General features: G+C 59.5%; 58 protein-coding genes, 1 tRNA gene, 1 other RNA gene and 1 pseudogene (1 of these 61 only partly in view). 24 read left to right on the top strand and 37 right to left on the bottom strand.

The genetic code is table 11. The annotated features are described in order from the left end of the window. The first annotated feature begins 196 nt into the window (after positions 1-196). From R6Y96_RS01785 to R6Y96_RS01775, 3 genes are all read left to right on the top strand, one after another. Positions 197-757, top strand: a complete 561-nt coding sequence (locus R6Y96_RS01785; protein ID WP_318621779.1) for a hypothetical protein — start codon at positions 197-199, stop codon at positions 755-757. A 60-nt stretch (positions 758-817) separates the two neighbouring features. Further along, on the top strand, positions 818-1,432 hold the full coding sequence (locus R6Y96_RS01780; protein ID WP_318621778.1) for a DUF2238 domain-containing protein: 615 nt from the start codon (positions 818-820) through the stop codon (positions 1,430-1,432). Between the two features lie 92 nt (positions 1,433-1,524). Further along, positions 1,525-2,391: a PHP domain-containing protein gene (locus R6Y96_RS01775; protein ID WP_318621777.1), complete on the top strand. Its 867-nt coding sequence runs from the start codon at positions 1,525-1,527 to the stop codon at positions 2,389-2,391. 8 nt (positions 2,392-2,399) lie between these two features. On the opposite strand, the gene cls is transcribed toward R6Y96_RS01775, so the two are convergent. Next, positions 2,400-3,818, bottom strand: coding sequence for a cardiolipin synthase (cls, locus tag R6Y96_RS01770; protein ID WP_318621776.1), 1,419 nt, complete (start codon positions 3,816-3,818; stop codon positions 2,400-2,402). 137 nt (positions 3,819-3,955) lie between these two features. On the opposite strand from cls, the gene R6Y96_RS01765 reads away from it, so the two are divergent. The 3 genes from R6Y96_RS01765 (at position 3,956) to R6Y96_RS01755 (ending at position 6,272) form a co-directional block, all read left to right on the top strand. Further along, positions 3,956-4,972 (top strand): hypothetical protein, encoded by a 1,017-nt coding sequence (locus tag R6Y96_RS01765; protein ID WP_318621775.1) that lies wholly within the window; start codon positions 3,956-3,958, stop codon positions 4,970-4,972. 12 nt (positions 4,973-4,984) lie between these two features. After that, positions 4,985-5,295, top strand: an RNA gene (gene ffs / locus R6Y96_RS01760) — signal recognition particle sRNA. 11 nt (positions 5,296-5,306) lie between these two features. Further along, a complete protein-coding gene (locus R6Y96_RS01755; RefSeq protein WP_318621774.1) occupies positions 5,307-6,272 on the top strand; it encodes a malate dehydrogenase in 966 nt (321 codons plus the stop codon). Positions 6,273-6,293: 21 nt separating this feature from the next. Here the strand turns inward: R6Y96_RS01755 and R6Y96_RS01750 are convergent, their stop codons facing one another. From R6Y96_RS01750 to R6Y96_RS01740, 3 genes are read right to left on the bottom strand one after another with little or no spacing between them, the layout of a single operon-like run. Beyond that, complete coding sequence (locus tag R6Y96_RS01750; RefSeq protein WP_318621773.1) at positions 6,294-6,548, bottom strand: elongation factor 1-beta; 255 nt, start codon at positions 6,546-6,548, stop codon at positions 6,294-6,296. Between the two features lie 2 nt (positions 6,549-6,550). After that, entirely contained in the window at positions 6,551-6,715 is a 165-nt protein-coding gene (locus R6Y96_RS01745) for a zinc finger domain-containing protein (RefSeq protein WP_318621772.1), read from the bottom strand. Positions 6,716-6,760: 45 nt separating this feature from the next. Then, positions 6,761-7,363, bottom strand: coding sequence for a uridylate kinase (locus R6Y96_RS01740; protein WP_318621771.1), 603 nt, complete (start codon positions 7,361-7,363; stop codon positions 6,761-6,763). A gap of 40 nt (positions 7,364-7,403) precedes the next feature. Here R6Y96_RS01740 and R6Y96_RS01735 point away from each other — a divergent pair, with 40 nt between their 5' ends. Then, positions 7,404-9,080, top strand: a complete 1,677-nt coding sequence (locus R6Y96_RS01735) for a phospholipase D-like domain-containing protein (protein WP_318621770.1) — start codon at positions 7,404-7,406, stop codon at positions 9,078-9,080. A gap of 4 nt (positions 9,081-9,084) precedes the next feature. On the opposite strand, the gene R6Y96_RS01730 is transcribed toward R6Y96_RS01735, so the two are convergent. Together R6Y96_RS01730 and R6Y96_RS01725 are read right to left on the bottom strand one after the other, a co-directional pair. Continuing rightward, positions 9,085-9,402 carry a transcriptional regulator gene (locus R6Y96_RS01730; protein ID WP_318621769.1) on the bottom strand — a complete coding sequence of 106 codons (318 nt, stop codon included), beginning with the start codon at positions 9,400-9,402 and terminating at the stop codon, positions 9,085-9,087. Beyond that, complete coding sequence (locus tag R6Y96_RS01725) at positions 9,399-9,632, bottom strand: winged helix-turn-helix domain-containing protein (RefSeq protein WP_318621768.1); 234 nt, start codon at positions 9,630-9,632, stop codon at positions 9,399-9,401. The genes R6Y96_RS01730 and R6Y96_RS01725 overlap by 4 nt, the downstream gene beginning before the upstream one ends. 70 nt (positions 9,633-9,702) lie before the next feature. Here R6Y96_RS01725 and R6Y96_RS01720 point away from each other — a divergent pair, with 70 nt between their 5' ends. Beyond that, positions 9,703-10,068: a hypothetical protein gene (locus R6Y96_RS01720; protein ID WP_318621767.1), complete on the top strand. Its 366-nt coding sequence runs from the start codon at positions 9,703-9,705 to the stop codon at positions 10,066-10,068. Here R6Y96_RS01720 and R6Y96_RS01715 read toward each other — a convergent pair whose 3' ends face one another. The 3 genes from R6Y96_RS01715 to R6Y96_RS01705 form a co-directional block, all read right to left on the bottom strand. Next, on the bottom strand, positions 10,069-10,287 hold the full coding sequence (locus R6Y96_RS01715) for a hypothetical protein (RefSeq protein WP_318621766.1): 219 nt from the start codon (positions 10,285-10,287) through the stop codon (positions 10,069-10,071). It abuts the gene before it with no gap. A gap of 123 nt (positions 10,288-10,410) precedes the next feature. Continuing rightward, positions 10,411-10,914, bottom strand: coding sequence for a ferredoxin-thioredoxin reductase catalytic domain-containing protein (locus R6Y96_RS01710; RefSeq protein ID WP_318621765.1), 504 nt, complete (start codon positions 10,912-10,914; stop codon positions 10,411-10,413). A gap of 1 nt (position 10,915) precedes the next feature. Further along, entirely contained in the window at positions 10,916-11,191 is a 276-nt protein-coding gene (locus R6Y96_RS01705; protein ID WP_318622537.1) for a glutaredoxin family protein, read from the bottom strand. 183 nt (positions 11,192-11,374) lie between these two features. Between R6Y96_RS01705 and R6Y96_RS01700 the strand changes: the two genes are divergently transcribed. Beyond that, positions 11,375-11,539, top strand: coding sequence for a hypothetical protein (locus R6Y96_RS01700; protein WP_318621764.1), 165 nt, complete (start codon positions 11,375-11,377; stop codon positions 11,537-11,539). 22 nt (positions 11,540-11,561) lie between these two features. Here the strand turns inward: R6Y96_RS01700 and R6Y96_RS01695 are convergent, their stop codons facing one another. Next, positions 11,562-13,070: an SLC13 family permease gene (locus R6Y96_RS01695; protein ID WP_318621763.1), complete on the bottom strand. Its 1,509-nt coding sequence runs from the start codon at positions 13,068-13,070 to the stop codon at positions 11,562-11,564. A 201-nt stretch (positions 13,071-13,271) separates the two neighbouring features. On the opposite strand from R6Y96_RS01695, the gene R6Y96_RS01690 reads away from it, so the two are divergent. The 6 genes from R6Y96_RS01690 to R6Y96_RS01665 all read left to right on the top strand — a co-directional run bounded on the left by R6Y96_RS01690 (position 13,272) and on the right by R6Y96_RS01665 (position 20,322). Then, positions 13,272-14,291 carry a hypothetical protein gene (locus R6Y96_RS01690; protein ID WP_318621762.1) on the top strand — a complete coding sequence of 340 codons (1,020 nt, stop codon included), beginning with the start codon at positions 13,272-13,274 and terminating at the stop codon, positions 14,289-14,291. 117 nt (positions 14,292-14,408) lie between these two features. Next, positions 14,409-15,731, top strand: a complete 1,323-nt coding sequence (locus R6Y96_RS01685; protein ID WP_318621761.1) for an ATP-binding protein — start codon at positions 14,409-14,411, stop codon at positions 15,729-15,731. 594 nt (positions 15,732-16,325) lie between these two features. After that, positions 16,326-17,351 (top strand): Panacea domain-containing protein, encoded by a 1,026-nt coding sequence (locus tag R6Y96_RS01680; RefSeq protein ID WP_318621760.1) that lies wholly within the window; start codon positions 16,326-16,328, stop codon positions 17,349-17,351. Next, a complete protein-coding gene (locus R6Y96_RS01675; RefSeq protein ID WP_318621759.1) occupies positions 17,284-18,012 on the top strand; it encodes a hypothetical protein in 729 nt (242 codons plus the stop codon). Before R6Y96_RS01680 ends, R6Y96_RS01675 begins: the two co-directional genes overlap by 68 nt. 69 nt (positions 18,013-18,081) lie before the next feature. Continuing rightward, the gene (locus tag R6Y96_RS01670) at positions 18,082-18,300 is read left to right on the top strand and encodes a hypothetical protein (protein WP_318621758.1); all 219 of its coding nucleotides are present in this window, start codon (positions 18,082-18,084) and stop codon (positions 18,298-18,300) included. Positions 18,301-18,303: 3 nt separating this feature from the next. After that, a complete protein-coding gene (locus R6Y96_RS01665; RefSeq protein WP_318621757.1) occupies positions 18,304-20,322 on the top strand; it encodes an ATP-binding protein in 2,019 nt (672 codons plus the stop codon). On the opposite strand, the gene R6Y96_RS01660 is transcribed toward R6Y96_RS01665, so the two are convergent. Then, on the bottom strand, positions 20,246-20,878 hold the full coding sequence (locus tag R6Y96_RS01660) for an ATP-binding protein (RefSeq protein WP_318621756.1): 633 nt from the start codon (positions 20,876-20,878) through the stop codon (positions 20,246-20,248). The two genes, R6Y96_RS01665 and R6Y96_RS01660, sit on opposite strands and share 77 nt — an antisense overlap. Beyond that, positions 20,878-21,333, bottom strand: a complete 456-nt coding sequence (locus R6Y96_RS01655; protein ID WP_318621755.1) for a hypothetical protein — start codon at positions 21,331-21,333, stop codon at positions 20,878-20,880. The genes R6Y96_RS01660 and R6Y96_RS01655 overlap by 1 nt, the downstream gene beginning before the upstream one ends. Before the next feature lie 102 nt (positions 21,334-21,435). Here R6Y96_RS01655 and R6Y96_RS01650 point away from each other — a divergent pair, with 102 nt between their 5' ends. Beyond that, a complete protein-coding gene (locus R6Y96_RS01650; protein ID WP_318621754.1) occupies positions 21,436-22,605 on the top strand; it encodes a transposase in 1,170 nt (389 codons plus the stop codon). Then, positions 22,571-22,861, top strand: coding sequence for a hypothetical protein (locus R6Y96_RS01645; protein ID WP_318621753.1), 291 nt, complete (start codon positions 22,571-22,573; stop codon positions 22,859-22,861). The genes R6Y96_RS01650 and R6Y96_RS01645 overlap by 35 nt, the downstream gene beginning before the upstream one ends. Before the next feature lie 245 nt (positions 22,862-23,106). Here the strand turns inward: R6Y96_RS01645 and R6Y96_RS01640 are convergent, their stop codons facing one another. Then, positions 23,107-23,919: a ZIP family metal transporter gene (locus tag R6Y96_RS01640; protein ID WP_318621752.1), complete on the bottom strand. Its 813-nt coding sequence runs from the start codon at positions 23,917-23,919 to the stop codon at positions 23,107-23,109. A 128-nt stretch (positions 23,920-24,047) separates the two neighbouring features. Further along, positions 24,048-24,599: a DNA protection during starvation protein gene (dps, locus tag R6Y96_RS01635; RefSeq protein ID WP_318621751.1), complete on the bottom strand. Its 552-nt coding sequence runs from the start codon at positions 24,597-24,599 to the stop codon at positions 24,048-24,050. Between the two features lie 185 nt (positions 24,600-24,784). Here dps and tnpC point away from each other — a divergent pair, with 185 nt between their 5' ends. Continuing rightward, the gene (gene tnpC / locus R6Y96_RS01630) at positions 24,785-26,122 is read left to right on the top strand and encodes an IS66 family transposase (RefSeq protein ID WP_318621750.1); all 1,338 of its coding nucleotides are present in this window, start codon (positions 24,785-24,787) and stop codon (positions 26,120-26,122) included. A gap of 131 nt (positions 26,123-26,253) precedes the next feature. Here tnpC and R6Y96_RS01625 read toward each other — a convergent pair. The 7 genes and pseudogenes from R6Y96_RS01625 to R6Y96_RS01595 all read right to left on the bottom strand — a co-directional run bounded on the left by R6Y96_RS01625 (position 26,254) and on the right by R6Y96_RS01595 (position 34,915). Next, positions 26,254-27,846: pseudogene (locus R6Y96_RS01625) on the bottom strand (IS1634 family transposase). Positions 27,847-28,099: 253 nt separating this feature from the next. Beyond that, positions 28,100-28,182: transfer RNA gene (locus R6Y96_RS01620), tRNA-Leu, on the bottom strand. A gap of 55 nt (positions 28,183-28,237) precedes the next feature. Then, positions 28,238-29,080, bottom strand: a complete 843-nt coding sequence (locus R6Y96_RS01615) for an alpha/beta hydrolase (RefSeq protein ID WP_318621749.1) — start codon at positions 29,078-29,080, stop codon at positions 28,238-28,240. Positions 29,081-29,092: 12 nt separating this feature from the next. Continuing rightward, on the bottom strand, positions 29,093-32,956 hold the full coding sequence (locus tag R6Y96_RS01610) for a DNA-directed DNA polymerase II large subunit (RefSeq protein ID WP_318621748.1): 3,864 nt from the start codon (positions 32,954-32,956) through the stop codon (positions 29,093-29,095). An 81-nt stretch (positions 32,957-33,037) separates the two neighbouring features. Continuing rightward, positions 33,038-33,550 (bottom strand): HEAT repeat domain-containing protein, encoded by a 513-nt coding sequence (locus tag R6Y96_RS01605; protein ID WP_318621747.1) that lies wholly within the window; start codon positions 33,548-33,550, stop codon positions 33,038-33,040. Beyond that, entirely contained in the window at positions 33,543-34,772 is a 1,230-nt protein-coding gene (locus R6Y96_RS01600) for a HEAT repeat domain-containing protein (protein WP_318621746.1), read from the bottom strand. The genes R6Y96_RS01605 and R6Y96_RS01600 overlap by 8 nt, the downstream gene beginning before the upstream one ends. Further along, complete coding sequence (locus R6Y96_RS01595) at positions 34,769-34,915, bottom strand: hypothetical protein (protein WP_318621745.1); 147 nt, start codon at positions 34,913-34,915, stop codon at positions 34,769-34,771. Before R6Y96_RS01595 ends, R6Y96_RS01600 begins: the two co-directional genes overlap by 4 nt. Before the next feature lie 103 nt (positions 34,916-35,018). Here R6Y96_RS01595 and R6Y96_RS01590 point away from each other — a divergent pair, with 103 nt between their 5' ends. Further along, positions 35,019-37,697, top strand: a complete 2,679-nt coding sequence (locus tag R6Y96_RS01590; protein ID WP_318622536.1) for a cation-translocating P-type ATPase — start codon at positions 35,019-35,021, stop codon at positions 37,695-37,697. 37 nt (positions 37,698-37,734) lie between these two features. On the opposite strand, the gene R6Y96_RS01585 is transcribed toward R6Y96_RS01590, so the two are convergent. From R6Y96_RS01585 to R6Y96_RS01550, 8 genes are all read right to left on the bottom strand, one after another. Continuing rightward, complete coding sequence (locus R6Y96_RS01585; RefSeq protein ID WP_318621744.1) at positions 37,735-38,895, bottom strand: aconitase X catalytic domain-containing protein; 1,161 nt, start codon at positions 38,893-38,895, stop codon at positions 37,735-37,737. A gap of 1 nt (position 38,896) precedes the next feature. Continuing rightward, entirely contained in the window at positions 38,897-40,138 is a 1,242-nt protein-coding gene (locus R6Y96_RS01580; RefSeq protein ID WP_318622535.1) for a UbiD family decarboxylase, read from the bottom strand. Further along, on the bottom strand, positions 40,131-40,685 hold the full coding sequence (locus tag R6Y96_RS01575) for a UbiX family flavin prenyltransferase (RefSeq protein WP_318621743.1): 555 nt from the start codon (positions 40,683-40,685) through the stop codon (positions 40,131-40,133). Before R6Y96_RS01575 ends, R6Y96_RS01580 begins: the two co-directional genes overlap by 8 nt. 14 nt (positions 40,686-40,699) lie before the next feature. Continuing rightward, positions 40,700-41,908, bottom strand: a complete 1,209-nt coding sequence (locus R6Y96_RS01570; protein WP_318621742.1) for an HD domain-containing protein — start codon at positions 41,906-41,908, stop codon at positions 40,700-40,702. A 298-nt stretch (positions 41,909-42,206) separates the two neighbouring features. Beyond that, entirely contained in the window at positions 42,207-42,617 is a 411-nt protein-coding gene (locus R6Y96_RS01565; RefSeq protein ID WP_318621741.1) for a Zn-ribbon domain-containing OB-fold protein, read from the bottom strand. A 4-nt stretch (positions 42,618-42,621) separates the two neighbouring features. Continuing rightward, positions 42,622-43,782, bottom strand: a complete 1,161-nt coding sequence (locus R6Y96_RS01560; RefSeq protein ID WP_318621740.1) for a thiolase domain-containing protein — start codon at positions 43,780-43,782, stop codon at positions 42,622-42,624. Then, a complete protein-coding gene (locus R6Y96_RS01555) occupies positions 43,779-44,834 on the bottom strand; it encodes a hydroxymethylglutaryl-CoA synthase (protein WP_318621739.1) in 1,056 nt (351 codons plus the stop codon). Before R6Y96_RS01555 ends, R6Y96_RS01560 begins: the two co-directional genes overlap by 4 nt. Then, complete coding sequence (locus R6Y96_RS01550) at positions 44,828-45,538, bottom strand: helix-turn-helix domain-containing protein (protein ID WP_318621738.1); 711 nt, start codon at positions 45,536-45,538, stop codon at positions 44,828-44,830. Before R6Y96_RS01550 ends, R6Y96_RS01555 begins: the two co-directional genes overlap by 7 nt. Before the next feature lie 118 nt (positions 45,539-45,656). On the opposite strand from R6Y96_RS01550, the gene R6Y96_RS01545 reads away from it, so the two are divergent. From R6Y96_RS01545 to R6Y96_RS01535, 3 genes are all read left to right on the top strand, one after another. Further along, positions 45,657-46,325: a DUF120 domain-containing protein gene (locus R6Y96_RS01545; RefSeq protein WP_318621737.1), complete on the top strand. Its 669-nt coding sequence runs from the start codon at positions 45,657-45,659 to the stop codon at positions 46,323-46,325. After that, positions 46,318-46,995: a 3,4-dihydroxy-2-butanone-4-phosphate synthase gene (gene ribB, locus R6Y96_RS01540; protein WP_318621736.1), complete on the top strand. Its 678-nt coding sequence runs from the start codon at positions 46,318-46,320 to the stop codon at positions 46,993-46,995. Before R6Y96_RS01545 ends, ribB begins: the two co-directional genes overlap by 8 nt. 287 nt (positions 46,996-47,282) lie before the next feature. Further along, complete coding sequence (locus R6Y96_RS01535; RefSeq protein ID WP_318621735.1) at positions 47,283-47,933, top strand: recombinase family protein; 651 nt, start codon at positions 47,283-47,285, stop codon at positions 47,931-47,933. A gap of 364 nt (positions 47,934-48,297) precedes the next feature. Here R6Y96_RS01535 and R6Y96_RS01530 read toward each other — a convergent pair whose 3' ends face one another. Both R6Y96_RS01530 and R6Y96_RS01525 read right to left on the bottom strand, forming a co-directional pair. Next, complete coding sequence (locus R6Y96_RS01530; RefSeq protein ID WP_318621734.1) at positions 48,298-48,867, bottom strand: RPA family protein; 570 nt, start codon at positions 48,865-48,867, stop codon at positions 48,298-48,300. Beyond that, a complete protein-coding gene (locus R6Y96_RS01525; protein WP_318621733.1) occupies positions 48,864-50,090 on the bottom strand; it encodes a nucleotide-binding protein in 1,227 nt (408 codons plus the stop codon). Before R6Y96_RS01525 ends, R6Y96_RS01530 begins: the two co-directional genes overlap by 4 nt. Before the next feature lie 236 nt (positions 50,091-50,326). Here R6Y96_RS01525 and R6Y96_RS01520 point away from each other — a divergent pair, with 236 nt between their 5' ends. After that, on the top strand, positions 50,327-50,521 hold the full coding sequence (locus tag R6Y96_RS01520; protein ID WP_318621732.1) for a DUF1858 domain-containing protein: 195 nt from the start codon (positions 50,327-50,329) through the stop codon (positions 50,519-50,521). A 2-nt stretch (positions 50,522-50,523) separates the two neighbouring features. Here R6Y96_RS01520 and R6Y96_RS01515 read toward each other — a convergent pair whose 3' ends face one another. The 6 genes from R6Y96_RS01515 to R6Y96_RS01490 all read right to left on the bottom strand — a co-directional run bounded on the left by R6Y96_RS01515 (position 50,524) and on the right by R6Y96_RS01490 (position 55,216). Beyond that, entirely contained in the window at positions 50,524-51,408 is an 885-nt protein-coding gene (locus R6Y96_RS01515) for an adenosylcobinamide amidohydrolase (protein ID WP_318621731.1), read from the bottom strand. Then, a complete protein-coding gene (gene nrdD, locus R6Y96_RS01510) occupies positions 51,405-51,767 on the bottom strand; it encodes an anaerobic ribonucleoside-triphosphate reductase (RefSeq protein WP_318621730.1) in 363 nt (120 codons plus the stop codon). Before nrdD ends, R6Y96_RS01515 begins: the two co-directional genes overlap by 4 nt. 115 nt (positions 51,768-51,882) lie before the next feature. Next, positions 51,883-52,518, bottom strand: a complete 636-nt coding sequence (gene pyrF / locus R6Y96_RS01505) for an orotidine-5'-phosphate decarboxylase (RefSeq protein WP_318621729.1) — start codon at positions 52,516-52,518, stop codon at positions 51,883-51,885. Further along, positions 52,515-53,450 (bottom strand): deoxyhypusine synthase, encoded by a 936-nt coding sequence (locus tag R6Y96_RS01500; protein WP_318621728.1) that lies wholly within the window; start codon positions 53,448-53,450, stop codon positions 52,515-52,517. Before R6Y96_RS01500 ends, pyrF begins: the two co-directional genes overlap by 4 nt. A gap of 241 nt (positions 53,451-53,691) precedes the next feature. Beyond that, positions 53,692-53,883 carry a hypothetical protein gene (locus tag R6Y96_RS01495; RefSeq protein ID WP_318621727.1) on the bottom strand — a complete coding sequence of 64 codons (192 nt, stop codon included), beginning with the start codon at positions 53,881-53,883 and terminating at the stop codon, positions 53,692-53,694. Between the two features lie 61 nt (positions 53,884-53,944). Further along, positions 53,945-55,216 (bottom strand): tRNA(Ile)(2)-agmatinylcytidine synthase, encoded by a 1,272-nt coding sequence (locus R6Y96_RS01490; protein ID WP_318621726.1) that lies wholly within the window; start codon positions 55,214-55,216, stop codon positions 53,945-53,947. Between the two features lie 48 nt (positions 55,217-55,264). Between R6Y96_RS01490 and R6Y96_RS01485 the strand changes: the two genes are divergently transcribed. Further along, positions 55,265-55,484: the 5' end (the start) of a transcriptional regulator gene (locus R6Y96_RS01485; protein WP_318621725.1), read on the top strand. It continues 695 nt past the right edge of the window; the window shows 220 of its 915 coding nt (coding positions 1-220); it begins with the start codon at positions 55,265-55,267; its stop codon lies off the right edge, out of view.

Genomic DNA, 55,484 nt, shown 5'->3' with positions numbered 1-55,484 from the left:
AGTCCTGATCTCTGACCTGATGGACTCCATCCAGGCAGGATTGCGCGCGCTCAACGATCAATCAATGCCTGGTGATGTGAGAATCTCTTCTACTGCCTCGCAAGCACTGTGTCCGGAATCATAGATATATCCGATAGCAACTCAGTTATCTTCGGGTAGAGTCTCTGCCGGGATCACCGGCTGTCCGGGGTGGGGGATGCAGGAAGTCCGTGTTGTCACGAATGAGATGGATCTGGGGGCAGAGATAGAGTTTCATTTCAAGTCAAAGGACCAGCTCCTGGACGCTGGCGATCCATACCCCCTCCCCGCGCAGGAACTCACCGAATTTGCTGAATTGTTCATCGTCAGATACATCGACGGCCATGATCCGAGGAGGGTCGCCGGTATTGCCGTGGGCCTGCCGCGTGGTTCTCTCTCCCCGGAAGAGGCCTTCCTCATCCCGGAGGCGGTGCGCCACCACTACACATTCCGGTTGCGCGACCTCGAGAACGAGAGAAGGGTATCACGCCGCGAGGGCAAGGCCAGTATTCTCATCGCCGCGATAAACGCCGGTATAGCCATCCTCTTCTTCTATGTCTTTATAGGTTACTTCCGGGGTTTCATCATGACGATGCTTGCCGGTCTCCTTACGATCCTTAACTGGGTGACGATCTGGGACACCTACGAGTACATTGTGTACGACTACCGCCACGGGTTACGAAAATACCTAATCTACCGGAAACTTGCGGAGATCGATATCCGGTTTTTTGAGTGGTAGATCCAGTCGGTTCGGGATGGCGAAGGTGTTTTTATGAAACCCCGTCCAAAAATGATCTCTATGAAGAGGCCTCTCGGGCTGTACCTCGCCTATCTCTTCCAGTCGCTCATAGCAGTGAACGTTCTAATAGCGCTCTCGCTCGGGGAATACTCGCAGGTCTTCACCGGTGCACTTGGGCTTGGTTTAACGCTGGTTCCAACCATTGTCACCCGCCGGTTGAGCATCACCCTCCCCTGGCAGGTCAATCTACTGATTGCAATCTCGCTCTACCTTCATATCGCCGGCGAGATCCGGGGGTTCTACATGCTCTACTACCCCTACTATGACAAGGTTGCCCACTTTGTCTCGGGGATGACCGTCTCGGTGCTCGCCTTTGTCGCCGTTCTGCTGCTCGACCGGTTCAGCAGGCTGAACCTCTCCCGCTGGATGATCGTCGGGTTCATAGTCATCGCCGCGATGGCGACGGGGGCGTTCTGGGAGATCTATGAATGGGTCTTTGACACCTTCCTGGGGACAGACCTCCAGCACGGGCTTGATGACACCATGCTGGATATGATCTTCGTCCTGATCGGCGCGATCATCGTTGCAATTGCCGGGGATCGCTACCTCTCCAGGTCATCGAAGGAGGATATCACAGAGAAATTGGTGGCACCTGAGGAGTCTCAGACCGACTGAGAGGTTCGGGTAACGCCCGCCTCCACCCTCTACTCTATCAGGGGAACATTTTTTCGTCCTGGAGCACCTAACGCTGATCAGATAGACCACCCATGCTTTACTACAGGGACATCGTATTCGAAAGACCCCTGCCCCGGGAGATCCGGCGTCTCGGGTATCTCCCGGCAGACCTCCACTTCCACACCTGCTACTCCGACTCCGCCACCCGTGTGCAGGATGCGCTGAGACTTGCGGCAGAGCAGGGTATCGGGCTTGCGATCACCGACCACAACCAGATAGGTGGCGTTGTCGAGGCACAACGAGAGGGTATGGGAGTCCCCCTGATCCCCGGGATCGAGGTCAGCGCCAACGACGGCCCGCACATCCTCCTCTACTTCTACTCGGTATCCGATCTTCGGGACTTCTACCGGCGGCACATCGAGAGAAGCCGAAGAGATGGTCCTTTCACAGCGATACGCCTCGATACGCAGGAGATCCTGGATCGCCGGGAAGACTACGCCTGTATTGCCGCCGAGGCGCACCCCTGCGGCTACTCTTTCCTGAACAGGGGGGTCGAACGTTGTGTGATGGGCAGTTGTATCGGGGAAGAGGTCTTCTCCCGCCTGGATGCGTTCGAGGTGATCTGCGGCGGGATGGCCAGGACCCATAACCTGAAGGCTGTGAGGCTTGCCGCCACCCATGGTCTGGGGCGGACGGGGGGGACTGACGGGCATCTCCTCCACGAACTGGGCGGGGTCGTCACCTGTGCTGAGGCCGATACCGTCGATGAGTTCCTTGACGCAATCCGGAATAGAGAGACGGTCGTCATCGGGCGTGAACGTCCGCTCGCCGAGAAAGCAATAATGGCGACCGCTGTCCTCCCGCACCACCTCCCCTACACCCTCCCCATCCTTCAGGCCCGGTGGGAGCAGGAACTCCCCAGGATCCGGAACTTCGTCCAGGAGCGACTGGGTCGTTGAGCGGCATCTCATGCCAGCGGTGAGAAGAGACGTGAGATCGATTCCTTCATCCGGACGCCGAGAGGGCGCGCCCGGTAGCCTTCCAGCGTGATCTCGGTGCTGACGTTGAGATCCGCCTCAAACGCCGCTGCAAGCCGGGCGCCAACGGCCGCGTCGTAGAAGAACGCGTTTGCCTCGAAGTTCAGACGGAAACTCCGGACATCCCAGTTCGCGCTCCCGACAGAGCCCGCTTCCCCATCGACGACGATCGTCTTTGCGTGGAGAAACCCGGCATCGTAGGTGTAGGCCCGCCCCCCCGCCTCGAGGATCTCCCCGATGAACGAGAGGGTTGCCCAGTAGACGAAGATATGGTCGGGCTTGCAGGGGATCATGATCCGGACATCGACCCCCGAGAGCGCCGCTATCCTGAGCGCATCGATGACGCTCTCGTCCGGTATGAAGTAGGGTGTCTGGATGTACACGGACTTCCTGGCGGAGTTGATCAGGCTGATGTAACCCTCTTTAATCGGGCTCCACCGGGTATCCGGGCCGCTGGAGGCGATCTGGACGGGTGTCCTGCCAGGAGCGCCAGGAGAGGGGAAGTAGCGGGGGTTCAGTCTCAGCCCCTCGCCGGTTGTGTAGTTCCAGTCGAGAACGAACCTGAGCTGGAGCGCCCAGGCGGCCGGCCCGCTGATCTGGAGCGTCGTGTCGCGCCAGTAGCCGAGCGGGCCATCACCCAGGTAATCGTTTCCAATGTTGAAACCCCCTATAAACCCCGCAACACCGTCGATGACGGCGATTTTGCGGTGATTACGGTAGTTGACACGGTAGATTGATGGGAAGAACTCCCCGATCTTCCCTCCTGCGTCTGTCAGTTCCCTGAATGCCGCCCGTGACCCGCCTCCCCGGAGCGACCCCATGGTATCGATCAGGAGACGGACCTCAACACCCTGTCGCGCCTTCTCTGCAAGCGCGTGGACAACCGCCCGCCCCAGGTCATCGTTGTTGATGATGAAGTACTCCATATGGATGTGGTGACGCGCCTCTCCGATCGCGGCAAAGAGCGCCTCGAACTTATCCTCGCCCCGCGTGAATACACCCACCCGGTTCCCACCGGTCAGGTAGGCCTGGCTATTCTGGAGCAGGAGGGATACGGTTTTATTGAATCTCTCTACCTCGGGTGAGGTGCACCGGTAATTGTCGCCGACAAATGTCCTCTGCTGTTCTGCGAAGATCTCCTGGAGAAAGGAGCGGTCCTCGCGCTCCTTTACTACGAACATCCTCTGCCGGGTATAGTTCTGGCCGAGCAGCAGGTAGAGCACGAACCCGACAGGGGGCAGAAGGAAGAGGACAACCAGCCAGGCTATAGTCTCCGTTGGCTCCTTGCGCTCGAAGAAGACGATGATTATGGCGAATATGACGTTTAGGGGAAGGATAATCCATCTCAATACCGATAGATCCACTCACAGGCCCCCTGCCGGAACAGGAATTCTTCCATCTATCTCTCCCCCTGGAGGTATAACTATACCCGCGCGGCAGACTCATCCCTGAAACACCTATATAGCGGGAGTTCCAATGCATCGGTATGAGTTGCCCCGTCTGCGGGCACGACTGCGTCGAAGACGCATCGACGGTTCTTGCGAAACTGCCAGGGCGGTTTGACCCCTGCCCCGACTGTATGGGTCTCATCTACGACAAGCGGAGCCCGCCGCCAGATATCGATACAGCAGAACCCTGCCCGACCTGCGGGCGGCGGTTCATCGATGAGGTCTTTGCCCATATATATCGTGTGATGGTAGATGAGGGCGATCTTGCCGGCACCGAACCGCTCGCAGCTCTCGGAACGCCGCTCGTAAACCCCGGATTCGCCATGAGAAACCCGCCTTACCTCTCGCCGGGCTCGCTCCTCCTCCTCTCCCGAGAGGTCGGGGAGCGGACGGCCAGACGTCTGGTATCCGGTGTCCCGGAGGTTCGGGGAGTCGTCCGGACGGCGGACGGGACGCCGGGGATCAGGGACACCGGCCTGGAGCCCCTCGAGCATACCCTTCTTGCAGGATGCGACGTCCGGGCAGATGTCTTCCCCACCAGGGCGGGACCAATAGTTGTCTACAAACAGCAGTCGGTGCTGCACATCGAGTTTCCGCGGGACCGCAACGAGAAGATTCTCTCGCTTGAACGCCAGATCAGCCGTCAACACCCCCGGACGTTCGTCGACGCCTGCTCCGGGCCAGGGACACTCGGGCTTGCAGCCTCTCTCGCTGGTGTGGAGTGCGTAATCTACAGCGATGCCTGGTACGCCGCGGCTTACTGGACCGCCCACAACATCCAGGTCAACCGAGAGGCGCTCGGGATCGGGGAGGTTAAGTTCTACCGCTCCTACAATGACCTCCGGAGGTCTCCTGTAGCCAGGGAACCAGTCCCTGTTGCGAGTGCGGAAGGTTCCAGGGTCTACCAGGCGGATCTGCGATGCCTTCCGGCCGTCCTGCCGCCAGAGATCGATCTTACCGCCCTCGATCTCTTCGGGAAAGAGGATTCCAGCAGGGTTGCGCGGATTGCACGTGCCTGGCAGAGCAGGGTGGGCGGAGGTATTTTTATCCCGTAGACTCAACTACCTACGGGGACTAGCCCGGGTGGCTCGGCGTCACCTGTTACCCGAAACCGCCGTCAAGCGGGGGGCGAAGTCCGAGGAAGGCCGCAGCGGCCTGCAGGATCCGCTGTATCCCGACGTAGAAGCCTCGTCCCATGAGGTCGGCGGAAAGGGATCAAAGCCCCGGAGGGGGCGGCGACCTTTTGCCGCGGGCACCGGTCCAGGCCCGGAAGGGAGCAGACTTACCGCGGACGTTCGGCGCCCATGGGGTTGCGGGGTGGAGAAGGGATGCAGCGGTGAATGCTTGCGCGCACGGTCGACCGAGGACGTGTCCCCAGCGGCGATCTCTATGGCAAAAGTAACGATTCTCGGGGCTACAGGGAACGTCGGGATGTTTGCAGCACACGCCATATCCGAGATCCCGCACGTCAGCGAGATGCTGCTTGTCGGGAGGCCCGGCCGTGAAAACTTCCTGGCCGGGTGTTGCCGGGATCTGTCTGATTCGTTCGCTGCACGGGGAAACGATGTCCATCTCTCGTACAGTACAGGCCTTTTTGATGCAAAGGGTTCTGATATAGTCATCTGTGCAGCAGGGGTGCCTCGCCGTCCCGGTCAGGACAGGAACGATCTCGCGTTTGAGAACGCAAAGATCGTTGCTGACGCCGCCGCGACCATCGGCCGTTCATCGCCCGATACCATTCTATTCCTGGTCACAAACCCCGTAGATGTCATGACCGCCGTTGCCCTGAAGTACTCGGGTCTCCAGCCAAGGCAGGTCTTTGGCCTCGGGACGCATCTGGACTCCATGCGCCTGAAATCGCTGATTGCACACTATTTCCGGGTTCACGTCAGCGAAGTGCATACACGTATCATCGGCGAGCACGGCAACAGCATGGTCCCGCTCTGGTCGGCCACGACAATCGGCGGTATCCAGATAAGTAACCTGCCCACCTTCTCCGGTTTGCCAAAGCAGGAGATGATCGAGACCGTAAGGACAAGCGGCGAAGCAATCATCAGGGACAAGGGCGCCACCGTCTACGGGCCCGGGGAAGCAATAGCAACCCTCGTAAGGACGATCCTTGGGAACGAGAACCGTATCCTCACTGTCTCAAGTTACATCAGAAGTGAGATCCACGGGATCGGCGACGTCTGCATAGGTGTTCCGGCTCGCATAAACCGTGAAGGTGTCTTTCCGGTGCCTATCCGAATCGAGGAGGACGAGGTTGCCGGGTTCCGCGAGTCTGTCGAGAAGATCCGCAACCTCACCGACGAGGTGATGGAGCGGCTTGAGGCAGACCTTAAACCGTTAAAATAGGAGTTTTTCAGGAGCCCGCACTCACACAAGTGTGGATTCGATGATATCGGCGCTTCCGACGCCCTCTATCTTCCGGAGCACTGCCTCGACCTCATCGGGTGCCCCACCCCTGTCCGGAACAACGACGGCGACTTTCAGCGCCACAAGCCCGAACCCGATCGGCTCTTCCTGGATATCATCGACGGTCACAGCCGCCCTGATGGCTTCTTTGAGCGCTTCGCGGTCGACGTCGGGAGATTCTGGCATTAGCTTCAGTATGAGAGCTACGTTTCCCATTGTTATGGCCCCCGGAACCCGCATTTCGGGCATACATACTCTATGCTCTGCTCCCTGCACCGGTGGCACCGGTTGATCTCGTAGCCGCACACGGGGCAGGGGAACCAGGTGGAACCCGGTTCGGCCAGCGTGGCGTTGCAGGAGGTGCATCGATCTCTTGCTGTCATCGTTGTTTCCTCGAATCTTATCCTATCATGTCGCCGCCACGGAAGTTAAAATCTCGGATCAATGAGCGTCCCCAGAACGCTCTCGCCGCGGAGTGCGTGCCTGACGCGGTCGTCGTGTCTGCCGTTGATCACCAGTGCCCGCAGACCGTGCTCGAAGACGAAGGGGAGGAATAGGGGATCTACCTCATCACAGGCAAGGGAGGGGTCCTGGACAGCGGGCAGAATCCTCCCGCGGCGCTGGATGCCATCGACCGATTTAAGGAGGAGAAGGTCGGTCTTGAGACGTTGCGCGACCCAGGCGGCGACGGTATCGGAGGTGACGTCCCAGGTGTGGGGGAGGGGATCGGTCTCGCGGAGCGCAGAGTAGGGGAGGAGAACCTCAACCCCCTCCGGCGGCGTGACAAAGGATATGGGCTGGACTCCGTGCGAGGCGATGTACCACCCGAACTGCTCCATCCCGGCAACCGCCATCCAGTGGGCAGGTGTCCCGGAGACCCCAAGGTCACGGACGAGGTCGGCAAACATACCGCCGCCGGGCACGATAAGCACCGGTCTTCCTGCCTCCAGAAAGATCTCGAGCAGCGACGCGACCCGGTCAAACAGGCTTCCTCCAACCTTGACCACCAGCGGTTCAGCAGACGGGGTCATATCACTCTGCTATTTAACCCTCGAAGACATAATTTTGCGCATGCGCCGGATCGTCGCCGCGATCTTCTTCCTCTGTCTCCTTGCCGGCACAGTTGCCGGTATCCAGATCGTTGAGTTCTGCCCCGACCCCTACCAGCCCGGTGACCCCGACGAGTACCTGATGCTGGAGGGGACGGGGTTGCTCGACGGGTATGTTATCTCGGACGGGGAGGGGGGTTACCGGTTCCCGCCCGGAACGCGGATCGACGGCCGGCTGGTTGTCGCGAGGAGCGGGGCGGCGTTTGAGCAGGCGCACGGTTACCTGCCCGATTTTGAGACCGAGGAACGTACACCGGCAGTCCCTGATGTGATCCCCAACGGAAACCTCCTGATGGCAAACCGGGCGGACGAACTCCTCCTCTACCACGGGACGACCCTTGTCCAGCAGGTCGCCTGGCCCGCCGACGTCCGGCCGCGGGAAGGGCAGATCCACTACCTTGTGGACGGAGTCTGGGACCCCCGCCCGCTCTTCATCGGCCAGTCGCGGTTTGAGCCCGCGACATTCGAAGGCGTGGCCGTGACCGCGTTTGTCGCTCCCGACTGCTCATACGAGGTCTTCTCTGATACGGTAGCAGGCGCAGAACGCGATATCCTGGTCAACGTCTACGAGTTCACCGACAGTAAGATGGCAGAAGACCTCATCCGCGCCAGGGAACGTGGCGTTAACGTGACCGTTCTCATCGAGGGCGGCCCCGTGGGCGGAATCTCAGCGGAAGGGAGAGCGGTTGCTGGTGCGCTCAACCGGAGCGGTATCCCTGTTTCCTCGATGACGACGACGGATGCTGCCCACGCGAAGTACCGTTTTGACCATGCCAAGTACCTGGTCGTCGATGGGAATACCGTCCTGCTCGGGAGCGAGAACTTCAAACCCGACGGCTACCCGGAACCGGGGCTGCGAGGGAACCGGGGCTGGGGTGTAAGGCTTGAGCACCCGGGGCTTGCGGGCTATTTCGTGAAGGTCTTCCTCCATGATGTTGCTGGCGGGGACATCGTCCCGGTGGAGGGCACGGCGGCCGAACCGGGCACTTCCTGGTCGTCCACCTACAGGGTTGAGTTCGCCCCCTGCCGCGCGGATGGGGCGCGGGTGACCCCGGTGATATCACCCGACACGAGTTTTCTCGTCCTCGGGCTGATCGATGGTGCTGGGGAGAGTATCGCGATCGAGCAGGCCTACATCACAAACGAGACCGGAACCGTCCTGAACCCTTACCTTGCTGCCGCGATCAACGCCTCACGGCGCGGTGTCAGCGTCAGGGTGCTCCTGGACTCAGCCTGGTTCAACATCGAGGATACGGCTGACAACGACGAGATGGTGGATGTGATCAACCGGATCGCCACGGCCGAAGGGCTCCCGCTCGAGGCGCGACTCGTCGATCTCGAGGCAAACAACCTGGTTAAGGCCCACAACAAGGGTGTAATCGTCGACGACCGGGCGGTGCTTGTCAGCAGCATCAACTGGAACGCCAACTCTCCGGCGTTCAACCGGGAAGCAGGCGTGATCATCGAGCATCCGGCCATCGCCGCCTACTATCTCGCAGTCTTTGACGACGACTGGAACGCCGCGGATGAGGCTGGCGCGGCGGGGATACACCGATTCGATCGACTCAAACCGGTGTTCGCGGTCTGCATAATCGCCGCGCTTGGAGTGCTCTACCTCTACAGGTCGAGACGCACCTGAAGTCTCATAGCTGGTCGGAGGGTTCGGTGGAGCGGCAGATGTCGCAGAGGGTTATCGTGCCCTCGCCAGAGGCGACGGCGGATACCCATCGCTCGATGACCATGTCCAGGTTCTCGGGGAACTCTTCCCTGTTGCACCCGCGTTTCCGGCTCATATACTGGGATATCGCCGCCCTGCTGACCCCGAGGCGCTTTGAGACCTCACTCTGGCTGATACCCCGCTCGTTCACCAGACGGTATACCATCTCGGCCCGCATCGCGGGGAGCAGTCTCCTGACAAGGTTGTCACATCGCATTATGTCGCAGTGGAATGGTTCTGTCATCGTGTGGACACCGTCTGGGGGTCTTTGTACTCATAGAGGATCTGCCTTGCGTCCCTGAAGTTGAACTTCTCCACGATCATGTCGTTATCCTTGAGCCTCTTTAGTGCATACCGGACGGTGCGGGGTGCAAGAGAACTGAGGTGGACGAGTTCCTTGTGCGTCAGGGCACCCCCATTCTCAAGCAGGTGGAGGATTTTTTGCGAGGAGGGGGGGAGATTTATATCATCCATGCAGGACAGTTAACACTGTTAACATATCAATTTGACGGAAGTTATCTCTCCGGACGTAGAGAATATAACCATGCTTGAGCGGCAGGAGAGGCAGGCACTTGCACTGCTGGTATGTGTTGTCGCGGTCGTGCTTGCAGCGCAGATCATCCTTGGCGCTGGCGGGCGATCTCTGGTCGCAAAACCCTACTCACCGGAGGTGCCGGACGGGGCGCTGGTGCTCCTTGAAGGCAAGATCGAGTCGATCAAAGAGACCTCGACCGGCGGTCACCTGATCCTCACCGTCAATGGGACGCGGGTCTTCCTCCCTTCGAACGTCGCTGCCGGTCTTGACCTTCACGAGAATGAGAGTGTCTCAATGTATGGTCTCGTCCAGACGTACCGCGGAGAAAGGGAGGTGGTGGTGAACGCTGCCGGCGATCTCGAGGTGCTCGAATGACTACTTTGTCTTCGTATAGAATATATCGGCGTTCCCGGTATCCTCGAACTGCGGTTGTCCCCGGGATTTTCGCGGCATCTTCTCTTTCTTTGTGGTCGCCGGCGTGGGCTCCTCCTGCCCGGCCTGGGAACCCTGGCTCTCATCTCGTCTCTTTTTTCGCCCCCCTTCAACACCGGCTCCGGAGGGGAGGTCGCCGTTCTTTATCCGTATGCTCGGCATAACTGGATAGTTGTCCTCCCGCTATATATATGAGACCTCTGGATCCCCGGCTATATGGATTCCCTCCGCACTGCCGTGGCTACACCGATCGGAAAACCGCCTGCGGTGCAGTGTCTTGCTGGTTCACACGAACCGCTCGAACCGGTCACGGGAGACCCGGCAGATCGGACATGTATCAGGCGGTTCGCCCCTTGCGCAGAGGTAGCCGCAGACCCGGCACCGCCATACCGGGTATTTCAGGTCTCGAGGTGCGCCGACTGTCCCGGGGCGCTCCTCCTTCTTCTGGCGGCGCTCTGCCGGCGATGGCCGGCGCTCCGGCACGGGAGCGGCGGTGCGCACCCCCGCTTCCACGTCGGCGGTGACGTACAGGCCGCAGTAGCAGGCGCCGTATTCGGTGAGATCCAGGTCACGGTAGTCGCAGGGGCAGATGATATCGAGGTCATCTTCCCTGTTTCCTGAAGCGAGCCGGCATGGACAGGAGATATAGCCGTAACGCTCACGGTTTGAAAGCAGGCCGCGGACAAGCGCCCGGGTAAACACCCGGTCAGGGTTGAGGCGGTAGCCCCCGGCCTCCGCCTCGCGCGCCAGGTCCTGGACGAGCCGGTCAACATCCTCATCGCTTACCATCTCAAGCACCCACCGCCTTGCGGATCTCCTCTTCTCTGAACCCCACAATCACCTTTGAGCCGTCGATGACGATTGTCGGGAACGAGAGTCGGGGGTTCCACTTTTCGACCTCCTTTACCACGGTGCCCTGTTCATCGCCTGTTAGCAGGTCAACATAGACGTAGGAGAACTCCACACCCAGGTCGGTGAGAAGTTGTTTTGTTCGGGCGCACCATCCACAGGTGCTCAGGGCGTAGAGCACCACCTTGTGGTGGTCGTCACCGGGCACGTACTGCATCTCTACCACACGGGTTCCTCCATTTGATTCGTAGTTGCGATCAGCAGGGGTAAGTAACTTACCCTCAGCCAGCGCCATCTCAGGTCATCAAACCGGTTCATTCAGGCTCTCTCTCCAGGCTCGATGAACCCCGGCACGGATGGAGGTGTGGGTGTCCATCGTCCAGGGAGATAGGGTATCCGGGTGAGACGCGGAGAGGCGGCAGAGGCCGCGGCCATACCCGGGATGACCCCGGCAGCCATAACAGCCCCGCTGCCGATGACCCCCATCGCCACCGCTGCAGCGGTGCCTCTCTCAAGCGCTTCTTGCGGCAGGAATCACTCTTCTCCTGATGCGGTGCGCCGGTAAAAAATAGAGGTTCCCGGGGGGTTCAGAGCGCCCAGGCGGGAAGGTCGAGCGGGATACCGAGCGCCCAGATGACGACGGTGAAGAGAAATAGCGTCCATAGTGCGGTACCCATTATATCGAGCGCCCAGCCGGACCGGAGAAGTTCTTTTGCTTCGATGTAGCCGCTCCCGTATGCGACGGCGTTTGGCGGGGTGGCGACAGGGAGCATGAATGCCAGCGAGGCGCAGACAGCGGCGGTCATCATCAGGAAGAGCGGGTTTACCTCAACACTGATGGCCATGACCGCCATGATCGGCATCAGCACAGCGGCAACGGCGGTGTTTGATGAGACCTCTGTTGCAAGCGAGACGCCAAGCGCTATCACAAAGATCAGGATGACGATCGGGAGCGTGTGGAGCGGGGTGAGAGAATTGACGATCGTCGCGGCAAGCCCGCTCTGGATAAAGCCGTTTGATAGGGCGATACCCCCGCCGAAGAGGAGGAGGATCCCCCAGGGGATCTTCACCGCCCACTCCCAGTCCATGGTGAATATACCCTTCTTTGCATCTACCGGGAGGAGAAAGAGGAGAAGCGCCCCGAATATTGCGATCGTGGAGTCCTTGATCCCGGGAAAGATCATGTCCAGGCCAGGGATGATGAATCCCCCGATATCTTTCGTCTGCGCAAATATCCAGGCGAATGCGGTCAGGGCAAAGACGATAAGCGTCCATCGTTCGCCCGTTGACAGGGGGCCGAGTTTATCGAGTTCCTTGCGGATGAGCCCCTTTGCGCTCGGCAGCGTCGTCTCTATATGTCTGTAGGAGACCATTGTGAGCCATATCCAGGTGATTATGAGGAATACGGCGGCGAACGGGACACCGAACTTCATCCAGGTGAAGAAATCGATGGTTGGTGCTTCGGGAAAGATCGCTGGAAGCTGGGAGATGAAGATCCCGTTTGGGGGTGTGCCGATGATCGTTGCAATGCCACCGATGCTCGCGGCGTAGGGTATGGAGAGGACTAGGCAGCGTGCAAGATCCCGATCCCTCCCCCCCAGGTTTACAAGAGACTGCTCCGTCCCCGGTATGATCGTCAGTATGATCGCGACCGCGATCGGGATCATCATCATCGCGGTGGCTGTGTTTGAGATCCACATCGAGAGGAAGGCGGTGGCGACCATGAACCCGAGGACGAGGCGTCTCGGGCTAGTCCCGACGAGACGGATGATGTGCAGGGCGATACGGCGGTGGAGGTTCCATCGCTGCATCGACATGGCGATGATGAACCCGCCGAGGAAGAGGAAGATCACCTCGTTGCCGTATGATTCAGCAACCTTCACCGGCGAAAGAACGCCAAGCAGCGGGAAAAGGACCAGCGGAAGGAGGGCGGTCGCCTCAAGAGGTATTACACCCGTGACCCAGAAGAGAACCATAAGGACGGTCACGGCAGCAACGGCCTTTGCCCCTGGTGCGAGGATTGTAGGATCGACGGGAATCGCCAGAATCGCGAAGAAGATGAGGAGTGATGCTATGATGAAGCCGACCCGTTTCATTGCTAGAAATGGGTGAGGGAATTATTTAAGTGTAGATGGATCAAATTGGGCGTCAACGGGGGCGTGCCCGTCGAATTCACGTTTTCTCTATAGATTCTGTCGTTGCGGTTGCCTCTTCATGTTGCCGAGGCGACCAAACCCGGAGGGATCTCGAAGGCTGGGAGGAATTTTTATATCTCGATGGTCATACAAAGGGGTATCATGTTATCGTCGTGGACCCGAAGGCAAGGCGCCATCATACTCCTTGCCATCTGCATCGCTGCCCTCTTTGCGGGGCCGGCTGGAGCCCGTGGCCCGACCATCCGCGACATCCAGCCCTACGACACGATCTTTGTCTATGAAGAGGGGCTTAACCTCTCAGGGTTGCGCAACGCAACGACAAATAACCCCATAACGGCGCTCCATAAGTACCAGAATGACAGGCCCGGTGAGGGGATCACGAAGACCATACCGGTTGCTGATGATACAGATTTTGATCTGCTGGATTTCTTTGTCGGTGACGATTACGGGACGTACTACGCCTTCAACCCCACCGATGGGGCGACTGCATATGTCTTTGTCCGTAAACCCGAGGTCTTCCTGGACGTGGTGCTGGCACACCCCTACCACAACGAGCCTCTGGAAGGGCTTACCGTCTCGCCGAACACGCGGATAGCCTTCAGGATATCCGCTCCTGAGGTCGGGGCGTCCTACAGGGTTGGCGATCTCTACCCGGCGACTATAGACCTTGTGTTGACAACCCCGTCCGGTGCCGAGACGACCGTCATCGGCGGGATAAATTTCGCTGGCTTAAACGTCAGTTCGCCCCGGTTCTATACCGATGATCCGGGGAGGCCGGGGGCGGTAAGGCTCGGTGAGATCGGGGAGCCCGGGATATACTCCGTCCGTGCTGTATGGAGGACGCCGGAAAGTTTCGATGCCTACGCACCGGACTCCGAACCTGTGACGTTCACGGTCGCAAACCGCATCGGGGTCGAGACGACCGCGACCCCGACACCCACAGCGACCGCGACCGTGAGACCGACGGTGACCCGCACCACACCCGCGCCCACCACCCCTGCACCGGCGGAAACAACCCCGCCGACGGAGGAGACCGCCACAGCGACCGCGACCGAGACGACGGAACCGGCAACGCCCACGCCGACCGCAACCCCGCTCCCGGTCACTCTGGCCGTTGCGGCGCTCGGGGTCGCTGCGGTTATCGCCGGCAGGCGGGGGTAACGCAACGAATCTTCTGTAAATCCTTAATTCCCTCAATTTTTAGGTACATGGGGCAGGGATGCCGGTTCGGCAGATGCCCTGCCGCCGATCGCCGTCGTGCCGACGACCTGTACCTCGATGAGATCCGGCACTGCGATATTCCATGTCGGGCTGTTCGGGAATGACTACGGCTCCGAGAACGCTGGCGTGGTCTCGCCGACCGGGCGAGAGTTCGATCTCGCCGCCGCCGAAAGGAAGTGCCGGCTCATCTACGTCAGGGGCAGAGACGACGCCGCCCGCCACCCGAAGGTGCGTGCGCTCGTCGGCAGGGCCGAGGCCGGGCTGATCCGGAAGCGGTTCAGCACCCCCTCCGAACTGGTCACCGGGTTGTATGCGGTGCTCGTCGAGTACCTGGAGGAGAGGCAGCTCATCCGCTCAGGTCCCTTCGACGCGGCCCCGTGCACGAAGGCGACACTCGAACACCTGGATCCTGAGCGTATGGCGTGGTTCCTCCGCACGGCCAGGGCGACCCGCCGGTTCCCCATCGCCCCCGATGCATCTTCCACGGACCTGCTGGAGCACCTGAACCTGCTCGACGATGGACGGGTGACGAACGCGGCGGTCCTCCTCTTCGGTAAACAGCCGCAACGGTTCCTGATCTCCTCCGAGATCAAGTGCGCCCACTTCCACGGCACCGAGGTGGCCAAACCGATCCCCTCCTACCAGGTCTACAAGGGTACGGTCTTCGATCTCGTGGACGCGGCTGTGGACTTCGTCCTCAGCAAGATCGCCCTCTCGGTCGGGATCCGCGAAGCCGGCCCGCAGGCGCCGGTGCGCTACGAGATCCCCAATGAGGTGGTGGCGGAGGCGATCGTCAACGCGGTTGCGTACCGCGACTACACGAGCAACGGCAGCGTCCAGGTGATGCTCTTTTCGGACCGCCTGGAGATCTGGAACCCGGGCAGGCTCCCGCCGTCCCTGACGCTCGAGAAACTCCGACAGGCCCACGGGTCGGTGCCGACGAACCCGCTCCTCGCCGAACCGATGTACCTCACCGGCTACATCGAGCGGATGGGCACAGGAACGCGGGACATGATCCGACACTGTAATGAGGCCTGGCTGCCGGAGCCGGAGTTCGCTGTCAGCGACGGGTTCCAGACGATCATCCGCCGGACTCTGGCCCCCAGTCTGGCTCCGCAGCCAGAATCACAGCCAGAGTCGCTAGAGACGAGAGTCCTCCGGCTCCTTGAGGACGAACCGAAGTCCAAAGCGGAACTCTCGCTGGGGCTCGGACAGAAAGAGATCTCAGGTCAGCTCAACAAGGTCGTCCGCAAACTTCTGGCAGACCGGATGATCGAGTACACCATCCCTGAAAAACCGAACAGCCGGCACCAGAAGTACCGCCTCACCGGGCAAGGCCGGGCTGCACTCGCGAAAGGTTCCGGAGGAGATACGTTATGAGCACCTCGGCGAGCGTGAGCGTCTCACGTAGGAGCGGGTCGTCACCTCCTTCCGGAGGATGCGTTAACCGCAGCAAGCTCAAAGAGGTGACGAAAGAGCACCCGCACGACACCACCGTAGCTCTTGGCGGCCCGGTCGAGAAAGGGCTTCTGATGAGCGAGGGGTCGGGCAGGAGCACGTTCTACTACCGTCCTGGTCACCACCCGATGGAAGGTGAAATGTTCGGAGCTCCTGGGATCTGTTCGAAGCCGAGCTCCGAACATTTGCCGGGGAGTTCCGAACATTTGCCAGAAAGCTTCGAACATTTGATCGCAAGATCCGAACATTTGGATACGTTGCACGAGATTGCAGGGCCTGTCAGTTCTATGCGGAAAGCGTCGAGGAAGGCAGTTGAGGTAACGATTCTCCGCCTCTGCGAGGGGAGATACCTGGCCCTTGATGACCTGGCCGACCTGCACTCGCACCCTTCGGCCCGTCGTGAATCGCGCCTTCATCCCTGCGTTCAGAAAGGGTTATCTTTTATTACCTGTAATACGCACACATACAGACTTGTTTCCCCGGTTATAGCGGAAGCTTCAGGGTCAGGGTGATAGGATGCGGAAGCAGAAGTTGATCAATGCGTTGCTATACGCGGTGGAGCACAACGGCCGCATCGGCCGGACGAAACTCCTGAAGTTCATCTTCTTTGTGGACCTCATCTACTACAACCAGCGGGGAACAACACTCTGCGGGACGACCTATATCCGCATGCCGAAGGGACCTGCCGAGGCTGCGGCGTTCCAGTTGACGTTTGAGCCGAGCGCCTACCTGGACGTGAAGGCACCGACAGCAAAGGCGTATCCGGGCAGACGGACGTCGGGCAGCCGTTCCCGGAGCAGGAGTTACGAACCCTACGCATACTACCCCAAAGTTCAGGCGGATCTTTCGCTCTTTACCCCCTACGAGCGGGTGCTTCTCTGGACCGTGCTCCAGTGGATGAAGGAAAAAAGCGCAGACCGTATCAGCGATATAACCCACCAGTTCCGCCTCTGGAAGGAGTTTTCCGACGGTGAGGAGATCCCGCTTGAACGCTTCCGGTTGGATTCAAGCGAGCTGGCGTACCTGGAGCGTTGCGGCCTGCACGCCGACGGCTTCGAGCGCACGTTCTGCACCGGCATCCTCCCTCTCTCTACGGAGGTTAGCAACGCGCTCCACCCGCTGAATGCGGAGCGGATTGCCACCGTCGAGGAGGTCCTGGACAGCTTCATCGCGGCGTATCCCCTGCCCGCCCTGGAGATCTTCTATGACGCGTACCTGGCATGGGACGACGCCTACCGCTCGATGCTCCGCCACAACCCTTCGCACGCCCCCGCACTTGCGACCGAAGGCTGCGATGCCCTCTGTTTCGTCTCGCACGTCGTCGCAACGCAGATGATCCCGATTGTGTATCAGGAGGAGCAGTTGCAGGATTTCTGCGACACCGCGGAGCGGCGCTTCAACGCCGAGCGGGACGCGATCACCCGCGATAATCCGCCTTCGCTCCCCCCGGATTCCGACGGCGAGGTCTCGGCTCTTGTCGATATGGCAATGCGCATCTCTCGCGATCTCGCGTGCAGCGAGTCTCCGGCAGGGAGGAGGTAACCTGCCCTATTTCCTCGACAGCAACGTCCTCATCGGGTACTATTTTCACGCCGCCGACACCTGGGGCACCGGGGCCGCGGATGTCTTTGAGGACCCGGAGCCGAACCACTCCAGCACAGGGGTCTGGGCCGAGTGTTTCGGGGACGGGACGGGCGGGCGGTGCCACACCATCCAGCAGAATCTCGTCCGCGAGTTCCGGCGGGCGGTTGCGCACCTGAAGCGGGACGGGTCGGCGGAGACCCTCCTCGCCGAGGCCGAGAGCCGGGGGTGGAAGACCGTCCCGCTTCTCCGGCATGTTGCCGAACTCTGTCGCGAGCAGCCGGCAGCGGCCCTGGTGACGCTTCTCGCGGTGAAAGAGCGGTATGAAGCGCTCTGCCGGCGGCGGCGCTCCGCCCTCGAGGACCGGAAGGTGCTGGCGCTTCATGCACGAACGGAGCCTTACCGCGAGATCTGGGACCGGTTCAGTGCGGTCATCGAGGACTACGACGACTGCGAGGTGCTCCTCGACGCCCACGACGTCGCCGCGGCGATCGACGGCACGGTGCTCTATACCGGGGATTATCGCCACATCGTCGCCAACCGGGAGCTCATTCTTTCGGAGACCCGCCTCTGTGATGTCCGGTATCTGGGGGACCGGATGGGCGGGCGGCCGCCGGCGTGAGGACCTGCGGGGGGGTGGCGGCTATCCCGCGGTCCCGCCCCGGTCCCGGTAGTCGATGACCAGCATGGAGTGCTTCCGGAACGAGACGACCCTGCCGGTCTCCTGGTCCGGGGTCTCCCCGCCGCGAGATCGCCCGACGAAGACCGGATTCTCAAGGAAATTGAAGCTGAATATGGATCGTTCTGCACTCCAAAGGGCAAGATAAAGGCAGGAAGCCAGCCGGATCAACTCCAGAAGGTGATCCCGGGGATCGAAGCAGAACTGCAGATTCTCTATGAGCGTGACTGAGGTGTGGAAGGGCACCGCCTGGAACTGGAAGGTTTCGCCGAACAGCAGCGGCTGAAAGCCAAAGCGCTCAAAACCGCCCGCGCAGAGGTTGAGGACCTCAAGCAAAAGATCTCCGAGGGGGCCGCTCTGGAGGCGGAGAAGAGGCAGAAAGAAGAGACTGTTCAACAGGCTGAAGCGGCCTGGAAGAAGATCGCGGACGATCGTACGGCGATAGAACGCCGCCTCACACAGATCGACGAGATAAATACGCGTCTTGCAGGGACACAGCGTGAGGCCGAAGAACTTCAGGCCGAATCACGCATGGAGCAGATAGCGGCTGAGAAGTATCACGCATCCTGGAAAGATGCCCATGCCCCCCGGTTACAACAGGTGGAGAAGGAACTTGATATCCTCCAGGCGATAGAGCGAACCCGGCGGATCGAAGAGCAGATGGCGGGTGTTCAGGAGCAGATCGAGCGTATCCAGACCACCGAAAAAGACCTGTGGGAGCAAAAACAGGTCCTCTCCACAACCCCCCTCCCCTCAAAGAAGGATCTGGAGAAGTATCAGGAGCAACAACTGGAACTGGCCACTCTTCTCGGCCAGATTGAGCAGGCTGCCATCCGTATCGGGTTCGATCTGCAGATCGAAAATCTATCGATAACAGCAGACCCGGATGCAGAATACCTCGCCGAGGAAAATGAGTATCTTGTTCTCGGCCCGACCACATTCACAGTCGGTGACCTTGGAACAATTCATCTGCGGGGCGGTGGATCTTCGCTTGAAGAACTGCAGACAAACTTACAATCTCTATCTGCTGAACGTGATTCGCTCTTCGAACGCTTTGGGGTGACAGATGAGCAGGAACTTTATGGCCTCCAGCAGCTCCGCCAGGAGCTTGAGCAGGAGATCAAGCGGCTCAAGAAGACGCGTAAAGAACTCACTTCCGAAAAAGGGCTTGAGCAGCACAGAGAAGACATTACCCTGATTCAGCAGAAAATTACTAAGGAGAAAAGCAAGATCGGTGCTGCCCCTCCCGAATGGCAGCAACTCTCAGATGATGCTATTCAAGATATGTCTGAAGGTCTTACCGCGGAGAAAAAAGGTCTCAATCGAAAGATTGAGCATGAACAGCAGGGGGAGAAAGAGGCTCGCGACGCTCATGAGAAGGCGCTCGATAAAGCGCAGAAAGCATCCACTCACCTGGTCGAACTTCGAACACAGGTGAAAGGATTCGAGCAGCAGAATGCCGATCTATTGAGGTCGTACGGCACCTACGAGCGCCTGCAGGAGACGCTTGCGAACGAGCTCGTAGCACTTGAGCAGGCACGTGAGGGTCTTGCAGCCATCCTTGTTGAGTATAAGATCCGGGTCGAAGAGCCGAAGGCGCAGTATGCGGATGCTCTGACTGTTGTCCAGGATCTTGGAACGCAGATGCAGTCCGTTGAGAAGGAGATCGTGGATAGAAAAGCCCGGATCGAGGAGGCTGTTTCCGAGGGCTTCTACTCCAGGATCGGGGACCTGGAAGCATCGCTCGAGGCCACGAAGCGCAACCTCGATCGGGTCACCCGGCAGGCCGAAGCCGCGAAACTTCTGTATGAGTTGATGCAGGCATTCAAGGAAGAGCAGTCCACGGCGCTTTCCGGCCCGGTGGCCAACCTGGTGAACCGCTGGCTCACACAGCTCACCGATGGATCATACGATTCGGTCGGGATGAATGAGAATATCTTCCCGGTTGAAGTGTCAAATCCACAGTATGACGCAACGTTGCCCCTGGATTGCCTGAGTTATGGAACCCACGAACAGATCATCGTCCTCCTGCGTCTTGCTATGGGTGTCCTCTTGAGCAAAGACGAGCGCAACCTCATCGTCATCGATGACCGGCTGGTGAACGCCGACCCGATCCGGATGCGGCGCCTCTGCCGGATCCTTAAGGAGGTTGCGAACCATTGCCAGGTCATCGTCGCTACCTGCAACGACACGCCGTATGCCGGCGTCCCGGGGAAGGTGATTCAGGTGCCAGGGGATGGGAGGCTGGAGTAAAAAAGGTGAGCAACTGGAAGAGCAGTTCAGCTCCTGCCAGGTCAAAGGTAATATACCCCAATTCATCCAGGATCAGGAGATCCACTCGTTTCAACTGCCGGAGAAGATACGTCAACCGCCGCTCCTGTTTCGCTTCAACCAGCTCGTTGACAAGTCCCGCCGTCGTCTTGAACATCACCCGATACCACTGTTCACAGGCCAGGACCCCCGTGGCGATCGCAAGATGGGTCTTCCCGGTTCCCGAGTTCCCGATCATCAGGATATTCTGATGCTCTTCGATGAACTGTAACTGTTTCAGAACCGAAAGATACGCTCGTCCATCATCCGGCAACAGATCAACCACCACCTCATCAAACCGCTTCATCGTGGGAAACCCCGCTATTCGGATGGCATTCAACCGTTTTCGTGCTAATCTCAACTCGTATTCAGACTCCAGAGCACGAAGGAGAAACCCCAAAATCTCCTCGGAGCACGGACCCGGTTCAAGTTCCCGTACTGCCGCAGCAAGCCCCGAGAGACGCAGGGTATGACAGAGATCTTCAATTCCGGCAGGCATCAGAGAACACCCCGGAGATAGTCATCATAGTGAGAGAAATTCGGTTCCTCCATGATGAGACGGTCCAGAGGAAGCGGGGTGTCCGGCACCTGAACTTCTTGGTGCATGATGATCCACCGCAATGCCTCGTAGGTGGGAACCATACCCCGGTCTTCCAGGAACCGGATCGCGGCAACAAGTTCCTCTTCAGCTACTTCATGGAACAGCGAGAGAATCGGCAGGAAGTCTTTGTGTCTTCCTGCATAGTGATGATGCAATAGGTGCTGAATCGACTCGTCCAACTGCCGGAATACCCGGGAGTGCGGGAGGGCACCTGGTTTTCGTGAGAAGGTTTTGAGAAAGTGCGTGAGGTCGTAGGCCAGTTCTCCTTTTCCGAATCGGCGTTTGTGGCGTGCAAGCAACTCATTGCCGCCGACAAGTTCAACGGTGTCGGGAGAGTATTTCAGCCCAAACACCGCATGATTTAGGGATTATACTCTTCAAATCATCCTCATTTTTCCAATCCCGCCACTCAAATCGCAAGATCTATATACTTATAATCCCTAATATTATATCATATGGAAGACTGGGTTCGTGCCTGGCTGGAAGAGCAGCGCCGGAAGGGTGAGAAGTGCCTGGAGATCAAATACATCCAGAACAAACCCTACGTCTACCGCTCAACGAGTGTCTACGACAGGACCACCAAATCGCCGAAGAAGGTGAGCACGTATCTTGGCCGTCTCACAAAAGAAGCTGGTCTCATCCCGAAAGGATCGCGTGGTAGCCGTCCCCTCCATTCTTTCAGGACGGTCAGGGAGTATGGGAACGCCGCCCTCATGACAGAGGAGTTCACGGACCTGTTACCGGTTCTCCAGGACGCTTTCCCAGACTACTGGCAGGAACTCGTTGTACTGACATTCACCCGGGTCACCGGTTACACACCGCTCTCGCGGGTTGCGGATGTGTGGGATAAACTTGACAACATCCTTGATATCAAACCTGACTGTGACCCAAGAACGCTCTCCCGGGTACTAACAGCGGTCGGCGGTGACCGCACCGCTCAACAGACGGTCTTCCAGCATCTCTCCTCACGTGCACAGCACCTCGTCTATGACCTCTCATTTGTCTTCTCCTGCTCCGATACCGTGAACCTGGCCGAGTTCGGCTACAACGCCGATGATATCTGGCTCCCGCAGGTCAACATCGCGCTCTTCAGTGCGACCGATACAGGACTTCCTGTGATGATCCGGGGCCTGCCAGGCTCGGTCCGGGATGTCGCCACGCTTGTCCGGTCCCTCGCCGAGATCGATGCCCCTGGCGCGACCCTCGTTCTCGATAGGGGTTTCGTCTCGGAGGCAAACGAGAACCTGCTGCGAGAGTCAGGACTCCAGTTCGTCCTCCCCCAGCGCCGCAACAGCACCCGGTATGAGACCCGGATCCACCTCACCGACCACTTCTTCTACCACAAACGGCTGATCCATGCGGGGAAACGTGAGGTGGAGGGGGTGACGCTCTACCTCTATGAGGATGTCGATCTGGTGGCGGAGGAGGAGAAGACGCTCTACCGGTTGCTGGAAGAGGGGGTGATCGACCGAGAGACGCTGAATAAGCGACTGAAGCGCGCTGGCCGGATCCTGATCGTCTCATCCCTCGCGGCAGAACCCCGGGAGGTCTACGACCTCTACAAGTCCAGAAGCCTGGTGGAAGAACATAATGCTTGTGTTCAACAGTTTAATCCAGGCGGATAAACTATACCTCCGCGATGCAACGGCGGTCTTTGGCCACGTCTTTGTGGGGTTCCTGTGTCTCTACCTCTACTGCAGGATCCTGAATAGGATCAAGAAAGTGGGAATGACCGCTCATCTCTCACCGCATGGTCTCCTCCTGAAACTTTCAAAGGTGTATGCAGTGAGGAGCGGGGAGGAGAGAGCGATCACCGAGGTGCCAAAGCAGGTACGGAAGATCGCAGAGAGGCTTGAACTGAATATATTCCCTAATGTATGAGGAGTTTGGGTTTGAACGGCTCCACCAGGCTCTGGAGATCTGAGGTCGCAATGATAACCATAGTGAGCGACTCATCCCCGGATGGTGATTGCGGCCAGAAGGAGAATAGAACCGCTGCAATCACTGCAAAAACGGCTACGATTATCGGAATTAAGAGACGGAAATTCATTAACAACACTGTGCAACCCGGAACAGATAGTATTTGCGAAATCTTTGGGAATTATAGAGGAACTGGTCTTGCGCCCTCATCCAAGGCCCACATCCAGGATCATCATGACCAGGAACCCTGCAAGGAATCCCGAGGTTGCTGTCGCTTCAAAACCGTTCTTAAGCGATTCCGGAATGACTTCTTCGATCACGACAAAGACCATGGCACCTGCTGCAAAGGCCAGGGCCACAGGAAGTGCAGGTCGGGCCAAGATAACGACCGCGGCACCGATCACGGCCATCACCGGCTCAACAACGGCCGATAGCTGGCCATACCAGAAACAGCGGAGCCTGGATATACCCTCCCTCCGGAGCGGCATCGATACGGCGAGGCCCTCCGGGAAATTCTGGATGGCTATACCGATGGTCAACGCCATTGCACCAGCGATCGTGGCCTGTGGAATCGCCAGCGCAACAGCCCCGAATGCCACCCCGATTGCCAGCCCCTCCGGTATGTTGTGCATGGTGATGGCAAGCACAAGAAGCGTTGTGTGATGTAAGGAAGACTTCATCCCCTCTGCCTCTTCTACTGGAAAACCTATATGGAGGTGGGGAATTATCCGGTCCAGGAGCATCAGAAATATCCATCCCGCTGCAAACCCGGAAGCGACGGGAAGCCACGGGATAAACTCCATCTCCTCCGCCAGGTCGAGAGCAGGTATCAGGAGTGACCAGAAACTGGCCGCAACCATCACTCCGCCGGCAAAACCCATCATTCCGTCGAGGAGACGCTGGTTAAATCTCCTGGTCATGAAGACGACTGCAGCACCAAGCGCAGTAAAGCTCCAGGTGAAACATCCGCCAAGAAGTGCCTGCACTACCGGAGGGAGGGATAGGAAAAGATCGATCATGTCAGGAGTGTTCCCCCGGGTGGATGGGATCAGTGGTATTAGGATTTAACCGATTATTCACGTATGACTCACCCCCATCTCTGATATGCGGGTCTTGGTCCCGAAAAAATTGAGAATTTTTTGTCCGTTTATCTCAAGAACTTTGATACAAACGGGGATGTCTCGCCGCGTCGCAGGAAGTGTCCTGACGGTTCTTCGCCAAGGAATTCCGAGAACCAGGACTCGTGTTCGATCTCTTCGTTCAGAATTGCGAGGGCAAGATCGTAGGTCCGGTGATCTTTTCCCGCCGTGATGTCGCAGATATGAGTGTATCCGCGGACAGCGCAGCGCTCAGCCTCGACCAGGACTTTCAGAATGGCTCGTACGTCCCGTGAATTTTTGGGGAGTTTTGCTGGCGGACATGCTGAGAGATTGTGGAAGTCCACCATGCTCTCAGGAAGTTTTCCCCCGAGCTCGTAAATCCGCGGGACCAGGGCTTCGAAGTGGTTCCGGTCCTCGATCCGGGCGGTTTCAGCGATCTCCTTGATTCCTTCACCCTCGATGTCGATCAGGTTAAACCGGAGTATTGTATAATAGTAATAGGTCGTTAACTCTGCTCCGGCATTCCTGACCAGCAGATCGATGAGCTCATCCAGATTAACACCCGATTTCTTAACCATTTCCTGTGATACTTTAGCCATCAATACACCTCTTGAACGTACAACAATCAATCATATGCTATAAATAAAGTAACAGGTCAGGACACCCCTTCACCCCGCCTTGCTCTTACCCATCATATCACAATCCCCCTTTTCTGAAAATACGCCCATACAACCGTTAGATCTTTATATAATGAGAGATAAATAGATATTCAGGTTATGTCATCATGGAACGTGACGATATTCTTGCACTGATACAGAACGACCCTGAAGCGATCGTCACGATCATCCAGCGTCTGGAAGAAGAAGTCAAGCAACTTCAAGAACTCTGCTCACTTCAGCAGGCCCGGATCGCTGAACTCGAACGACGTCTCAACATGAACAGTCAAAACAGCAGTCGTCCCCCATCCACCGATGGCTTCAAACGGCCTCAGAAAGAGCGTAAAAAGACCGGGAAACGTCCGGGTGGTCAGAAAGGACATGAAGGTCGGACGATTGAATGGTGTGAGACTCCAGACATCATCCAGACACACCGCGCAGATGTCTGTGAAGAATGTGGTGCATACCTTGCTCTCGTCCCGGCATCCTCTGTTCAGAAGAGACAGGTTCATGACATTCCCCCACTCCAGGTAGTTGTTACCGAACATCACGCTGAAACGGTCGTCTGCCCACACTGTGGTCGGATACATGAAGGGTCATTCCCCGAGGAGGTTCCGGCTTACCTCCAATACGGCTACAATATCCGGGCGTTGATGGTTTACTTCTGCATCTACCAGTTGCTTCCGTATGAACGTTCAGCGGAGATCTTCACGGACATCTTTGGGTGTTCCCCGGTCAAGGCAACCCTGATGCAGTCCGTTTCAGCCTGTGCAGTAAACCTTGACGGTTTTGAAGAAGAGGTGAAACACCTTCTGCAGGGAGCACCTGTTCTGCATGCTGATGAAACCGGATTCCGGGTGAACGGCAAACGAGAATGGCTGCATACAGCCAGTACGGATCTCCTCACGCTTTATGGTCATCATCCGAAAAGAGGATCGGCGGCGATGGATGCGATCGGTGTACTTCCTGCGTTCAAGGGGATCATGGTCCATGATTGCTGGTCGCCATACTTCGGGTATGCATGCGAGCATGCGGTCTGTAATGCCCATATCCTCCGCGATCTCAAAGGGATATCGGAGAATACCGGCCAGCGTTGGTCTGATGAGATGCATGATCTCCTCCTTGAGATCTACGCCGCTGTTGATGGAGCCCCGGAATCAGCGGTTTCCCTCACACCGGTTGAGATCGAGGAGTTTCAAAGACAATTTGATCTGATCCTCGAGAGCGGGAAGGCAGAGAACCCCTCTTCTCCTCTGCCGGTTCAAGGAGGGAGACGTAGTCGGAAGAGACGAACTCCTGCTGAGAACCTCATTGACCGGTGTCAGAGATATCGTGTAGAGATCCTCCGGTTCATGACCGATTTCAGGGTGCCGTTTACGAACAACCTTGCAGAGCGCGATATCAGGATGGTGAAGGTTCAGCAGAAGATCTCAGGGACGTCTCAGTTGTGTGGAGGGGGCATCTAACTTCTGCAGGGTTCGGGGGTACATCTCAACGGTGAGGAAGAATGGAGGGTCGGTAATCACGGCCATCCGGAGAGCATTCGAGGGAGAGGCCTTCATACCAACTGCGGCTTACAGGTATACCTGACCTGTTACTAGTAATTTTCATACTCCGTTCCAAGCAACCGGAGTATCTTCCAGAACTCCGGGTTCATGTTCGTAACCAGCACCGTCACCGCCTCCTCCGCTTGGAACCGGAGTTCCCGGACTCCGCGGAAGCGGAAGAACACCCACTTCAGGGTTGGTTTTCGGGTCTGCTTCTTCGTCTGACCGGTCACCGTTTCCCCGTTCTCCTGCAGTTTCCGGCGGAGCCGGAACTCAGTCATCGCATAGATGAAGAGACAGAGGACCATGATCATCGCCAGTGCCTGGATCCGGGAGGGTTTCTTGAGATAGATCTCCGCCACCCGGAACGAGGGATCCTTGAGGAACCGGAACCCCCGCTCCACCGTGCCCTGCTCTTTGTAGTTTTTGAGCAGGTCGTCCGGTGAAAGTTCCCGATCGTTCGTCGCCAGAACGAACCGGCCGAGTTTCTGCCGACGTTGTTCGACAACCAGGGGGTTGTACTCAAGCTCCGCAGAGACCGTATAGACCGTCTCCACTGGCTCATCCGCCTTCGGCCTGCCCCGCTTCTTCGTCAGCTTCCGGGTAGTTGTTCGGATGTCCAGAGAACTAAAACGGAACTGCAGGTGCTCCTGCAACCACTTCTCGGCGGCGATCCGGGCATCCGGCTCGCAGGCGAACTCCTGTGCCCTGAGTTTTCGGAGCGACGTCTCTGCCTTTTTTCTGTCCTTCTCCAGCCTTTTTGCGAATGTCTTCTCCTGCTGCTCCTGCATCGGTGCCGAGTGGTAGACGACCCATTTCTGCGGGATGCCGGCATATTCAGACATATGCTCCGCATACCGGTAGCGGTCGTCCGCGCACGGGTGCAGGGGCAGGTCTGCGGCGACGAGATCCTTGACCTCGTTCAGGGTCGCCGGCACCCGGCTGATCCAGAGAAGGTATGGGTGCCGAGCGTCGCGAGGTTCTCGGCGGTGTAGAAGGCGGCATCGGCGATGTGATAGACCTTGCCCGGGTGCTGCAGGTTCTCAGTCAGTTGAGTGATGATCGTCAGCAGCGTCTTCTTATCGGATTCGTTCCCGGAGAAGGTCTGCAGAAAGAGCGGGATGCCATGCTGATCGGTCGCCATTCCGAGGACGAACTGCTTGAGGTCCCACCGACCGTCTTTGGGATGGCCGTAGGTGATGGTCATGTCGCGGGAGGTCGGTGTCGGCGTCATACTCGCCGCTGACGCTGAAGGCGGTGGTGTCGACGTGGAGGCAGTGTGTGCCGTAGTCGCTGGCGAGGAGGCACTCGGCAACGATCTCGTTGAAGAGCTCGGTCGGACCGTACGCGGCGATCGCGTCGAGCGTCCGGCCCAGGACGTCGTCGTTGAGGTGGTCGATCGTCACGCCGTCGCCGAGGAGCCGGTCGACGGCGATGTCCGAGAAGAATTCCGGATACAGGTAGAGTCGCCGTTCGACAAACCCGAGACCGTTGAGCACCATGGCTTTGACAATATCCCCGTGGGTGAGGTGTTGGTGCCTTGTTTTGGGAATGGCACGGTCAACGACCCCGGCGATCCCGAGGGTGTCGAAAGCACCGGCAACGATCCCGAGATGGCCGATCGAGACATTGGAGCCTTCGATGAAGTCAGCAGAAGTGGGCACAACAGAGGTTTTTCCGGAAAGTACAAGGATCTTGCGGTTTGATAATTCTACCGAGGGCTCAAGTTAGTGCGAAAGGTGGGTTTCACGTAAAAGAGCGGTATCTATGGCACGAATTTGATATTCATACCTGATCGAATGGAAAACTTCGTTAATGGATGTGGTAGGTTCCATGAGAAAAGGTCAGAGGAAGAGCTGATAAAGATTTTGAAGGGATTGTGACGTCACGTCTGGATGCGAGGGGAGGGATTCGAACCCGCGAACTCCTTTGAGAGTCGATCTTGAGTCGACCGCCGTTGACCGCTTGGCTACCCTCGCGCCTGTAACATTTGAACCTGCAGAGTAATGAGTTTGATGGCCTCGGCCGCCCCCATCACTCCCCCTCAGGCACGCACCTCTGGACGAACACCCCTGCCCGTTCGATCGCTTCCGCGGCCTCCGGGAGAACGCCGGCAAACACCTGCCAGAAATGAAACACCCCTTCGACACAGTCGAAGGTTACGGGAACCCCCTCGAGCCGTGCGGTCTCCACAAAGGCTCTGATCCCGTCGATCAGCACCTCACCTCCCCCCGCCTGCACAAAGAGCGGCGGCAGCCCCCCAACGTCCGCATACAGCGGGGATGCCAGCGGGTCGGAGGGGTCGTGCCCGGCAAGGTAGTCATCACGCATCGCCTCAAGGCGGTCAGGCGTGAGCCAGTCGGTCTCCTGATTGAATATCATCGACTCGCCCTGGAATAGCAGATCCACCGCTGGGGAGAGGAGGACCGCCGCTGCCGGCATCGGCAGCCCCAGGCTCCGCCCGGCAAGGAGCATCGAGAGGACGAGCGTCCCGCCGGCCGATATCCCTACCGGCACCAGTTGAGCCGGGAGGCAACCCCCATCCAGCAGGTAACGGTAGACAGAGAGAGCGTCCTCAACCGCTGCAGGGAACGGGTGCTCCGGGGCGAGACGGTAGTCGACCGAGACGACCTCGGCGCCCGCGGCATCCGCGAGCCTCGCACAGAGGTCGAGGTGGTCGGCCGTCGAGCAGGAGGTGAATCCACCGGCGTGGAAGAAGAGAAGTGTCCGGCAAGGCGCAGACGCGGGCACCGTTAAACGGTATGCCGGGGTGCCGCATCCCAGCCGCTCAATCCAGGGCAACCGGGGCTCCTCCGTCGGGATGGGCGTCCCGGATCTCAGGGCAGCCAGGACGGCCGCGGGCGGGAGCGTTGTCACGCAGCCTCACTCTCACATAAAGTCCGCAAGCCCCAGCTGCCGCTCGGGGGGCTCGCCGAAGGTGGACTCGATCTGCATCGCGAGCACCTCCACCCGCTGTTTTGTGTAATCAGACACCCGGTAGTTTGCACAGATGTTTCGCGACATCTCCAGGTACTTCTTCACCGAACCCTCGTGAACGGTGGGGATTACGTTTCCGCCGCAACGGGTGCACTTCCCCGCAAGCGGCATCCGCCTGTACTTCGCGTTGCACTTCATGCACCGCACCTTCTGCTTTGAAAAAGCGTTGAGGTTCCCCTGGAGGTCGCGGATGAAATGAGTGTTCAGGACACGTTCAGCAACATCGTCCTCATCCACCGCCCGGATCTTCTTCGCGAGTTCGAGTTCCGCCTCCAGTTTCTCAAGCATCGACCCCAGTTTAGTGTAGGTGGACTCGAGCGGTCCCGCCGAGATGTTCGAGGTCGGGTGGGTGAACGAGAACCCCTCAAACTGTGCCGGGGTGCCGAGCCGCCGTTCCACCCGGTCGACGTGGTCGTCAAGGTCTTTTGGGTGGGTGTATGCGAGGCAACCGTTGTAGACCTCCAGGGGGTAATGGTCGCAGACATCGACGTTGTGACACTCCTTATCGACCTCTGCCGGGTCGATCCGTGTCGTCAGGACGAGCGGGGCGTCCATCGTCCCGCCCCGGGTCTCCGGGAGGTAGGAGCGCGAGAAGTTGATCAACCCGTCGAGGAGGAGCATCACGCAGTCCTCGTCACCGTCGCACTGCCCGCAGAAGATCCCGTTTGCGGCAAGGGTATGGTTATCGGCTACCGTGAGACAGTATACCCTATCATCGAGCGCCTGCACCGTCTCGCGTGCCACAACCTCATCGCTGACGACAACCCCCCCCTCCTCCACCGGGACGCGGTCGCCGGGTGCGGCCTCCAGTGCCCGGACCTTCCGGAGATAATCCGTGTCCCAGACGAGCATCGCGTGGTCTGGCGTGACCGTGATAAACTTCCCTCTCCGTGTCTCAAACCGGATCATGTGCGCAGGGGCGCGGTGGACCGAGACCGAGGTCACCCGTTTCAGGCTGACCCTCCCCTGAGTGTCTATGCTTCTCACATAGAACGGTTGTTTCGGGTCGGAGTAGTATGTCCCGAGATGGTCAAGCCCCGGCCTTGAGATATCGAAGTTCTCCACGACGAACTGCCGTATGGGTATCGTCAGCCACCGCCGCCCGTCTGAGACGGTAATCTCGGTATCGCCGGCAAAACAGTTCCTCCTCTTCGCCGCGTGGAAGAACGGGTGGCCGTAGCCCACCGGCGCCTTCGAGAACCCGATCAACCTGGCGAGAACCCCGGCGCTCGTGTGCGGGGCAAGCCCTATCAACAGGTGGCCGACCAGGTCAGTGGGTTTCTCCGCATTGTAAAACGGTTCAAGCCCGTAGAACTTCACCAGGAGTTCGTCGATGAACTTTGACACCCGGACAAGCCACTCGCCACAGTCCTCCGAGACCAGGATGTCCTGGTGACGGAGTTCCAGCACCTGATCGTCCGAGGCAAGTTCCTGGCCGTGGATGTCCCGGGTGTAGCCGAGTTCGTGGAGCCGCTCGATGGGGACACCGATCTCGCCCGGCCGGAAGTGGGTGAGGGGGAGGTCGATCATATCGTAGCGGACAGTGCCGTCCTTGAATACATAAAGGTTTTGCAACGCCCGGAGGATCCCCTTCTCGATCGGTTCCACCGGTCGTTCGCGGGAGATCAGTCCCCTGACACCCTTTAAGAGCGCGATCGAGGATTCGCGAAGATCCAGCCGTTCGAGCGCCGCTGCATACTCCGCCCTGACATTGATCGTGACCTTCTGGAGACATACGGTCTCCACCCTGCACCGTGGGCAGACCCCCTCGCCCACCTCCTTGCCGCACTTCGGGCACCGGAAGACCGGGTTTGTGTGCGTCCCGCAGTCACAGAGGTTCTTGTAGGTGAACGCACCGCATGCGGGGCAGCGTCGTTCCCCTGTCTCCACCTCGATCACCCCGCCGTCTGTGTTGGAACGTGGTTTTGATGTGCAGGCCGCCTGGAACGACCGGCGTGAACCGCCTTCGTCCCCGATGGGGAAGAGCGAGTGGGGCGGTGGACGCATCTCCCGCGGTTTTGATTTCCCGGGTCGGCCCATCCGGCCTCCAATCCTGGTTCCGGCCCGCGAACGGATCCTGAAACCCGAGAGGTGCATCACCAGGTCAAGAGAGTTCTCCATCGGGGCATCCTGCCACTCCGGCCGCTTCTCCAGCTCCAGCGTCAACCCCAGGCATGCAAGGAAGACCAGGTGCTCCCGGATCGCGATCCTGTCCCCGGAGAGGTGATGGGGCACCAGGAGTTCCTCAAGGATTGCCTTTACCTCCGGTCTGTTCGGGAGCAGCAGCACCCCGTCCTCGGTCCTGCCCACTGTGGAGACCGTATCCGCAAGCCGGGCGATATCGGCAGGGGTGATATCGTCCCACATGTATGTGTAGTCGGGGTGGAGGGGCGCACCCTCGATCGCGAACTCGATCGCCTCGAGTTCGTTCTCCGGGTGGCGCGGCCCCCCCTCGAGCATCCACCACTCCTCGCAGTAGGCCGGCGGGATAAGCGGGTGGTTGTTCTCCATGAACTCCCCGAAACTGATCAGGATCTCACCGACGTCCAGGATCTCCTCGACCTGTCCGAGGACTTTCCTGGTCTCTGCAGCATCGTCCACCCTTCGCACCTCACCGTTCTGGAGTTTAACCGTCGGCCCCTGGATCGAGTCTACCGGCACAATTCCAGCCGCCTTCCCCGGTCGTTCAATCTTCATCTGCGTCCCGACCGCCAGGAAGTCTCCCAGGATATGCATCGTTGCAGGGTTCAGGCCGGCCGCGGCAAACCCGGTGTTGCGCGCCCGACCCAGGCGCAGCCGGAACCCGCCCCTGCGCATAGGGTAGGCAAAGACCGGTCGCCCGCCGATCAGGTCGCGGATGTATTTGTCTCTGGGTTTGATCGCGGCGCTGGCATCGTCTTCCTCGCTAGTTGCCGTGGTCGCGCCGCTGATCAGGTCATCGAGCCAGTCCCAGCCCTCCATCTCCATCTTCCGGACGTTTTTGAGGACCTTCGGGGCTTTCAGCGCCAGCCCTTCCGCAACAACCAGCGCCATACCCCCACGGACGGTGTTCGTCTCCACCCGTTCCAGGTTCCGGTAACCGCTCACCTCCTGCTGCTCGGTCGGTTCTCCATCGATGCAGACAGGACAGTTCTCGATGATCATCCTGAGTTCTTTCTCGCCCGGAAGGTACTGGAGACTCATGATGTTGTTGTACTGCCGGATCTCCTCGATGTAGCGCTCCACCTCATCGGGGCGCGGGATGTAGCGGCCGATCCCGAGCGCACGGCGAACGTAGTCCCCCACAAGCACAGAGAGCGCCTGGGCTGTCCCTCCGGCGCTCCGGATGGGGCCAGCGTAGTAGATCTTCAGGTAATCCGTCCCGTCATCGTTCCTCCCGAGACCGACCTTTGCAATCCCCTCCGTCGGGGCGGCCACCACACCCTCGGTTAGGAGGGCCAGCGCCGCGCGGATGGCGTGGTCCAGGATATCCTCTCGCGTCGTCTCTCCAAACTTCCTTGCCACAAAATCGTCGCCTATCCGTAGCGCGGCCTCTTCACGGGACATCACCTCTTCAAGCTCCCGGATACGGGCGGCGATACCACGGTAGCCGAGGAGCGCCTCCACGCGGTCGGCAAGGTCGCTTGCCACCGGGATCTCGACCTCCGTTCGGGGGTCGAGGCAGCGGGCGCGAGCGGCGGCGGCAAGGCGCATCGCAGCCTCGAGCCCGGCGTCGATCTCCTCGAAGTAGCGGGCGATAGCGGGCGAAACCTCCATGATTAAGTATGAGTCCTCCAGGCATTTAGCGGACTCGTTCCCGCCCGGCGCACCCGCCGATCCCGATCAGATATCATCCGGTTACCGGTCATTTACCTTCAGCGCCCCGGCAAGCGGCCCCACCCCCGGTTCACCCATCCTCCAGAGGATGAGAGCGGCGCGTTCCTGTGTATCCGGGTCGGGGCTCTCCATCAGTCGGAGCAGCGGTTCGACCGCCGGTTCACCGATCCGGCATAAGGCCATCATGGCGAACGGCATGAGGTCGCGCTCAGCTCTTGTGATGATATCGATGAGCGGTTCGATCGCGGGTTCGCCGATCTCTGCAAGGGCCGCGGCGGCGTATCGCCGGAGATCGATCTCATCCGTGCCTCGCATCGCCGTGAGCAGCGGTTCGATCGCCGGGCTGCCTATCAGCACAAGTGCGTTGGCGGCATACCACCGGAGGTCGTTATCGCCCGTCTGCATCACGGCGATGAGCGGTTCTACGGCCTCTTTCCCGCTCGTCCCGAGTTTTGCGGTCGCCGCGCGGCGCACATCGAGCGTACCGCTCTTCAGGTCGGTGATCAGTTCCTCGATCCGGTTCCTCTCAGTCATACCGTTCAGGTGCTTCTTCGCGAGAGTTATGTCTTCCTGATGCCGCCAGAAGAGCCTCCCTGGCTGCACTGTGCACCTCTTCCCGGGCATCGTCGAGGCCGCTGATCAGGGCCTCCACCGCTTGTCGGTCATCTATCCTCCCGAGAACACGGGCTGCTCCTGCACGGATGCGCCAGTCGCCAGCCTCGCGGAGCGCTCGAACAACCGCGGGGACGGCAGGTCTCCCGATCTGGCTGAGGGCGGCGGTTGCCCCCTCCCGGAGACGGTCATCGTCCGTCCCGAGCGCGTCCATGAGGCGCGGGACAGCCGGTTCACCAATATCCGCAAGCGCCGCCGCAGCTCGCAGCCTCACATCATCATCGGGGTCGGGAAGCGTCTTGATCAGGGCTTCAACAGCCCTCTCCCCTCCGATCTTTCCGAGCGCGATCGCCGCCCCCCACCTTACGCGCTCGTCTCCGTTGTGGATTGCGGCGATGAGATCCTCCAGTGCAGCCTCCCCGACCTCCGCGAGTGCAACGGCCGCCCTGCTCCGGACGTAGGTGTCGGGGTCGTCGAGCGCGGCCAGCAGTCCGGGGACGGCCGCGGGATCGCCGATCTCCCCAAGGGCGACCGCGGCCATCCAGCGGACGTCGGCGTCCTCGTGCCGCAGCCTCTCTGTGAGCGCGCCAACGGCCGGGAGGCCGAGTTTGCCGAGCGCTTCCGCCGCCTTCCAGCGGACGCCGGGATCGGGGTCGGTCAGGAGAGCGGCAAGCGGTTCGACCGCTGCAGGGTCGCCACTATCACCCAGGCACCCGGCTGCCCGGTAGCGCGTTCGGGGGTCGCGGTTTGAGAGGAGGGCGATCAACCGGCCGGTATCTCGCTCGCATGCAGCCGGTTTCGGCTCGTCGATGCGGAAATGGAGTTCTCCTTTGCGCCTGCCCACAACTTCAAATAGATAACCGAGAAGCCAGGCAGCGATGATGAAGGTGGCTGCACTTACGAGGATCGAGGGGCCAGGCGGGCCGTGAAAGAGGTACTCAGTTGTTACGTGGACTGCGGCGAGCAACAGTCCGACGGCAACGGCACGGCGGCGGTACCAGAAAGCGGCCAGGATGAGCACCAGGTAGAAGAAGTGGGTGTAGGCGACCGTGCCGAAAGCGAGGTCGAATAAGACCGCGAGTGCTGCAACGAGAACGATGATCGCGGGTCTGGCCAAATTCTCTAACCGCCATGCAGCAGTCATACCGAAGAGTGGATGCGGTTTGCACCCATAAAAGGGTTTATGCGCTGCGGCTCGCTTCGACTTCTGGAAGCACCGGCTGCAATCTTTGGGCAACTCTCCCGCTCGTGCAGCATATCTTCAAGACCCCTCTGCTCCCCGTTCATGTAAGCGATCTCTCTCCTTTTTATATTCCTGTGCAGAACAGGGAATATATGCCTCTCTTGCCGGTAGCAGGATGCAGAGACACCGCCTGCAGGAGGCTGACCTCTGCCTGATTACCATGCCCTCTCCGTGGATGACGTCCAGCAGAACCTCGGGACAGGACGTTCGGGCCTCTCCACGGCCGAGGCAGAGGAGCGGCTGCGGCGTTACGGGAAGAACATCCTGCGTGAGGAGGCGCGTGAGACCCGGCTCCAGGTGTTTTTACGGCAGTTCAAAAGCATCCTCATAATCATACTTATAGTCGCTGCCGCGGTCTCGTTTGCGGTCGACGAACCGCTGGACGCTGCGGCTATCCTGATCATCGTCTTCTTAAACGCCATCCTTGGGTTCACCCAGGAGTGGCAGGCGGGGGAGGCGATCGCGGCACTCAAAAAGTTGCTCGTTCAGCGTGCGGTGGTTATCCGTGATGGGGAGCGGCGGGAGATCGATGCTCCGGGGATAGTCCCGGGAGACCTCGCCGTCGTGGAGATGGGTGAGCGGGTTCCCGCCGATATCTACCTTATCGAGGCGACATCGCTCCAGGTGGACGAGGCGCCGCTGACAGGCGAGTCGGCGCCGGTGGACAAGGCGCCGGGTTCACTCCCGCCAGAGACACCCCTTGCCGAGCGGAGCAACATGATCTTTGCTGGCACAACGGTGGTCAACGGGCACGGCCGGGGGTACGTCGTCGCCACCGGCATGCAGACGGAGTTCGGGCTGATCGCCGGCCTCTCCCAGCAGGTCGAGGACGAAACCACCCCCCTCGCCCGGCAGATGGACAGGCTCGGCCGCGACCTCGGACTGATCGCTCTCGGCATTGCCGCGATCGCGGTTGTCATCGGGCTCCTTCAGCAGCGGGAACTTCTTGAGATGTTTCTTGTCGGGGTCTCGCTTGCGGTGGCGGTGATCCCGGAGGGTCTTCCTGCGGTCGTGACGCTGACGCTTGCGCTAGGCGTCAAGAACATGATGCAGAGGAACTGTCTTATCCGCCACCTGCCGGCATCGGAGACGCTTGGCGCCGTCTCTGTGATCTGTACCGACAAGACCGGGACACTCACCCGGAACGAGATGACCGTTGTCCGGGTGTGGACGCCCGAAGCGGAGGTCGAGGTCACCGGTGCAGGATACATCCCGGAGGGCGAGTTCATCCTCGACGGCGCCCCGATCGACCCGCTCGCAGACCCCGGTCTCCGGCGGTTTCTGCAAACAGTCCTCATCTGTAACCATGCGAGCCTCGGTCACGGGGAGGAGGGATGGCGGATCTTCGGAACCCCAACCGAGGGGGCGCTCGTGGTCGCGGCGGCCAAAGCCGGCCTCTCCCGTGAAGACCTCCCGGAACCTGTAAAAGAGTTCTCGTTCAACTCCACCAGGAAACGGATGACTGTCATCTGTCCCGGCAGGGAGGGTGGCGGCTACATCGCCTGCGTGAAGGGGGCGCCGGAAGTTCTCCTTGAACGCTCCACGCTGATGCTCAGGGATGGTTCGGCAGTCCCGCTCACCGATGACCTCCGGAGAGAGGTTCTCCTTGCGATCGAAGGCTACGCCTCGCAAGGACTCAGGGTGCTCGGGGCGGCCTGCCGCCCGCTTTCCACCGCCGCAGACTGGACACCGGAGGCGGTGGAGGATGACCTGGTCTTTCTTGGGTTTGCAGGTATAGTCGATCCTCCGCGTCCGGAGGCGGCGGAGGCCATCAGCCTCTGTCGGAGCGCCGGGATCGACGTCATCATGATCACGGGGGACAACCCTCTGACCGCGTCTGCTATCGCCAGCGTCCTCGGCCTCTCCAGCGAGGGAGCACTGACCGGCGCCGACATTGAATCGCTCTCCGACGACGAACTCGCGGAGCGTCTCCGGACGACAAACGTCCTCTCCCGGGTCACGGCGGAGCACAAACTCCGGGTGGTCGATCTCCTCTCCCGCGACCGGAAGGTGATCGCCATGACCGGGGACGGCGTCAACGACGCCCCTGCGCTCAAAAAGGCAAGCATAGGGATAGCCATGGGCATCAAGGGGACGGACGCGGCCAGAGAGTCAAGCGACATGGTGCTAGTGGACGACAACTTCGCAAGCATCGTCGCCGGCGTGGAGGAAGGGAGACGGGAGTATGACAACATCGCCCGGTTCACCCGCTACCTCCTCTCCTCCAATGTAGGGGAGATAGTCGCGATCGTCGGCGGGCTCCTCCTTGGTCTCCCGCTGATACTCATCCCGGTCCAGATCCTCTGGATCAACCTGGTCACCGACGGATTCACCGCTCTGGCCCTCGGACTCGAACCCGCTGAACGGGATGTAATGCAACGACGGCCGCGCGACCCGGAGGAGCCCATACTCAACCGGAACGCCTACCTGGTCATCCTCCTCCTGGGGGCGTGGCTCGGTCTCCTGACTCTTCACGCCTTCCTGGGTGTCTACGAGGTCGACCTTGACCGGGCGCGGACGATGGCTTTTACAGGGCTCGTCATCTTTGAGGTCTACAACGTGCTGAACTTCCGGTCGTTCCGGTTCCCGCTCTATCGGATCGGATTCTTCTCGAACCCTGCCCTGATACTGGCGATCCTCGGGACGCTCGCACTCCAGGCTGTTGTTGTCTACGTCCCCCCGATGCAGATCTTCCTGGGGACGGCGCCTCTCACACTCGCCGACTGGGGACTGCTCGCCATCCTCGGCCTCCCGGTGCTGATCGGAGGGGAGGTCTACAAGGTCATCCGGCTGAGGGCCGGCCGGGCCTCTCGGGCTGCGGGTTGAATCCTGCATCGGGAGTTTTTAGCGTTGCAGGGCGGGCCTACGACGTCGCGGCCTCGACACACTCTGCCCTGGTTCCTATCCGGGCGATCGCCCCGCACATCCCGGGAACGTAGGCGAAGGCCTTCCCCGAGTCCACCATGATCGATCTGAACTCGTCCATCCTGGGCGAGACGACCATACAGGTGTCCGTGATCACCCGGGCACCGCTCCGCTCGATCACGCTCACCAGGTCCAGGTTATTCTTTGCGATCCACGCCGCGGTGAAGACGTAAAATGGTTTTGTTGTGGTCTTCCCCCGCAGGAGCTCCGCAACTTCCCTGAGTTCGTCGGCGGAACAGTGCGGACAGCCCACCGCTACCGCCTCGACCCCTGTATCTTCAAAGAGAGCCTCGATCTCGTCCTCCGTCACCGTCACCCGGTCAAGGCCGTCGGTCGGGAACGAAAAGACCCTTGCTTCCGGGGTGATTCCGTCGACGTGGAAGAGTGCGACCGCGCCGGTTGCAGCCATCGCGGCACCCAGGGCCTTGAGCTGGTCGCGGTTCGGCCGGATCCCCTGAAATATCGGGATCCGGTTCCCGACTTTCTTGCCGGCGATATGACCGATGGCGCCCCAGTGGCCGGCGTGCGGCCCGGTGTCGCCCTCGATATCGATGACGACCTGCGGTCGGCGGTTCTCGACGATGTGGAGACCGTAGTAAGGCGTCTTTCCTATGATCGCCGCTGCAAGGGCGCTCGGTCCGCCCTCCCGGTTTGTCCTGGCGCCGAGAACGGAGTTTGCGTAGACAACCGCCGACGATTCCGACCACGCCAGGTGCTCGCCGTATTCGGTGATCCGGAGGTAGTATGGGGTGCAGGTGCACTCCAGCCTGACGCCGAGCCTCCGGTAGGCCTCGACGACCTCCGCCTGGTGGCGGGCGAACTCCTCATCGATCCCGAAATCCTGCCACCCCTCCCGCGGCATACCGATCGGGTTTAAGACCGTCGGGACCACCACCCTGGCGTTGAGGCTCTGCAGCCAGGCAAGCCCCCATCTCCCGATCGTCTTGTAGGATGCACCGCTCACCTGGGCGCCTGTGATCGGGATGAGTTTGCCGGCGCCGTAGACCTCCCCGAGCGCGACCAGGATCTCCATCATCTTCTGCCTCGTCTCGCCAAACTCGCCCGCGAGAACCCGTTCATCATCGTTATCAAGATACATCTTACACCCACCCCGCTCTCCTGAACTCGTCCTCTCTCCCCATGACCATGGTGGCGTCGATCCCGACCTTCACGTTTGTCCCGTCGGCAAGGCGCATCGGGTCGAGCGACGAGCCCCGCACGCCTGTGATGACCATGATATCGGTATCACCACGCACCCTTGTTGCGATCGCGTACTCGACGTCGTTGGGGTCGTGGATCTCGATATCTTCGTCCACCACCACAACGTGCTTCAAGGACGTATGGGCCGCAAAAGCCGCCATGATAGCGTTCTTACCATCGCCCTGTGTGTTCTTCCGGATCTTGACCACGGCGTGGAGGTAGCCGGCGCCGCCCTTTGTGAGGAGGACATCGCGCACAGTTGTCACCTCGCTTACGGCGCGGTAGATCTTCGGTTCATACGGTGCCCCCATCAGGAGTTTGTGTTCATCGCCGGCCGGGAGGATGCCGTGGTAGATGGGGTCGCCCTTACAGTAGATACGGTTGAACTCGATCACCGGTTGCTGGCGCACGGGGTCGTAGGTGCCCGTGATATCGACAAACGGTCCTTCCGGCGCCGTCTCCGGGCCGATATAGCCCTCGAGCACGATCTCGGCATCGGGAACCCGGACGCCGTTCTCACACTCTCTGACACTGAGTTCACCGCCCATCAACTCAGCAGCGTAGGCGAGTTCTTTACCCTCAGGAACACGTGTGCAGGCGGCAAATGTCACCAGGGGATGGGTGCCGATGGTGACCGCGATCGGAAGTCGTTCCCCGTGGGCAAGCGCCGTCTTCAGCATGGTGTGGGTGTGACGCCCTTCCACGAGCCTGGCCACCACATGACGGTCGTCGATGACCATCATCCGGTGGATGGAGGCGTTCTCAACGCCGTCGCAACTTGAAAATACGATGCCCGCTGTTATGTAGCGCCCTGCATCCCCGGGGAAGTGTTTCATCACGGGGATGCGGGAAAGGTCTGCTGGAACGCCGCCCCCGCACCGTCCCGCGTCCAGCACCCGGCCGTTATAGGTTGCGGCCGCAAGATGGGGAACGAGCCTTCGCTCCTCGACACCGAGCGCCGCGGCAAGCGCGTCCCTGCTGGCAAGGAGGTTCATCACACCCCGGTGGCCGTCGAGGTTGTGGAAGAAGACGATCTTATCGGTTCGGCTCGCCACCCGGGGAGCCTCGTATACTGTCGAGCAGGGGTTCTCGATATCCTCGACCCGCCCTCGCTCTCGCATCATCTCAATGAAATCACGCATCGTATCCGCTCCATCGGGTTCCAAGGTCATGCCTGACCCCCAGGTGATCGAGCACCCGGGCCACCACCATATCGACAAGGTCGTCGATGGTCTGGGGGTGGTGGTAGAAGGGAGGGCTTGCGACCATCACGGTCGCCCCGGTCTCGTCGGCGGCAAGCATGTTCTTCAGGTGGATCCGGGATAGCGGCATCTCCCGGAGCAGCAGCAGCAGTGGTCGCCTCTCCTTAAGACAGACGTCCGCCGCCCGTGTGATCAGGTTGTCAGCAAACCCGTTGCTGACCGCTGCAAGAGTCTTCATGCTGCAGGGCACGATCGCCATCCCGTCGCAACAGAACGACCCGCTTGCAATATCGGCCGCGAGATTGCTGTTGTCAGCATAAACAGCGTCAAACCCCGTGAGGTCAACACCCTCGATCCCGGCGATCTGCCGGGCGGTATCGGAGATGACGATATGCACCCTGGCGCGCTCACAGAGCACCTCGAGCAGGCGACGGGCGTAGATAACCCCGCTTGCCCCTGTCACCCCGACGACAAACTCCCTCTTCATGTCCTCTACATCCGTTATGTAACTACAAGTTTATCCTGTTTTGTCGCTCGCTTCACCCGGAGGACTTCCATTGCCGCCTGCTCCACCACCTGGCGGTGCACTGCGGGGGTATAGACGCCGAGGCGCCATTGATGTCGCCGGGTATCGTTCAGGGTGTTGATGATTGGCGAGACCTCCTCGATATCCACCATCGCATGGGTGTTTCTTACCCTGATCTCCATCGAGAGTGCCCTGGGGATGGGGGGGATGTCCACCAGGACGTCGTCCTGCCCCACCCCTGCGGTCTCGGCGATGGCACGGGCGATCTCGCGCTCCCGCGCTGGATCTGCTTCCTGGCGGAGGGCCACGGCATTTACCCGGTCATCGCCTATATAAAGCGCACGCTTGTAGAGGTCGCGGTTGTAGATCCGGCGGGCAAGGTCGCGGCTGATGGCGTGGGGTGAATGTTTCAACCGTTCCATGCAGGCGGCATCGTCCATCCGCATCAGTTCTCCTGCGTCCGTTGCCGGGACATTCTGCAACTCTTCCCGGAGGGCGTGGACGAACATGCTTGTCGCAATACGGCTGACGTGATGGAAGTAGACCGCCGGGCGCATGAGCGTCCGGGCGATCAGGAGCGACTCGGCGGTGTTGATCCCGCCCTCGTTCAGTGCCACCCCTGTTTCGGATAGGATGGTGCACCGGATCAACCGCTGGGCGTCGACCGTCCCGTAGGGCACGCCGGTATAATGGGCGTCCCGCATCAGGTAGTCCATCCGGTCGACATCGAGGCTGCCGTGGATGATGCTTGCAAGATGGTGTTTCCCGGCGACAATGGCACAGACCTCCGCGGGGTCGAGCCCCGCGCCTTCCAGTATCTCTGCAACCGTTCCATCCCGGAGGAGGTGATCGATCTCGTGATGGCTTCGGCCTGTGTACTCTTCCATCACAGGTTCGGTGGCATGGGAGAATGGGCCGTGACCGGTGTCGTGGAGCAGGGCGGCCGTGGTTATAAGCCGGGTCTCTTCTTCATCAAGCCCGAGCCTGCCTGCCATCAGCCCGGCAAGGTGCATCGTCCCGAGAGAGTGTTCAAACCGGGTATGGTTAGCGCCGGGGTATACCAGGTTTGCAAACCCTAACTGGCTTACGTGGCGGAGCCTCTGGAGGAGTTCGGTATCTATAAGTTGGAGCGCCAGGGTGTCTGCCTCGATGTAGCCGTGCACCGGATCCTTTATGATCTTCATCCAGACTGGGCAGGGAGACCCCGGTCGGGATCGCCGTGGAGTCTGCCCTTGTTCGCCTCCTGTAGGTCTCTACTCTGCCGGATTTAACCGGGGTCAGGGGAAGTTATGGGGGGTCGAGAGGTTGGCGGAGACGGATCTCCCGGCCGGTTTCCAGGTTCGTGACCTCCGGGGCTGAAAGCGGCGCTGCCCTCTCTCTCCTGCGAGGATATATAACCCCGGTATCATATTAACTTGCGGGGGTGAAGGGGTAGCGGAGCGGGATGTCCCTGGTTTTCAGGCGCGGGGCAGTTCGCCTACTTCAGAGGAGTATGTCTTCTCCCTCCACCGGCACGAACTTTGTTCCATAGTGGATGACGCCACTCTCCCCGTCCGCTGCCACCCGGCGGAAGACACCCCTCACCCGCATCCCTATCCGTGCCTCCTCGGGGGGGCAGACCACCTGGGCGGTGAGTCGCGGCCCTTCGTCGAGTTTTATGATCGCGAGGACGTAGGGGGTGGCGTACTCAAACTGGTCGCTTGCCGACCGGATCACCGTGTAGGTGACGACCGTCCCCTCGCCGCTGAACTTATGGTTTACGATCCTGCCGCTTCGCCGGCAGTCGGGGCATAGTGTTCGCGGCGGGAAGAAGTAGCGGCCGCAGGTCGTGCACTGCGTCCCTATGAGGTTGTAGCGTTGTGGGATCTTTCTCCAGAATCGTGATACTGACATCTTTTCATACCCCCAGGATGTGCACCACCACTGTTGCACCTGTTCCGCCCACGTTGTGCGCCATACCGATCTCAGCGTCCACCTGCCGACTTCCGGCCTCACCGCGGAGTTGCGTGACGATCTCGCAGACCTGCTTGATGCCGGTCGCGCCGACCGGATGGCCGCAGGCTTTCAGGCCACCGCTTGTGTTCACCGGCAGGTCACCGCCAATTGCGGTCACACCCTCCCAGGTGAGTCTCCCGGCCTCACCCTTTTTGCAGAACCCCAGGTCCTCTATCGCACATATCTCTGCGATCGTGAAGCAGTCATGGACCTCAAGCAGGTCGATATCCTTATGCTCGAGCCCGGCCTGGTCGAAAGCCCGTTTCCCTGCCACAACGGTCGCGTCCAGGGTGGAGATGTCGCGCCGGTCATGGAGCGCGATGGTATCGCTTGCCTGGGCGCTCGCGAGAACGCGCACCGGTGAGTCGGTATACTCCCTGGCGCGCTCAAGCGGCACCACCACGACCGCCGCTGCACCGTCGGTGATCGGCGAGCAGTCGAAGAGCCGCAGCGGGTCGGCGACCAGCGATGAGTTAAGAACGGTATCGATTGTGATCCTGTTCTTGAACTGGGCGATCGGGTTCCGTGCGCCGTTCTCGTGATTCTTCACCGCGACCTGTGCGAGTTGTTCACGGGTGAGGGGGTAACGATGCATGTAGTCGTTTGCAATCATCGCGTATAGTCCGGGGAATGTCGCCCCGGCGAATCCCTCCCACTCGCGGTCAGCGGCGCTCGCAAGCATGTCCACGCTCGCTCCAGTCCCGACGTCCGTCATCTTCTCGACGCCTGCTGCGACCACGATATCCTCCATGCCGCTTGCGACCGCTATCACCGCCTGCCGGAATGCAAGCCCACCAGAAGCGCAGGCCGCCTCCACCCTTGTGGAGGGGATGTGGTTGCTTGCAAGTCCCGCGTAATCCGCGATCAGGGCTCCGATGTGCTCCTGTTCAACGAATCGGCCGGCGCTCATGTTCCCCACGTAGAGGGCGTCAAGTTCATCGCCGGCAACCCCGGCGTCCTGGAGGGCCATCACCCCCGCAGTGACGAAGAGGTCGCGAAACGATGCGCCCCAGTGCTCCCCGAATTCTGTGCACCCGATTCCGACTACTGCTACGTCTCTCATCTCTGCATCACAATCTTTCCCTTGTGCTTGGCATACAGCGCATAATCGAGGTATACCGGATTTTCAAGCAGTCGCTTCACGCTCGGCGCCGCCGTGCGGTCGAACACCTCTGACTCAATGAGATCGGTGACCGTGATATCGAATGCGTCACTTCCGGCCCCTGAGCCAAACGACGTGACGAAGATCCTCTCACCGGGCTTCGCTACGTCGAGTGTGGCGGCAAGCCCGATCATCGATGCCCCGGAGTAGGTGTTGCCGAGCCTCGGGACGACAAGACCGGGCTCGATCTGCTCCTCCCTGAACCCGAGCATCTTTGCCACCCGTTGCGGGAACTTGGCGTTGGGCTGGTGGAATACGGCGTAGTCATAATCCTTCGGGGTTGTGCCAGCCATCTCAAACATCAGCATGGCAGCGCCCTGGACGTGCTTGAAATAACCCGGATCGCCGGTGAACCGGCCGCCATGGCGCGGGTAGTTCTGCCCCTCACGCCGCCAGAAATCGGGTGTGTCGGTGGTAAACGAGCACGTCCGGTTGATATCGGCGATGACGTCCTCCCCGCCGATGACAAACGCGGCCCCACCCGCCGCCGCCGTGTACTCGAGCGCGTCGCCGGGGGCACCCTGCGCCACGTCCGCGCCTATGGCAATCCCTAACTGGATCATACCGCTCTTCACAAGACCCATGCAGGTCTGGATACCGGCTGTACCGGCCTTGCACGCGAACTCGTAGTCGGCGGCGGTCATGTTGGGTGTCGCCTCTATGGCCTCGCCGACGGTGCAGGCGGTGGGTTTGACGGCGTAGGGGTGGGACTCGCTTCCCACGTAGATTGCCCCGATATCTTCTGGGTCGATCTCATCTCTGCGCCGGAGAGCGGCGCGCGCCGCCTCCACGGCGATGGTTGCTGTATCCTCGTCCAGATCGGGGACGGACTTTTCATAGACTCCGAGACCTCGCGTGATATCATCCGCGCTGGCGCCCCAGACCCGCGCGATCTCCGGGACTTTTATCCGGTATCGCGGGATGTAGACGCCGTAGGAGTAGATTCCTACCATAACTTCCCTCGTAGTGAACTGATGATCGTCTCGACGTCCATCTTTGTGCAGAGCACACTGATACGGTCGCGTTCCGCCAGTTTCGGGATCAGAGGGTGCACCAGTTCGGGTCCGATGCCCTGCAGCACAACACAGCGCGGCTTGAACGGCGTGACCCTGATCGCCACCATGGGGGATTTTCCGGTCGAGACCTCGGTGAAGATGAGAGCACGTTCTGTGCTCCAGCCGTATATGCGGTTGAACTCACTTGAAGAGAGTTGCAGGATCGCATTGAGGCTGTTGATCACCGTATACCCATAGATGGTCTGATCCAGAGTGCCACAGAGCGGGACAGCATCGATGGCCTCTGCAAACTCGGTGAGACGCACCGGCGACGCGTAGTCGTGGATGTCGTAGATGACGTCTTCGTCAAACTCGTTGTACAGGATTTTTGCAAATTTGTTGATGTATCGGCCGCCGTTCTCCTCGTCGATCGATAGGATCGCATCAACGATCTTTCCAACGATGGCGGTTCCCGGGCTCTTTCGCCGTCCACTTTCGTAATCACTGATAACTGAGGGAGAGACCTCAAGCCGCTCGGCGAGAACTCCCTGCGGGATGTTGAAACTCTGCCGCCACTTCTTGAGGGCCAGTCCCGGTGAGTCCGAGAGCGTGATCTCTCCTGCCATCTTCTCAGCAAGTTGATGCCGCACCCCGGATTTCATGCAGGTAATGTCACCACGGCAACTTAAATAATTAGCGTAGAGGACTTCGACATTTCACGAAGTGGATCCGCGGGTGATTCCACAACCCGTAAATAGTATGCATCTCAAGTATGGTATAATGGTTGAACCTGAAGACCTGCAGTCTTTAAAGACGATTGCCCTGCTTGGGGGGTGCCAGGGGCCGATCTGGCTCTCTTCGCAGTCGCTCGGGAACGAACTAGGGATCAGCCCCCAGACAGCCTCAAGGAGACTGATCGCTCTTGAGCGGGAGCGGTTGATCGCCCGGTCGATGAGACCCGACGGCCAGTATGTTGCCCTCACTCCCCGGGGCGAGCAGGTGCTGAGACGGGAGTATGCGGATTATGTCAGGATCTTCAATCAGGAACGCCGGCAGTACACCCTGACCGGGACGGTGATCAGCGGCCTCGGTGAAGGACGCTACTACATGAGCCTGCCATACTATAGAGAGCAGTTCAGCGCGTCCCTCGGGTTCGAACCATTCCCCGGAACGCTGAACGTCAGGCTCGATCCCCCATCAATTCAGGTCCGCAAGCACGTCGAGAATGCGGGGTGGATCGAGATACCGGGGTTTACTGCAGATGACCGGACTTTTGGCGGAGCAAGGGTGCTCCCATGCCGCATTCAGGGGCAGAAGTGCGCGATAGTTGTCCCCTCCCGCACGCATTATCCCGAGGATATCATCGAGATCATCGCCGGTTGCGAACTTCGCAAAGCCCTGAACCTGAACGATAACGATAAGATCGAGGTGGAGATTACACATGATTGATGCAGCCATAGATGCCCTTGCACGGGGTGAGTTCGTCCTGTTATACGACTTTGATGATCGGGAGCGCGAGACCGATCTTGCTATACGTTCAGACGCGGTCACGCCCGCCCATATACGGCAGATGCGCAAGGACGGCGGTGGACTTATCTGCACGGCGGTGCATGGTGAGGCCGCAAAGAGGCTTGGTCTGCCGTTTGCGCACGAGATCCTGTGCGGTTGCGGTCTCGTCGAGAAGGACGGCGAGATCCCGTATGACACAAGAAACCACTCGTCTTTCTCCCTCTGGGTGAACCATCGCGATACCTATACCGGCGTCACGGACAGGGACCGCGCGCTGACGATCACCGCCATAGCCGAAGAGGTGAAACGGTCACTCAACGGCGGAGGGCACGACTTTGCCGCCCATTTCAGGACTCCCGGTCACGTGGCGCTGCTGCGTGCCGCTGACCGGCTGCTTGACGAGCGGCATGGTCAGACCGAACTCTCGATCGCGCTTGCGCTCATGGCCGGTATCACCCCTGCGGTGACGATCTGCGAGATGCTGGATGACGAGACAGGGTTTGCCCTCGCAAAAGAGGATGCGATGGAGTATGCGCGAGAGCATGGACTCGTCTTTGTTGAGGGGCGAGAGGTTCTGGATCTCTGGGAGTCCTGCAGACCGCTGATATAAGAGACGCGTCGGGCCAACCAGCGTTTGCCCCTGGCAATTGCAGGATAGTTGCAGGGCTGCTGATTTCGGGTGGAAGGGTGGTATTTGTGCGCGTTCCCCCTTTCCATGGTTGTCCGGGTTTTTGCGCCCTGTTTCCCTCTTTTTCCGAATAGTTATTTTTGGGCTGTGTTTTTGTACATCGTTGCTGGAGAATAGAAATATACGCGGTATTTCGGCCAGTACCGCAAAAAGGCGCACTTTGTGCGTTTTCAAAAATAATATATATGATTGGACGGGATCATAAACGGATGAAAAAGGATGCAGTTGCATACTTGAATACAAGAAATAAGGAGGATTATGCAACACAAAAGGCGGAGTTTGATGACTTTTGCAAATATCGATTTCGCGTTGTTGAAATCTTCCACGATCACCGTGCATATGCAACCCCCCCGGAGAAGCGCAAGGGTTTTAGCGGGATGCTTGAGTACTGTGCTGCCAACAACTGCCGGGACATCATCATATACGATCTTGCAGGACTTGCAAAGGATCCTGACGCAGGGCTTGCCGCTCTGAAGTCCTTGAATGAGCAGTGTACCGTCTACTGCGTGCATAACGATTTCTTCGGGTTCCCGAATGATCCGGAGCAGAGGAGAGCGGCCATTGCCGACTTCATCGAGTATATGGAGCACTACCGTGAGAACGCCCGGAAAATCGTTCCGGCAGCCTCAAAAAAAGCAAAGAAGGATCGCGGACGTCCCATCGGTAGACCAAAGGCGCTCACCGAGGGTCAGGTACAGGCCCTCATCACTCTACGAGAGGCCGGGACAAGCATCAGCCAGATCTGCAGGATGTTCGACGTGAGCAGGAGCACGGTCAGCAAGGTTCTCGCGGACTATCCCGAATTGAAAGGGGAGTGGAAGGGCGCCAGGCAGGAGCCTGGAGACGAGCAGCAGGCATAATACCTCTCCAGGTTCCTGCCGTCTCCTCCTGGAAATACATCGCGCCGGTTGTTCCAGGTCACGGATCGGGGTTCATGATATGAATAACAGATCCGGTATCTTTCCCTGGTGCTGCCGGCACGGGCCTTCCATGGGACGTTCTCTCCTTATCTGCGCCATCCCTCCAGATCCGAAGATTTACGAAGAACAGATCCGGAAGGCCCCCGCTTCAGTGGGGGGAGCAGTCATATCCTCTGCGCTCCCGGCAACGGATTCTCACCGTCACCTGGATACAGAACCAGCGTTATGCCGGGAAGAACGGATCAAGCAGGATTACAGTCGGTTGCGGTTAAAAAAAGAGTTTTCGGAGGTAGAGCGTGACTTTTTACATCTGCACCTGGGTGAGGGCGTCGTAGACAATCTTTCGGTAGATATGCGGGACCTGTGTCCCGTATTCCTCCATGGCTTTCCGGGAGTCATCAGTGGTACCGAACGCATCAAGCCTGTCCAGAGTTGATCTTGCAGTATCCAGCACCCATAGGTCGCGGGTCTCACGATCAACTACCGTGATCGACTCTGTGCGGACAGATACCAGGCAGTTCCCGTCCTGGGTCGTGAAGAGGTTGGGTTTACCTACGACGGCGACGAAAGCAGGAGGTTCTATGCGGGCGAGTTGCTGCATCGCTTCTGGCTGGTAAGACCCGGCCATGATGAAGAAAGTGCCTGTTGGATCGACCACCCTCCCGCGGTAAAAGACGTTCTGGTCGCCCTGTCTTTGCTTCTCTGTGAGCGTTCCGACGATGAACACCCGATTACTTCGGATACCGGTCGGGAAGATGACGTATGTAGGGCTCTTCTCGTCGTCGCCATCCTTGAACTGGTAGCGCGTCTCACGGAATTCGGCTGCAAAAACCCTGCGCGCGGGTTCGCGCTCGAAAGTGGTCTGGGACCTCATGCCGGCTCACCTCCGGCGCGGTTTAGCAGTGCAGCCAGTTCTCCGGGATCAAACCGGATCGGGGTGCAGGAGTTGACAAGCAGCCTGCCGCCGAACTCACTTCCGTTGCAGGTGTAGTAGCGTCCGAGCACTGCATTCCCGATACGGTAGAAGATCTCATCCATACCAAGCGGATTGGTCTCTGCGATCTGGATGGCCTCTTCCAGGGTTATACTTGCAAGTTTCTCGACGATCTCGCGCTGCATCAGAACGTTTCTTGCGCGGTTGCCGTCGTCGAGAACCGCTTTTATGCGGAGATCGTAACGGAAATTGGGCTGGATCTCGTGCACAGGGCAGTAATTCTGCCGGGAGAGCGTCCGGTTGCAGCCCTCCACCGGACAGCGCTTTATCAGGCCAGAGCCCTGGGCAACGTGGACAAGGGCTCCCCGGCTTTCGGTCTCGTTCCGCCCTACCTCGATGTCCCCCTCATCGGCGATGTACATCGCGGTGTTCAGAACCAGGGAGAGCCTGCCGTTGTACTCGTCCACTGTGGCGTAATAGATGTTGTAGACGGTGTCTGGCTCCAGATTCTCTTTATCCTCGTCTTTCCAGATGACAAACTTGATTATGCCGCTCTCGTCGCCGAGGAGCCCGGTCTGGAGCATCCGGTCATTGGTGACCTCCCAGTCCTGGATGACCTTGGCCCGCACGCTGCCTACACCCGGTTTCAGGTCGGCAATTGGTGTTATCGATGGGAGGAGGGGAGCATCCTCCTCCAACCGCGAGATGGTGGTGCCCGAGTGGATCTTCAGGTTCGGCGCGCCCCTGTAGACATCAACGACCGCAGACTCTATCCGGTACCAGTGCCCGAACTCCATAGGGGGAACGTTCGACCGTGTCCAGGTCACAAAACGGATGGCCCCGCTCGAGTCGGCGATGATCCCGCTCTGAGCGATCGAAGGTGAGAGGGGCGGGGTCAGGGCAACGACCTTCCCTTCGATCGTCACCCACTCGCCGGGCGTGATCTCGCTTATCGGGCGGAGTTCTGTGGATGTGTTCCCGAGGCCGCTGACCTTGTACTCGCGGGCAAGATCGGCGGTCACACTGCGCTCGGCCTCAGCCAGGTTGACACCAAACTCCTCGACGAGACGACGGAGGCGGGACTCGATCTTCTGGCGGTCAGGTTGTGCGCCTTTTGCTTCAAGTTTCCGGGAGATTCTCTCTGTTACCTCAGATATGTTCATACATACATCTCCATTCTCTAATTCGGATCCTATAGGGTATTAAGTCTCGGGCGCGCGGCGTGAAAGTAATCCCACCCGGTCACCCCGCGACCGGCTGTAGCGGAATAGGCGCTGACTGTGGCTTCTCAGCCGTCTTCTCGACCGGGAGGTTTGGATTTCCGTATCTGCAGGTAATTTGCGTCAATCCTCTATCGCCGCGTCAAATGTATATAGAGGTAAGAACAAAACGGGGTTGTATGGTATTGACTGCTGACAGTACAATCGCGGAACTCCTCCGGGAGAAGCCCGAATCGGCACAGGTGCTCTTCCGGTTCGGCATGGGTTGCCTTGGCTGTGCAATCGCAAACAACGAGACGATCCGGGAGGCTGCCCAGGTGCACGGCGTCCCCGTCGAAGAGATGCTTGCTGCCCTCGGGATTGCCGAGGCGTAATATCATATTCGTTCCCGAAACCGCTTGAGTTCGGCGAGAGTGGCTTCGGGATTCCTTTTCATGTAATCCGCACCCTCCGGGGTATGGAGCAGCGTGCAGTCTGCACAACCCCAGACCCTGCCGCCGTTTGAACTCTCTACCCATTCGCCGAGGTCATCATCGCCACAGGGGTAGCAGGGGCAGTAACAGTAGTCGCACCGCTGCCCGGCGAAATGGCATGGGTAATAGGGGCAGTTCTCTTTCTGCCACTCGACCCAGTGGTCGCCGCCATAACGACTGTAGATGAAGAAGGATGGCCCTTCACGCTTTACTCTGCCCTGCTGCTTTGCGAGAGCCTCGGGCAGGCCGAACAGGACCGCCTCATGAACCCGTCTGCCGATCTCTGTCAGCGTCCCGGCGTAGGTGTGCATGGGTTCTGCGTCGCGTTCGCAGGCAGCGACCACAGCATCGGTTGTGGTCCCGGGGAAATCGTAGCCGAGCTGGTGCAGCGCCCAGGCCTTGGCGCCGGTTGCGGTGATGATCGTCTCCAGGAGCGCTGCATCGGCCATTCCCTCACGGCTGTAGGCGATGATGTTGATGGTGTGGGGGGTGCTTGGCGATGGTGTTGGATTGCTCACGCCGGCGGTGATAAAGACCGTGACAGAGTCATACTGGAGCACGCAGAGGTGATGCATATCAACGGCGGTCAGGAGGCCAAAATAGTCCCGGAATATCCCGTGCCTGGCGGTGATGAGTTCGAGACGGCGCACGGGATCTTCTTGGAAATCGTGCGGCACAGTGTGGTTGAGAACGGTTGTGACGTCGGCGATACCACCGCCGACCCCCGTGCTCGCCGCCCTGAACCGGCCACGAATAAAAAGAGTTCCGTCCCTGACAAAATATCTCATACAACGGAGTAGCGGACCCGGTCCTTCAGTTCCTGTTGTTTGCCCGCGTTCCAGCCCGCCACGTCCTGGAGGTAGCCGGTTACCCTGCTGATCTGCATGACATCGTGGCTCCCACACTCCGGGCAGACGGCATGACCGCAGAGTGGGCAGTACTCGATACTCTCGATGATGGAGTGGTGACAGTCGCAATGGTCGAGCGGACACATGATCTCAAGCGAAGTCTCGCCGCAGTTTGGGCAGGGGTTCTCGTCCACAACGAGGTGGCAGGTGTGACACTTGTACCGTCGCTCTTCAGGGGGGATTTCATCGAGGCTCTGGTAATTTTCCGCCAGTTCAAGTTGTTCAGGACTCCAGTTCATGCTAGCACTATCTGCGGGAGGACATATAATTCTTCAGATGCGGGACTACCCATATCCACCTCAGATCACTCATAGGGCTCGTCATCTCCTGGCGGGGATCAGATCGGAGAACTCATCATCGGCAGATGCGGGATAGGCGCTCGGCAGCGGCCGCAGGGTCGTCTGCCGCGTAGATACTTCGGCCCACGATGACCCCATCGACCAGCCTGGCTACCGCATCGAGGTCGCCGCCCTGCGCCCCGATGCCCGGTGAGTAGATCGCTTTGTCACCCACGATCTCCCTGAGCCTGGCAACTCTTTCTGGTCTCGTGGCGGGGGCGATAATGCCGTCTGCCCCACATCTGACTGCAAGCGCCGCTATGCGTTCGGCCACACCATCGTGGAAGAACTCGGTCGCCCCCGGATGACTCATCTCGGCGACGATGTATGCTTTCCCGCTGTGGCTGTGCGCCACCTCGATGCAGGCCCTCGCGGCATCGGCCCCCACGAAGCCGTGTGCGATCACGGCATCGAACCCGGCTGAGAAGACCACCTCGCATATGAGGCGGTTGGTGTTCGGGATATCCGCGACCTTGAAGTCGGCGATGAGGGGAAGGCCAGGGGAGGCGAGGTCTTCTGCGATCGAGAGACCGCTCGAGAGAACGAGAGGGTATCCGACCTTGATCGCGTCGATGAATGGCGCACAGGACTCAGCGATATTTAGCGCCTCTTTCCGGTCAGGAACGTCAAGAGCAAGTATGAGTTCGGTCATCTCTCCAGCCTCTCCAGGGTGGCGGCTACAAGCAGCGGCAGGGTGATGGTGGCGTCGCCGTAGACGGTCACGGCGGTGGCCTCGCAGGTGAGTTTGCCCCACGACCGTGCCTCTTCGAGCGTCGCCCCCGAGAGGCCGCCGAGGTCGGGGCGGTCGCCGGTGAGCTGCACCGCATAATCAAACCCGGTCTCGGTCATCAGTTTGCTCTGCAGGATGTAGTTCTTCGGCACACCGCCGCCAACAAGGATCGCCCCGGCCCGCTGTGCTTCAAAGCAGCGGTCAAGCATCCCCGACATATCGGCAAACGCGCTGACGGTGACGTTGTGCGTCTGTGAGAAGAGCCAGTACTGCAGCCCGATCATAGAGTCCTGGATGGCAGGGCAGTAGACGGGCACCCCAGCCTCTGCCGCTTCAGCCAGGATCCCGGTCTTTAACCTGCTCCCGATGAGGTTGAGGAGATCGGCGATCGAGATGGTCGCCCCCTCCGGGAGAGAGGAGTAAACGTCCTGCATGAACTCCTCAAACCGGATGAACGCCTCGTTCGGGAGGAAGATGTCGTAGATCCGATTGACCCCTTCCTCACAGAGGTCGGCATCGGATATATGTGCGCTCCCGTGATAATGGTGGCAGCCGATAGCCTCGATGACGTCGTGTGTCAGGTTTGCCCCTGTCGAGACAAGCAGATCGATGTGACGGCGCTTGATGAGGTCGGCAACGATTCCGCCCATCCCGCCGGGCACCATGGCGCCCGAGAGCCCAAAAAACTTCAACGCCTTATCGTCGCGGAGCATCTGCTCGTAGATGTTGACAGCCTGCCAGAGCGACCCACCGTTGTAGGCCCCGGCTTTCCCGAGTTCGTCGACGAGTTCGCTGACCGTCATCCCGGGGCGCACCTTTGCTTGCTCTACAGCACTCCCATACCTTGAGGTCATGTTCGTGTTACACCAGTTCCTGTAGTGGTTGAGGTATGTTGGTGCTCATGCACAAATAATGGATCGCCATTTCGCGTGGAAGAGCGGCTGCTGCGTGAATGTGTGTCCTGCAAAAACGATTGTTAGGGGTTACCCGGAGTTGGGCCCCTACTGCCAGACAGGGGATGACTGGTTATATTCGACACGGGATGATCCCACTCGTCCCACCGTGTCGGATGCCCGGGATAACCGGACAATCTCGTTAGAGAGCGGACTTTCGGGCCGGAAACGGAAAAGCCCCCCGCAGAGTTGCCATCCGTCTTCGTTCCGTGCATATGCGGCCGCGAACCTGCACCGCCTGCTTCTGAAACCCGTTTGCCAGGGCGGCAGCCTTTGTGGGCGGACAGGTCAGGGCATGCATCATCTTTGCCGCAGACGGTCGGCACGGGATCACCGAGAGATAGGTTAACCCACAAACATTATAAATCTTTTTTTGTAAAGTCCATATGCTTTACCTACAATGGTGGGGTGCCGCATTCACGAATGGATTGAAACAGGCTCTCTTCCCAGAGGGGGACACCGCGCGCCAGAGGGCGTGCCAGGTGCCTGCGGGCGGATGGAGGAACTTCATACCAGCCGGGTCTGATATGCCGCTCGATCTGCTCTACCTCGGGGTTGTGGCTACGCTCCACGCAGGTCCTGCACTTGTAACCCTTCCCTCTCCCTGCAGAAGTCATCCTTTTCCCGCATACCCGGCAGCGGGGGGGGCGAACCCGGGCGGCGTTGGCAGGGCGTACGACTCCGATCTTTTCAAGGTTCAGGCTCCCGCCCTTGTAACTCCCGGCCGCCATCACGATGTCGCCCGGGAGGAGCGCCCTTACAACTTCGCGAAACCCCTTCGTCGGTTCGTAGGCCATACAGCGGACCTCAGCACCGTCGTCCTCAAGGATGATCGAGACATGGCCACCCAGTCCGGTTTTAGGGCTCCCGGTAACCCGCCCGCCTACCAGGTATGACCGCCCCTCGCGCAGGGTTCCGATCGATCCGGCGATCAGGTGAGCATCCGTTCCCTGGTTGGTGACGTAAATCTGTTCACATGCAGTTTCCTCGGATCGGACGAACGAACGTGCCATCCTGACCCAGGCAGGGCTCTCCCCCCGGATACCGAAGAGAACCGGGTCGGGAGTGTGGGGCACGCAGACCACCACACCGTTCTCCCGGTCAACCGTGTCCCAGGTGTGGGGGTATGTCTCCTCATCGGCGCGAAAGAGACTTCCCGCATCCACACGCCGTGGAGTGCCGCAGACCTCCCGCTTCCGGTATGCGAGCAGTTCATAAGTTTTATCGGGAAACTCGCTTGCAATAGCCGCTGTCGCACCTATAAGTCCGCGACGGTTCTTGTAGCCTTTATAGAGCGCCCCTGCTGATTCCAGAACACGAACAGCCCCATCCACCGTGCAGAAGTCCCTGAGCGCCGTGTAGTAAAAATCAGGTGGTGGTCGGGTGGGGGAGACCGCCACACCGGGATTGGTCTGGGGGTCATCGAACTCTGCGAATTCTTCTACACATGCGGCGACGAGTTCGAATGCCGCCTCGAGATCGCCCACGGCCTCGATACATACCGCAGCATTACCCCGTGTCTTGTGGATGACGTTTGGGTTCAGCCGGACCAGCCTTGTATCGACGACACGGATACCGGCGTGCTCCAGTTGCTGCACCAGCACCGCTCCGATGTATGTGGTGCACATCCCTGCAGGAGAATCCGTGTCGTCGATCCCGATCCACATAACCCTATAGTTTATATTATTCTTCGACTATATCGATTCTTACCGGCTATGTCACAGGATCGCCTTTCTCAGATGGTCATCAGCATCATGCTCCTTGCTGGCTTCGACGTCTCGGAGCGGTGCAACATCCGCCCGCGGAGTTTTGACCTTATCGCGAAAAAAGGCGACCCCCTCGTCACAATCAAGGTGGTCTCCCACATCGATAGCATAACCGCCGATATAGCCTGGGATCTCAACCTGATCGCCAGGCACCTGGAGGCCACCCCCC

Source organism: Methanoculleus receptaculi (assembly GCF_033472595.1).
In the GTDB taxonomy this organism is placed as follows: domain Archaea; phylum Halobacteriota; class Methanomicrobia; order Methanomicrobiales; family Methanoculleaceae; genus Methanoculleus; species Methanoculleus receptaculi.
Note: the sequence above shows the minus strand (reverse complement) of the source record. Positions and strands in the feature narration are given on the sequence as shown.

Coding starts and splice junctions, on each gene's coding strand:
- R6Y96_RS01785 (WP_318621779.1), top strand. CDS start 197: ATGCAGGAAGTCCGTGTTGTCACGAATGAGATGGATCTGGGGGCAGAG.
- R6Y96_RS01780 (WP_318621778.1), top strand. CDS start 818: ATGAAGAGGCCTCTCGGGCTGTACCTCGCCTATCTCTTCCAGTCGCTC.
- R6Y96_RS01775 (WP_318621777.1), top strand. CDS start 1,525: ATGCTTTACTACAGGGACATCGTATTCGAAAGACCCCTGCCCCGGGAG.
- R6Y96_RS01765 (WP_318621775.1), top strand. CDS start 3,956: ATGAGTTGCCCCGTCTGCGGGCACGACTGCGTCGAAGACGCATCGACG.
- R6Y96_RS01755 (WP_318621774.1), top strand. CDS start 5,307: ATGGCAAAAGTAACGATTCTCGGGGCTACAGGGAACGTCGGGATGTTT.
- R6Y96_RS01750 (WP_318621773.1), bottom strand. CDS start 6,548: ATGGGAAACGTAGCTCTCATACTGAAGCTAATGCCAGAATCTCCCGAC.
- R6Y96_RS01745 (WP_318621772.1), bottom strand. CDS start 6,715: ATGACAGCAAGAGATCGATGCACCTCCTGCAACGCCACGCTGGCCGAA.
- R6Y96_RS01740 (WP_318621771.1), bottom strand. CDS start 7,363: ATGACCCCGTCTGCTGAACCGCTGGTGGTCAAGGTTGGAGGAAGCCTG.
- R6Y96_RS01735 (WP_318621770.1), top strand. CDS start 7,404: ATGCGCCGGATCGTCGCCGCGATCTTCTTCCTCTGTCTCCTTGCCGGC.
- R6Y96_RS01730 (WP_318621769.1), bottom strand. CDS start 9,402: ATGACAGAACCATTCCACTGCGACATAATGCGATGTGACAACCTTGTC.
- R6Y96_RS01725 (WP_318621768.1), bottom strand. CDS start 9,632: ATGGATGATATAAATCTCCCCCCCTCCTCGCAAAAAATCCTCCACCTG.
- R6Y96_RS01720 (WP_318621767.1), top strand. CDS start 9,703: ATGCTTGAGCGGCAGGAGAGGCAGGCACTTGCACTGCTGGTATGTGTT.
- R6Y96_RS01715 (WP_318621766.1), bottom strand. CDS start 10,287: ATGCCGAGCATACGGATAAAGAACGGCGACCTCCCCTCCGGAGCCGGT.
- R6Y96_RS01710 (WP_318621765.1), bottom strand. CDS start 10,914: ATGGTAAGCGATGAGGATGTTGACCGGCTCGTCCAGGACCTGGCGCGC.
- R6Y96_RS01705 (WP_318622537.1), bottom strand. CDS start 11,191: ATGCAGTACGTGCCCGGTGACGACCACCACAAGGTGGTGCTCTACGCC.
- R6Y96_RS01695 (WP_318621763.1), bottom strand. CDS start 13,070: ATGAAACGGGTCGGCTTCATCATAGCATCACTCCTCATCTTCTTCGCG.
- R6Y96_RS01690 (WP_318621762.1), top strand. CDS start 13,272: ATGTTATCGTCGTGGACCCGAAGGCAAGGCGCCATCATACTCCTTGCC.
- R6Y96_RS01685 (WP_318621761.1), top strand. CDS start 14,409: ATGAGATCCGGCACTGCGATATTCCATGTCGGGCTGTTCGGGAATGAC.
- R6Y96_RS01680 (WP_318621760.1), top strand. CDS start 16,326: ATGCGGAAGCAGAAGTTGATCAATGCGTTGCTATACGCGGTGGAGCAC.
- R6Y96_RS01660 (WP_318621756.1), bottom strand. CDS start 20,878: ATGCCTGCCGGAATTGAAGATCTCTGTCATACCCTGCGTCTCTCGGGG.
- R6Y96_RS01650 (WP_318621754.1), top strand. CDS start 21,436: ATGGAAGACTGGGTTCGTGCCTGGCTGGAAGAGCAGCGCCGGAAGGGT.
- R6Y96_RS01645 (WP_318621753.1), top strand. CDS start 22,571: ATGCTTGTGTTCAACAGTTTAATCCAGGCGGATAAACTATACCTCCGC.
- R6Y96_RS01640 (WP_318621752.1), bottom strand. CDS start 23,919: ATGATCGATCTTTTCCTATCCCTCCCTCCGGTAGTGCAGGCACTTCTT.
- dps (WP_318621751.1), bottom strand. CDS start 24,599: ATGGCTAAAGTATCACAGGAAATGGTTAAGAAATCGGGTGTTAATCTG.
- tnpC (WP_318621750.1), top strand. CDS start 24,785: ATGGAACGTGACGATATTCTTGCACTGATACAGAACGACCCTGAAGCG.
- R6Y96_RS01610 (WP_318621748.1), bottom strand. CDS start 32,956: ATGGAGGTTTCGCCCGCTATCGCCCGCTACTTCGAGGAGATCGACGCC.
- R6Y96_RS01605 (WP_318621747.1), bottom strand. CDS start 33,550: ATGACTGAGAGGAACCGGATCGAGGAACTGATCACCGACCTGAAGAGC.
- R6Y96_RS01600 (WP_318621746.1), bottom strand. CDS start 34,772: ATGACTGCTGCATGGCGGTTAGAGAATTTGGCCAGACCCGCGATCATC.
- R6Y96_RS01595 (WP_318621745.1), bottom strand. CDS start 34,915: ATGAACGGGGAGCAGAGGGGTCTTGAAGATATGCTGCACGAGCGGGAG.
- R6Y96_RS01585 (WP_318621744.1), bottom strand. CDS start 38,895: ATGTATCTTGATAACGATGATGAACGGGTTCTCGCGGGCGAGTTTGGC.
- R6Y96_RS01580 (WP_318622535.1), bottom strand. CDS start 40,138: ATGCGTGATTTCATTGAGATGATGCGAGAGCGAGGGCGGGTCGAGGAT.
- R6Y96_RS01575 (WP_318621743.1), bottom strand. CDS start 40,685: ATGAAGAGGGAGTTTGTCGTCGGGGTGACAGGGGCAAGCGGGGTTATC.
- R6Y96_RS01570 (WP_318621742.1), bottom strand. CDS start 41,908: ATGAAGATCATAAAGGATCCGGTGCACGGCTACATCGAGGCAGACACC.
- R6Y96_RS01565 (WP_318621741.1), bottom strand. CDS start 42,617: ATGTCAGTATCACGATTCTGGAGAAAGATCCCACAACGCTACAACCTC.
- R6Y96_RS01560 (WP_318621740.1), bottom strand. CDS start 43,782: ATGAGAGACGTAGCAGTAGTCGGAATCGGGTGCACAGAATTCGGGGAG.
- R6Y96_RS01555 (WP_318621739.1), bottom strand. CDS start 44,834: ATGGTAGGAATCTACTCCTACGGCGTCTACATCCCGCGATACCGGATA.
- R6Y96_RS01550 (WP_318621738.1), bottom strand. CDS start 45,538: ATGAAATCCGGGGTGCGGCATCAACTTGCTGAGAAGATGGCAGGAGAG.
- R6Y96_RS01545 (WP_318621737.1), top strand. CDS start 45,657: ATGGTTGAACCTGAAGACCTGCAGTCTTTAAAGACGATTGCCCTGCTT.
- ribB (WP_318621736.1), top strand. CDS start 46,318: ATGATTGATGCAGCCATAGATGCCCTTGCACGGGGTGAGTTCGTCCTG.
- R6Y96_RS01535 (WP_318621735.1), top strand. CDS start 47,283: ATGAAAAAGGATGCAGTTGCATACTTGAATACAAGAAATAAGGAGGAT.
- R6Y96_RS01530 (WP_318621734.1), bottom strand. CDS start 48,867: ATGAGGTCCCAGACCACTTTCGAGCGCGAACCCGCGCGCAGGGTTTTT.
- R6Y96_RS01525 (WP_318621733.1), bottom strand. CDS start 50,090: ATGAACATATCTGAGGTAACAGAGAGAATCTCCCGGAAACTTGAAGCA.
- R6Y96_RS01520 (WP_318621732.1), top strand. CDS start 50,327: ATGGTATTGACTGCTGACAGTACAATCGCGGAACTCCTCCGGGAGAAG.
- R6Y96_RS01515 (WP_318621731.1), bottom strand. CDS start 51,408: ATGAGATATTTTGTCAGGGACGGAACTCTTTTTATTCGTGGCCGGTTC.
- nrdD (WP_318621730.1), bottom strand. CDS start 51,767: ATGAACTGGAGTCCTGAACAACTTGAACTGGCGGAAAATTACCAGAGC.
- pyrF (WP_318621729.1), bottom strand. CDS start 52,518: ATGACCGAACTCATACTTGCTCTTGACGTTCCTGACCGGAAAGAGGCG.
- R6Y96_RS01500 (WP_318621728.1), bottom strand. CDS start 53,450: ATGACCTCAAGGTATGGGAGTGCTGTAGAGCAAGCAAAGGTGCGCCCC.
- R6Y96_RS01490 (WP_318621726.1), bottom strand. CDS start 55,216: ATGTGGATCGGGATCGACGACACGGATTCTCCTGCAGGGATGTGCACC.